Below are 57671 nucleotides of genomic sequence, written 5' to 3' on the forward strand. Positions count from 1 at the left end.
CTGGTAGGGAAGGGGGCTGGTAGCAGTAAATTGTTTTCAGAAGCCAACATCAATAATGCTGCATTCAAAATAGGAGCGCCAATAATTATAGGTAAGAGGCTACGAATAATAACTCCACCTAAGTAAGGACTCATCACCACTTTCATCCAACCCCCTTCAGGACAAGCTAATAAAATTGCTATCCCTAGCAATGTCAAACCACAAAACCAATAAAAGCTGTGATCATGCCCAGTTTCACTGAGAGGATGTTTTAAAAGTTTTTAATGTATAAATAAACCCCTCTCCAAACCTCTCCCCGACGCGGGGAGAGGCTTTGAAACCCCCATTCCCTGGTAGGGAAGGGGGGCTGGGGGGTTAGGTTCTTGGAAATTATTGGTTTCATCTAATACTTTTCAAACAACCTCTGAGAGTTTACGAGCTAATAAATTCAGCTTTATATACGAACTAGTCACGTTAATTCAATCCTGCTGAGGAAATAGCCACATCAGAAAATGTACAAAAATTTGATATTTTTTGACTATGCAAGAATTACTTATATTTCTTTTTTTATTGCTACAGCAAATATAGCTTAAGCTTACGCCTAACGTGCAATCTATCTTTAGATCTATTTTTATAAAATCAACAAATTTATACCATGTGGGTTGCAGAATAAAAGTCTTAAAACCTGATTATTTAGTAGGGTGGGCAATGCCCACCAACAATTTTTTAAAAGGGACAAGATGTGAATAGAGACGTTCCATGATTAAGGATTCTCGTCTCTACATTCTTTTTCACTCCTATGCCTAATTAGCAAACAAGTCCAAATCTGTGACTGCACCAACACTACTAGAAGCTACTAATTTGGCATATTTCGCCAAAACGCCTTGAGTATAACGAGGTGCGGGAGGTTGCCAATTAGCACGACGACTAGCTAGTTCTGCGTCTGATACATTCACTTGCAACAGGCGAGCATTAGCGTCAATCGTGATACTATCACCTTCTTCTACTAGGGCAATATTCCCGCCCACTGCGGCTTCTGGGGCTACGTGTCCAACTACCATCCCGTAAGTACCGCCCGAAAAGCGTCCGTCGGTAATTAAACCCACTGAATCACCTAAACCAGCACCAATGATTGCTGAGGTGGGAGCCAGCATTTCTCGCATTCCGGGTCCGCCTTTGGGGCCTTCGTAACGAATAATAATCACGTCACCAGCTTTAATTTTACCTGCCAAAATTGCATCTAAGCAAGATTCTTCTGATTCAAATACCCTAGCTGGGCCAGTAATTGTGGGTTTTTTCACGCCTGTAATTTTGGCGACTGCACCTTCTGTGGCTAGGTTGCCTTTGAGAATGGCTAAATGACCTTGGGCATACATTGGGTTATCCCAAGGACGAATTACATCTTGATCGCTGCGTGGTTCTACTGGTATGTCTGCTAAAACTTCGGCTACGGTTTCACCGCTAATTGTTATACAGTCACCATGCAATAAGTCATGGGCTAATAGCATTTTCATGACTTGAGGAATACCACCAGCTTTGTGTAAATCTGTGGCGACATATTTACCACTAGGTTTTAAATCACACAATACAGGCACACGTCCGCGAATAGTTTCAAAGTCGTCTAAATTTAGTTCTACACCAGCTGCGCGGGCGATCGCTAGAAAATGCAAAACGGCATTGGTGGAACCACCTACTGCCATAATTACCGAAATGGCATTTTCAATGGATTTGCGGGTGATAATTTGCCGGGGTAATATCTGCTTACGAATGGCTTCGACTAAGACAAAGGCAGATTTTTCGGTGCTATCCGCTTTTTCTGCATCTTCGGCAGCCATCGTCGAGGAATATGGTAAGCTCATGCCCATAGCTTCAAATGCTGAAGACATGGTGTTAGCTGTGAACATTCCCCCACAGGAACCTGCACCAGGACAAGCGAGAGTTTCCACTGCTAATAGTTCTGCTTCGTCAATTTTACCAGCGCTATATTGACCAACCGCTTCAAAGGAACTGACAACGGTTAAGTCTTTGCCGTTATAGTGTCCGGGTTTGATTGTACCACCATAAACAAAGATCGCGGGGATGTTCATGCGAGCCATCGCTAACATTGCCCCTGGCATATTTTTATCACAACCACCAATAGCCAGCACACCATCCATACTTTGTCCGGTACAGGCAGTTTCAATGGAATCAGCGATGACTTCCCGCGACACTAGGGAATATTTCATCCCTTCGGTTCCCATAGAAATGCCGTCACTGATGGTAATCGTACCAAACATTTGCGGCATTGCGCCGGCACTTTTCACCCCACTTTCTGCTCTTTGTGCGAGTTTATTAATCCCCATGTTACAGGGGGTGATGGTACTGTAACCATTGGCAATACCAACAATAGCTTTGTTGAAATCTTCGTCTTGAAAACCAACTGCACGCAGCATAGCCCGATTTGGCGATCGCTGTACACCTTGGGTAACAACTTTACTCTTTAAATTATCCGACATCTATGTTTTTTCCTTCTGAGCCATCATCGCTATTATTGCGATTGTTGTAGATATTGATTGTCTCAAAAATTAGTCCTTAGTTATTAGTTTAAAATCTAGCTTTTGGACTTAGGAGTCAAAAAGGTAGAAATTGCAACAATACTGAACCCAGACTACCGACAAAATCCATAAAACTGGGTTTACCAGTAGTGACTTTTTCACCATAAGGTGTTTTCAGTTCGAGAATAAAAGCTTGTGCTGTTAGCGCTCCCTCAGCATTTTTTTGTTCTTCAAACAGTTTGGCTGCGGTTTTAGCATCTTCTAAGGCGTTTTTTCGGTCTAAGCTTTGGTAACTAGCTACACCACGAGATAAATATGCTCCTGCGTAGTCTGGTTTTAGTGCGATCGCTTGACTAAAATAATCAATAGCTGGTTTAAGGTTGCCTTTTTCGGCTGCTGCTACACCCCAACCATAAAATTCTTCTGGTTTAGCAATTTGTGAAGGTATACCAACAGCACCGTGGAAGTTAGTATTCTTAAGATTAGCATCAGTCAATTCTACATTCACCAAATAGGTATTTCTCAAATCAGCACTCGTTAAATTTGCACCGCTGAGTTTAGCCTCGCTTAAGTTAACACCAAATAAACTAGCTCCAGTCAAGTTTGCACCCCGCAAATCAGCACCACTCAAGTTTGCACGGCTGAGGTTAGCACCTGCAAGATTCGCACCGCTTAAATTGGCTCCTGATAAGTCAGACATGACTAAGCCTGCATTGCGGAGGTTACAGTTGTGACATTGTTTAGTTGCTAATAACTGTTTTATAGCTTCATAATTTGATGTTTGTGCGGTTGCAGGCAAGCTGATAGTTAGCAAAAATGCTGCTGTATATAGAATTGGGTTTTTCATACTCGGTGTCAAAATATATCTGATGAGGTCTTAATCGTAATTGATTTAGATTGATACTTCATAGATGATATTCATAATCTCAATCAATCGACTACCGTATCTGCCTCTGATACAGATTTATCATTGGTTTGGCGACTTTGAGTCAGAGTAAAAGCCTCTTGATGGTGTGAAGTTGTTTTGGCGAGCTTATGGCTGGAAGCAGACCGACCCATATCCGTAAACAGGCTGAATGTAAATGTTAGAATAAATGCCAGTAATAATTTTTCTATCATCAGCTTAATACCCCCTCAATCAGTCAATTACCACTTAAATGCTGATTTTTTTTATTGAAATATAGTTTATCCTTCTATTTTAAGATATTAGGTGATAGTTTTATCATTTATCAATGATTGAAAACGAAGACCAGTGTGATATGTATCACCTCAATCTCTCTCCTGATTTATTAGTTAAGGTCTATTTTACTTGATGATGCTAAATTCCTAGTTTAGGAAAAAAGAGGTAATACCTTTCTTAAAATGAAGCTACATAGAATAATATCTCAACGACAACTACCGCAAATAAACACAGATAATTCAATACATTTAATAATTACAGCAGATTGCAGATCAATGAGGTACAGAATCAAATTGTTGGGGATAGTAGCTAAATATTTAGGTACTGCACCAACAATGGATAATCTGTCGAATTTGGCATTTTGTTCGTAAGTATTCAGGATAGAGAATACAGAAGAAGCTACGCAGACCTGCGGTTCAGGAGAATAAAGGCTTTTTTAGTAAACTTTGATGATTTTGATAAAATCTCACCTATCTCTATTCTTCATTTCATAAGCATTCTGACTCCTGAATCCTGACTCCTGACTCCTGAATTCTGCTGTATTAATTTTGTTCTTAAATTAAGTATCGGAAATTGCTATCCCTGGATAACGAGGTAGGGATACAGTAATCTTTGTACCTATTTGTTCTTTACTTTCCAGTGCAATCTTTCCTTGATGAACTTCCACACATTTTTTCACTATTGCAAGTCCTAAACCAGTGCCTTTAATATCACCGACAACAGCCTCACCTAACATTGGTATAACATCAGGAATTAGGGTGCGGCTCTTTTTGTTGATGCCTACTTTACAGTTTTTCTATACCTAATGATAGAACTTGAACTTCCTCCAATAGATTGATGAAAACCTAATTAAACAATGTAGTAATAGAGCTATTGCCTGGAATAAATTCGGGAATAAATCTTTTATATTTTGGGAGAAATACAAGTATGGTTATAGGTGTACATAGACGTGCTGTAGGCGTATTTTCCCATCGTCGTGATGCGGAACAAGCATTGCATGAATTGAAAAATTCAGGCTTTGCAATGGATAGAGTTTCTATTATCGCCAAAGATAAAGATGACAGAGACGGGATTGCTGGTACACAAGTCACAGAGAAAGTTGGAGATAAGTCGGAAGAAGGTGCAAAAGTTGGCGGGATTTCTGGTGGTACTGTAGGTGGATTGACCGGCTTATTAATTGGTCTTGGGACTTTAGCAATTCCCGGAATTGGACCAATCATGCTGGCTGGAGGATTAGCAACCGCCTTAGCCACAACGCTTGCTGGTGCTGGTATTGGTGCAGTAGCAGGTAGTTTAATTGGGGGTTTAATTGGTTTAGGAATTCCCGAAGAACGAGCCAGAGCTTATAACAAAAGAGTCGAAGAAGGAGCTTATTTAGTTATCATCGATGGTACAGATGCGGAACTTTCTAGAGCAAGAGAAATTCTTCATCGTCGGGGAATTGAAGACTATGAAGTTTATGATCACCAGAATGTTGCACACCCAACTAGTGCTGTTCATCACGATGTAAATGTACCTGTTGTACCTGTGCAAACTACCAGAAGAGCAATAGGGGTATTTTCTCATCAGCGAGATGCGGAATCAGCACTAAGAGAATTACGAAATGCTGGTTTTCCAATGACGCAAGTATCTTTAATTGCTAAAGATGGAAATATCCGTGAGAAATCCGGAATAGGTAATAAAGCAGACGAGGGGTTAAAAGCTGGAGCAGCTACAGGTGGTGCTTTAGGTGGATTAGGTGGGTTATTAGTTGGCCTTGGGGCTTTAGCAATTCCCGGAGTAGGTCCGGTAATCGCAGGTGGTGCAGTAGCTACAGCTTTGGCCACAACCCTAACTGGTGGCGCTGTAGGTGCAGCAGTTGGCGGTATTGCTGGGGGACTTGTTGGTTTAGGAATTCCGGAAGAACGGGCGCGAATTTATAGCGATCGCTTTCAAAAAGGTGATTACTTATTAATTGTTGATGGCACAGAAGCCCAAATTCACCAAGCCCAAAACATTCTCCAACGCCTGGGAATTGAAGAATTTGCCATTTATGATGCTCGTGATGTTGGCAAACATCAACCTAGTTTTGAGCAAGTACAACAAGTTGAAAATGTTCCTAGCCATCACCCTGGAGAACCGCCAATAATTGTGATTAATCATCGAGAGAAAACTGTTTAATTCCTCTCTCTGGGGAATCATTTTAGGAGCAAAATAGTTATGATTTTGCTCTTATTTTCCACCCATGTGACTCCAAAAACTAACATTTTCTCATTTATATCACGACCTAAACAAATGAAAAAACTAACTTCTTTCTTAATTGGTGCAGTTTTACTTTTGAGTGCAGCTTCTTGTGATAATACTTCCAAGACAAGTGTCACTGCACCTGATGCTGGAGAAGTTCCAGCAAGTCCGGCTGCACAAACTACACAAGATGCTAAAGAAGATGCCCAAAGTGAACTCCGCAGAAGACAACTCAATTCTGATATTCGCGCTCGTGAAGAGCGAAATCTAGCTACTGGTGGTGATACTGATAGAGCCGCCGCCGATTTGGCAAGTGAAGTCCGCTCTAAATTAGAGGCTAATATTCCTGGTGGTGTATTAACAGTTAATGCGACTAAGGAGGGGACAGTTACAGTAGCAGGAACTGTGAGCCAGCAAGATCAATTAGCCAAGATTGAACCTTTGGCAAAAGAAATTAAGGGAGTAAAAAATGTAGTTGTCAAAGCTAATGTTGTACCACCAACAAGCGAAACCCGTTAACAGTTAGCATCTCATGGCAAAGGTGGAAGATGTGAGTCAGACAATTTAGATAAAGTTCTCTTTTCACAGAGAACGAATTTTGACTTGGGTATTTTGAGTCTAGACTGGTATATTAATTTAAGTCCAGTTACTTATCAAAACTGTTGTGGCCGCCAAATGGCAAACATTATGGAAACTCAACAACAGCAACCAGGATCAGCTAATTCAGTTTCTTCTCAAGATTTGTTAGCTCTTGAGGGTGTAGACACTGCAAATTTGCCAAAGCTTCCGCCGGCTAAGGAACCTGAATCCCAATGGCAGCGAGTTAGCAGACAAATTTTCGACTTCTTAGAGCAACTACCTGATTATTTAGGTAGTATTTTGAACAAAAACAAGCAGGCTCTATTCACCCTTGTTTTCATCTTATCTGCCCTTGTGACAGTCAAGGTAGCTCTAGCCGTGCTAGATGCTATTGATGATGTCCCGTTGTTAGCACCCATTTTTGAGATAGTTGGTTTAGGTTATGCCATCTGGTTTACTTTCCGGTATCTCATCAAAGCTGAAACACGGCAGGAATTATCGCAGAAAGTTAGTTTGTTAAAACAACAACTTTTAGGTTAAAAATTTCCAGCGCTGTGAAGATAAATTTATCAGCTAATTTAAGGTGGGGTAGGCACTGTCTACCCTACCTTTTTTGTAACAATTCAGGAGTCAGGAGATGGGGCGACGCGGAGACGGGGGAATCTCACAAGGGTAGGTTTTTTACAATGGGTGAAGGCTGGACTTGGAAGACAAGGAGGGAAAGAACGAGTTTTATGCCACTGCCTGCCATCCATCACTCTTGACTTCCGATACGTAAACTGTACCAGAAAATATCCCCAAGTTCTGGTTCTAAATCAGTCACAATCAACCAAGGATCTTGATAACCTACCCCTGTGAGATCACCCCATCACCCTATCACCCCATCCCCGCGTCTTCCCATGCCCCTGCCCCATTACACAGCAAATTCCGGTTCTTCTCCTGACATCGCTTTGAGTTTGGATGTGAAGGATTCAGAGCGATCGCTCCTTTGAGGCGTAAACTGTCCAATGGGGGGGTTATTAGCACTTTCTGGCAACTGTTTTGGCGGCTTGGCTGGAATCAAACTCCCCTGAGTAATCAGCTTTTGACTAACAACTGTCGCTAACTGCCGCTTGCTAATATCCGTCGCCACTTTAAAAGAAGGAGATGTTAAAACGCGCCCTTCTTCCTCACTATTTGCTAAAGAGTGAGTGGGAATCTTACTTTCTTGGTAAGCAGTCCCAACTTTAGCAGGGATCAATTGAGCATTTTTTGTTTGTTCAATCGGCGGTGCTTGTGGTAACTGTGGTAATACTGGTGGAGATATTTTGGTTAAGCTTTCCGGAAATTTGCTGCAAATCAGGCGTTCAAATTCCATATTGAAATGATAAATCACCTGTCCCCGCCGGAGCCAAAAAGTTAAAATTTGTTGTACTGATATTGCTTTATAACGACCTTGATACAGTGCTTCAACCACTGCCAAGTGTAACCAATGCAGCGGGTATTCTCGTCGCCAGCTGTTAATTAATTCACTGGCACTATACCCACTGAGTTCAAAACTATAATGAACTAATAATTTAGCGGCTAATTCTGCGGACGTATCTGGGGCTGTTGTTAGCATGGGGTTGTTAGTTCCAGGCAATAGGTATAAATGTTTCACCCATCGCATCTAGCCTAGCGTCTTTTTAGCTACATGAGCGTTTTCTCATCAGCTGCAAATTTGATAGGCAGTGTTTTTCATTCTACTTGTCAATTGCTGATATGCAAAATAATATAGTAGAACTTGGACGCGGGGACGCGGAAATAGAGGGACACATCCTCCCCATCACCTTACATCAGTCCTATATAGGGTGAATTAATGGGTTTAGTACGCTTTAAGGCAACTAATGCCTGATATATCATAGCTGCAACTTCTGCCCTTGTAGCATCCCTTGTGGGTGCAAGTAATTTAGGATCTGGATAATTAACAATCATTTTCTGTTGGGTGCCAGTAGCGATCGCACTTCGGGCATATTCAGGAATAGACTTTTTATCGCTGTAAGCTAGTGAGACATTATGATCAGCCGCTGGTAGTCCTAATCCGTTCACCAGGGAAACAATCACCTGTAGCCGTTGCACATTCTGATCGGGGCGAAAGGTGCGATCGCTAAATCCGCTCACAAAACCACCTCTGGCAGCTGTTTGAATGGCCTTAGCTGCCCAAAAACCTGGCGGGACATCAGTAAATTCTGTGGCTTGGCGTTTGGCTATGGGGTTAAAAGCGGCCGCGACTAAAGCTGTATATTGAGCGCGAGTCATGGGTTTATCTGGTCGATAACTCCCATCTGCAAAACCTTGAGTTAAGTTCATACTCACTAAGGCGCGGATAAATGGTTCTGCCCAATGTCCTACTAAATCAGAGAAAGAGGGAATCTCTGTTTCTGGTTTGACAATATAAGGAGAAGAGATGGCTTCTACTTCACCTCTAGCGACTAAAGCTTGATAAATTAAAGCTGTCACCTCAGCACGAGTAATTTCTCGTAATGGTTCTAGTAATTCTGTTTGCGGGTAATTAACTACTAATAATTTTTGCGTAGCAACTGTAACTGCATTGATAGCATAACTGGGAATTTGAGCGCGATCGCTATACACTGTTAACCCATTGGGATTGCCACCGGTCAATTTTAAACCATTGACAATTGATACTATTGCCTGAACCTTGGTTAAATTCTGCCCAGGTCGAAATGTCCCGTCGGGAAAGCCACTGAGAAAACCCCCATCAACTGCACTGGCAATAGCAGCAGCAGCCCATAAGTCAGTTTTTACATCTTTAAATTTATCTAATTTCTTACTAGTCAGTAGTTGAAAAGTTTTGGTAATTAAAGCCGCATATTGAGCGCGGGTAATTGGTGTGGATGGTTGAAAAGTACCATCAGGAAAGCCGCTAATCAAACCTTTGTTAACTAAGGCTTCTACAAAAGCCGCCGCCCAATGGCCATCTAAGTCAGAAAAACTGCTGCTAATTCCCACTTGACTGGGCGTTTCTGCTGTAGCGGCAATAAATTCCACCAATCCCTTCACCTGACTAGGATTCAACAGATTACCAACAGAAGTTAATTTTTGGGATGATAAATTTTGGACATCAAATTCTCCTTGATCCCGGAAAATATTATCAGCCGGATCTTGGGCGCTACCTAAGTCGGGAACAGCGTTACCATTTACCAATAAACCACCTTGGCTATTTTTGGTAATCATATTTCGCCGTAGTACAGGACTTGCATCACGAGAAAGTGCGATCGCTATCCGGTTTTCTGAAAGCTTATTATTTGCCACCAGTGGCGCAGCAAAATCACTAATTGCTATTCCTACAGGGTTATTTTGAAAACTATTCCGCAGCACTTCCCCCTTGCTATTACGTGCCATCATTAAACCACTGGACACATTCTGCACAAACAGATTATCTAGAATTGCAGGTTTAGCATTACCAGTTGTAAATATGCCTTCCCTTCCACATTTACTGAAGGTATTATTAGCCAAAGTTGGTGCTGTCGATTCAATCCAAATACCTGTACCCTTAGAGATAGAATTAGTCACAGTTACACCCAACAGACTGGCATCACCTAGCAACAGCATAGTAATATTTTGCAGACCAAAACTAGGACTTTGATACTCACCACCCCCAGCAATTAAAATTCCCTGACCTTTATTAGCTTCGTTACCCACCACTAACATCTGGGCTGGAATAATCAGCGGAAACGATTCACCACTAGCCGTGCTGTAAGTTCCTGGTGCTAAGTGAATAATTGCCGGTGTTGTGGTAACTTTGAGGGCGCGGGTAATAGTTTTAAAAGGGCTTAACCGGGAGCCAGCATTAGTATCATTACCTGTCACAGGGTTGATATAGATTGTGGCAACAACCATAATTTATAATTTATACTTTGTAATTTATAGTTTATAGTTCCAAAAAGCATAGACAAATATCTCATGCCGTTTGTTTGCCGGGAATAACCCCAACAGGGCGTACTACAACGCCCCCTATCCCTAGACTAAACGCTGTCGGGACTACTTTTCTTAAAATATTCAAACTACCATTTACATCAGCGTGAATCAGTTTACCATTACCTGCTTTATAAAGCTTAGTTCTGATTCTTCGACCACTAAATTTAACTTCTTTCGAGTCAGCTTCTCCATAAGTAGGAATGGCATCTTGGTCTAAAAAAGAAGCCACACTCGTGTAAGACTCCTCAGAAACCAATACCTTTATCCCTACTAATTTCGCCTTATAACTTAACTGCTGCACAAATCTACTATGAGGAATACAAACAAAATTTTGATTATTTCTGCTGCCCAAATTAGCATTTTGTTTCCACAGTGGATTTTGACCTATTACTAAAGTCCCAATCCCCTGCTTCACTAAATGGTCGATAACTAACCTACTCGCTTTATGCAGATAATCATCTACTCGAAAATTCCGGCTTTTAGTTAAACTTTGCAGTTGTTTAGATGTCTTTTGATGACTTGGTAGTAAAGATTGTAAATTGGCTTTTCTTTGATTGTAATAACGATTAATTGATTTGATAATCCGCCCAGAAACCAGAACTGGTACAAATCCCGGCTGGTTAGATGTTAAAGTTGCTAGATTATCTATGCCTAAATCAATCGCTGCTATAGAATTACAGTCTAAACCATAATCTATTTCCTCCTTGTCATAAACCACTTCTACCACATAATGGTCAATTTTTGGGACAATCCTCACTTGATTTAGATGTACATAGTCTACTTTCGTAGTCATGTAAATCTGTGTTTGTGACAGATGAATCACACCTGCTTTCATTTTTGGTTTACTCACTGCCTGGGCTGTGTAAACTAATAAATGTCTGCCTTTTTCTTTGTGTTTATATTTGGGTAATTTTGGTCTACCTAAAAATTTGGATTTATCTGCTGTATAAGCTTTAATTGCTGCAAAAAAACTTAACCAGTTGCGATGTAGTCCTAATAATACTTGTTGGGACACCTTCCCAGGTAAAGCTTGATATGGTTCTGTTGATTTTAATTGTTTTGCTAAACAATTGTAATCGAGATATTTTTGAGCAAGAATAAAGCTTTGACGGATGTGGAAGTTAGCATAATTGTAGAGGTTTTTGGCAGCAAAACATAACTGATCTATCTCCTGATAGTGGGGATGATTTTTTTGAATGATATGCCGCTCCACCATCTGCATAGACTAGCTTACCGATATAATAACATGATTGTATATACTATCACGTTTAGTTACTTGCGCCAATAAGTTTATGCTCATTCTCTGGCTTGAGTTTTGCTCTATCCCCATCTATTAGCTGGTTTCACTGTTATGAATGACAATAGATGGCAATATTTGTCTATAGATTTGGCTACAGTATTGACAATACTTTATAATTTCTGCTTTTGGTTTGTGTTTCAGTTTTTTGATATGGGTCAAATAATTCGGCGCAGCCTTGTGACATTTTTCCCTAGTCCCCAATAACTTGAAAAAAATGTCAATATTGTGGATGTTAAATTGCAACCAACCACAACACCAATGATAGAAGTTGAACATCTCAGTAAAATTTACGGTTCTACCTCAGCCATTACTGATGTTACCTTTAATGTCGAACCAGGAGAAATCTTAGGTTTATTAGGGCCAAATGGCGCAGGTAAAACTACAACCATGCGAATTTTAGCTGGCTATTTACCAGCAACCAACGGTAAAGCCAAAATAGCAGGCTATGATGTCCATGAAAACTCCCTCGCAGTCCGGCAAAAAATCGGCTATTTACCGGAGACACCACCTTTATACCCCGAAATGACAGTTGAGGGTTTTCTGCACTTTGTAGCCCGAATTAAGGGGGTATCGGCAGGCGATCGCGCCCTCAAAGTCCAAGCAGCCATGCAACGCTGCAACTTAGAAGAAAAACGCAAAGTCATAATTCGCAAACTTTCTAAAGGCTATCGTCAAAGAGTCGGCATTGCCCAAGCCATAGTTCACGACCCCCCAGCCATCATTCTCGACGAACCCACCGTTGGACTTGACCCCCGCCAAATCATCGAAGTGCGAAACTTAATCAAAAGCCTGGCCGGAACCCACACAATTATTCTCTCTACCCACATTCTCCCAGAAGTGAGCATGACCTGTAACCGCGTTGCCATCATCAATGGCGGTAAAGTCGTAGCCACTAATACCCCAGAAAGCCTGATGACACAATTGACAGGAGGTTCTGGATATGCATTAGAAATTACAGGAGAAGCTGCACTGGCAAAACAGGTATTGCAAAATGTATCTGGTGTAATTCTGGTAGAATCAATGCCGACAAGTTCTCAAAACCGCGCTTCTATGCGGGTAATATCCCAACCCGGAACAGAACCAGGAAAAGATATTGCCGCGACTTTGATTCGGGCAGGATTTGGTTTATATGAAATGCGGCGAGTCAGCGCTACCCTAGAAGATGTGTTTTTGCAACTGACCACAGAAGAAAAGAATTTACCCCTGGAAGTAGACTTAACAGACACAGAAGGAGAAGCCGCATAGATGGGTATAGTACTAGCTAATATCATTGCCATTTATCGCCGAGAACTACAAAGTTATTTTGTATCGCCTTTAGCTTATGGTATTGCTGGCATCTTTTGGTTTATCTCCGGCTTATTCCTCGTCATGATTTTGCTAGGCCCTGGAGGTATTTTGCCCACAGTTGCAGCCTTTGACATTCAAGGACAACAAATAGGAGTCCCAGTACCGCCCATAGATGTCCCCTATGAATTTGTACGGGCCTTTTTAGACCGCATGGGGTGGCTGTTATTATTTATCCTACCCATACTTTCAATGGGACTTTATGCCGAAGAACGCAAACGGGGAACATTAGAACTATTAGCCACATCACCAATTACCAATTGGGCTGTAGCCGTCGGGAAATTATTAGGAGTGCTAACATTTTTGATCACATTGATTTTACCCTTATTAGGATTTGAAGCGATCGCACTCAGCAGTTCAAATCCCCCTATGTCACCCATAATTCCCTTACTCGGTCACTTAGGATTAATCTTACTAGCCGCAGCCATCTTATCTTTAGGAATGTTTATTTCCTCATTAACAGACAGCACACTTTTATCAGCCGTCCTCAGCTTCGCAGTCATAATTTTGCTGTTATTTATTGATGCAATCGGCAAAAGCATCCCCGGTCCCATAGGACAAGCATTAAGTCATCTTTCCCTAATCAAACATTACAACACCCTAGTTCAAGGAATTTTTGACACCAGCGCCTTAATATTATTTGCCAGTTACATTATTTTAGGCATCTTTCTCACAGCCCAATCAATTGATGCACTCCGCTTTCAAAGACAGTAGAGGCATAATCTTCTCCACCCAATCACCAATAGATATCTGCCCAAAAATAATTTCATCTGCGTTTATCTGCGTTTAATTATTCCTAGCATTATTACAAAATTCAAAATAAATAATGATTAAAAAACAAACTTGGAAACTTATATTTTGGCTAGGGCCATTCTTCATATCTGTCGGCGTAACGGCAGGTATCATCACCCAAAAATGGGGATTAATTCCATTAGCATCGATAATTACAGGTTTAATGATTTGCGGTTTTTGGATAATATTACAAAGTCGCCAGAGTAAATGGTGGAAACAGCGTTCTACCCAAACAGGTACAAATGCCGTGGTTGCGACTTTAGCAGTGTTAACCATTTTGGGATTAATCAACTTTTTAGGTATTCGCTACCACCTGCGGGCAGACTTAACCGAAACACAGTTATTTACCCTCGCCCCCCAATCTAAAGAATTACTGAGTACATTGCCACAACCAGCTAAAGTGTGGGTGTTTGCAAGAGATAAAGATCCTCAAGACCAAGAATTACTAGAAAATTTTCAACGTCAAAGTCCAAAATTTAAATTTGAATATATTGACCCTCAAATTAGACCAGGACTAGCAGAAAAATTTGGTGTTAAAGATTTTGGTGAAGTATATCTGGAATTTGAAAATAAACGGCAATTAGTGCAAACAGTCAATGAAAATGAACGCCTCTCAGAAATAAAGTTAACTAATCGACTTCAACAAATCACCACCAATACTACCGCAAAAGTTTACTTTCTCCAAGGTCACGGCGAACACCAACTTACACCAGGAAAAGGTGCAATTTCCCAAGCCGTTCAGGGATTAACAGACAAAAACTTCACCGCTTCACCATTGAACTTAGCAGAATCTTCTCAAGTTCCTGAAGATGCATCTGTTGTGATTGTAGCCGGCGCAAAACGAGAATTTTTTGAGGGTGAAGTCAAAGCTTTACAAGACTATCTTAATCGTGGCGGTAATTTACTGTTAATGATTAACCCCAATACCAACCCTAAAATTGATAGCTTGCTAAAAGATTGGGGTGTGGTATTAGATAATCGTTTGGCTATTGATATCTCTGGACAAAGTTTAGGACTTGGGCCTGCTGCACCTCTAGTCACAGAATATGGACAGCATCCCATTACTAAAGATTTCGGTAATGGTATTTCTTTTTATCCCCTAGTTCGACCTTTAGTAATTACTCCAGTTTCTGGTATTGAATCTATTGCTTTACTCAAAACTAAACCCTATCCTAACAGTTGGGCAGAAAGTGACCAGCAAAACGAAAAATTAGAGTTTAATGAAGGTAAAGACCTCAAAGGTCCTCTCACTTTGGGTGTGGCGTTAAAAAGAAATTTACCAGCCCAAGTTATCCCCACTCCAACAACTTCCCCAACTCCAACAACTTCCCCAACTCCAACAACTTCCCCAACTCCAACAACTTCCCCAACTCCAACAACTTCCCCAACTCCAACAACTTCCCCAACTCCAACAACTTCCCCAACTCCAACAACTTCCCCAACTCCAACAACTTCCCCAACTCCAACAACTTCCCCAACTCCAACAACTTCCCCAACTCCAACAACTTCCCCAACTCCAACAACTTCCCCAACTCCAACAACTTCCCCAACTCCAACAACTTCCCCAACTCCAACAACTTCCCCAACTCCAACAACTTCCCCAACTCCAACAACTTCCCCAACTCCAACAACTTCCCCAACTCCAACAACTTCCCCAACTCCAACAACTTCCCCAACTCCAACAACTTCCCCAACTCCAACAACTTCACCAACTCCAACAACTTCACCAACTCCAACAACTTCCCAACCTACTCCTAAAGAATCGCGGTTAGTAGTATTAGGCAACTCGGATTTTGCTACAGATGGTTTATTTGAACAACAATTAAATGGGGATGTATTTCTGAATTCAGTCACTTGGTTGAGTCAGCAAGATCAGCAACCTCTTTCAATTCGCCCCAAAGAACCAACAAATCGTCGTATCACCATGTCAACCACCCAAGCAAATATTTTAATCATATGTTCTTTGTTGCTTTTACCGTTAATTGGTTTAACAACAGGCGGTATTATTTGGTGGAAACGAAGATAGATATTAGTTACTGAGGAGATAGGGAGATAGGGAAATGGGGACGCGGGGACGCGGGGACGCGGAGAAAATGAAGAATAACTTAATTACCTATTCCCAATGACCAATGACCAATGACTAATGACTAAATGAAACGCACCACTTTAATTTTGATACTTTTAGCCCTGGGTTTGGGTGGTTTTGTTTACTTCTTTGAAACTAAAAATTCAACTCAGCAAGAAGAAACTAAAAAACAAAAACAGCAGGTTTTCTCTTTTGCTGCTGATGATATTCAGTCATTAACAGTAAAAACCAAAGATTTCACTTTAAATCTAGAACGTAGCAGTAAACTTGAACCGCCAAAATGGTTAATCAAATCACCAATATCAGAACCTGCCAATGATGCTATTGTTTCTTATCTGCTCGATTTATTGGTGAAAGGTAAAAGTGAAAAAACTTTATCAACTCCAGTTAGTCAACTCCCAGAATTTGGTTTAGATAAACCCCAATCAACTATCGATATTAAACTCAAAAACCAGCAAACCCATCAGTTAATTTTAGGAAAACCTAATTTTAACAAGAGTTTTTTATATGCTCAAACTGACCCCAATATTCAACAAAATGGTAATATAAATCTATTGTTAGTATCTCCAGATTTTAGCAATGCCGTAAATCGTCAATTATCCGAATGGAAACAAAACGGAAATAATCTTGAATCACAGCCTTTACCTCTTCTTCCTTTACCAACTCCCACCAATAGCAAATAAGTAATATTTATCTAATGAAGTCAACAGCAACTTTACTAATTTCCTGTCCTGATCAACGGGGATTAGTTGCCAAAATTGCCAATTTTATCTATGCTAATGGTGGTAATATTATCCATGCAGACCAACATACAGATGCTGCTGCTGGGTTATTTCTCACCCGCATAGAATGGCAGTTAGAAGGGTTTAATTTGCCGAAAGATTTGATTGAACCGGCATTTAATGCAATTGGTCAACCTTTAGGCGCTACATGGCAATTACACTTTTCTGATACTGTTCCGCGTCTAGCTATTTGGGTAAGTAAACAAGACCATTGCCTTTTTGATTTAATTTGGCGACAACGCGCTAAGGAATTTAATGCTGAAATTCCCATAATTATCAGCAACCATCCAGATTTACAGGGAGTAGCAGAACAATTTGGGATTGAATATCATCATCTTCCCATTACTAAACATAATAAACTAGAACAGGAAATTAAACAACTTGAATTATTAAAAAAATACCAAATTGATTTAGTTGTTTTAGCAAAATATATGCAGATTGTCAGCGCAGATTTTATTAAACAATTTCCGCAAATTATTAATATTCATCATTCCTTTTTACCGGCTTTTATTGGTGCAAATCCCTATCATCGAGCTTTTGAAAGAGGTGTGAAAATTATTGGAGCAACAGCACATTATGCTACTGCTGATTTAGATGCGGGACCAATTATTGAGCAAGATGTGGTGCGGGTGAGTCACCGTGATGAAGTCGATGATTTAGTGAGAAAGGGTAAAGATTTGGAGAGAGTTGTGTTAGCTAGGGCAGTAAGATTGCATTTACAAAATCGCGTTTTAGTGTATGGAAATCGGACTGTCGTGTTTGAGTAGAGATTAAAAAAATAACTTTGACAAAGAGTACTAGCCTTAATTGAAGCGGATTGATTTATAACTGAGGATAATTGAGACTTTTTGGTAAGATGTAAAAATTTAAACTTAATAATTGTGAGCAACTTTTCCAAATAGGGGAATAAAAGACAAAATGCCCAGCCTAAAAAGATTCTCCAAGTTGACTGAAAACTAAGATGGCAAAGCACTCGCGTAAGCTGAATCAAAAAGCTGGTCGCATCAATCAGTCTCGTAACGGTGCGATGAAGAAAAGCGCTAAAAAATCTCAGAAACAGCCTCAATGGCAAAGTTGGTTGTTGTCAACCTTAGCGCTGACTATTTTGTTAAGTACTACGGGTGTAATTATAGCTTTCGGCTGGATTAGCATTCTCTTCATCTTCAACCCAGAACAGGTTAGCTGGCTAAATGAAATTTTACCAGAATGGGCGCAACTTCCTCTGAGTAAGAGCGATCGCCCCCAAACTCTCCCAGCCATTCAACTCAGCTTAAGTCAAAAAAACCGCATAGCTGGGGAAACTATATATTTAGATGATCAGCAACAGAAGTCATTTCTACTGCCAGTTTTCCAAAAACGTGCTAATTGTCAGTCTAATTGCCAAGAACTGGTAGAACTGAGGGTTTATCAGCGCTCAAAGTCCTTGGAGTTCCGATTGCAACCAGAAAAATACTACAATTTAATTACTCAAATGTCGGTCACTGGTTTGACAGAATCCTTTGTGAAAGCTTCTTTTGGCGAAACTGCATCAAATGCCAATAATCAAGAGGGAAAAAAGCGCTTATCTTTCACTGAGGTAAAAGCTTTTGAAGACTCCAAACTCTCCCCAGGGTTCTGGTTTTATGCGCGGGGGGAACACAAACAAGAAGATAGTTCTATAGTCTACGGTCAAATTTATTATTACAATCCTGGCAATAGCAGCTTAGAGCAAATGTTATCCTGGAAAAACCCAAATGGACAACTACCTAAATGGGAGCAAGTCACTGGTAGTGCAGCAAAAGAGTTAGTTATCGATCAAACAGTAGGTTTAGAACCCCATCTGCAAGTTTACCAAATCAAATCTGGACAGTTAGCCAATAATTCCTTGGTACTGCAAGAAATTAACCTCCAATCAGAAGTTGAGGACTTTGGTTATCAAAAATCCCTATTATTAGCCCGAAATGGGATGTGGACTCCTGCTTTGGCTTGGTTGACATCTCTCCAGAAAAATCGTCAACAACCTTTTCCAGAGTCTGTACAGGCGCAAATCGATTTAATTCGCCTTCATTCCCAATTCACTAAAAGCCAAGCTGACAAAATTTCGGCTAGTCCCAGTCAACAAGTGCTAACAGATTTAATTGATGGTCGCTGGGAGAAGGCTTTACAGATATTTACAGCATCTTCTCAAAATGCCCAAGAAATTGCTACCTTGCTGAAAGCAGATAGAGGCAGGTTATGGAATCGTACAGCTGTGGCGTTGCGGTTAAACCCCAATAGACAATCGGTTTTAGCTTGGACATATCTGATGTTAGCCCTGCAACGGGGAGAACAACGTGCTACTTCTTGGTTGCAGGAACAACCAAACATCAATCAGAAAAATCTCACCTATTTTCAAGATTTGTTAGCAAAACTCAATTATGAGGTGACAACCACTCAACTCAGTCAAATTATTGGTGGGGTACAACAAGTTACCCTGGTGAATAATGCTGATTGGGTACTCATTCCTGGAACAGCAGATTTAAAGATTACGGATAACCAGGTATGGTATCAGGTAGAGGTAAGTGCATTTCATAATCATGTCAGTTGGCTAAATTCCCCGTTTACTAATTTAAACCCACCAAAAACTCAGTCTAGCCAATTTTGGGCAAAAATATTGGGAATCAGTGCTGATCCCACTATCCAAATAATTGTCTGGTTACAGAATGGAGAACAGCAAATAAATCCGGCTACTATCAAAGCTGTACAACTGCGGAATGGGGTTTTACGGCTTTTAGCTGCTGGTACTAGTATTCCTCAAACTCGAAATAATTCTCTCCAACCCAAACCTTTAGCTCTTACGCCGGCAGCCTTAGAATGGGTACAACCATCTCCTCTTACTGTCCAAGAACTCTATCAACAAAATCCCCAAGTAGTGCAGGTAATGCTAAAAAATACATGGCGTGCTTTGCAACAATCTGGTGATATGCCCTCTGGTGCTGTTCCCAAATTCCCAGAGATGCAGGTAAAAATGGGTGATTGGCCTGTACAACTAATTGATGTCACTAATGACGGTAATCAGGACGTAGTTCTGACTATTTCAGGTGCAGCGATAGAATCATTAAATCAGTCAGCGTCTATCAATAGGAGAAATGTAGAAGCTCAAAAACGTCCCCGAACTTTGATTTTCTCGAATACTGGTAAGGTTATCTATAATGACTTTAGACCAAAATCACAGCAAGCTTTAAGTGCGATCGCTCATTTGGCTAATGATCCATCTCTAACTTTACTGGTAGAAAATGCTCATAAATATAGCTTAAAGCGCTGGTCAGGAACTAATCAGCGCTTTGAGTAGTAACTAAATTTTTTAGTTTATTCTTCTTGGTTACAAGATTCTTGTTTTTGGCTCTTGAGGTTCTGTAACTGTTGTAGTAGGGAATCTACCTCAGCTTGTAAATCCATAAATTTCTCTTGCTGGTCGTCTCGATAATAAGCCTTAGTCAGTTTTTTGACTAATTCGCTATGAGATTCGCAACTGGCAACACTGGATGACAAATTGGACATGGTTATACTCATTTGCAAACTTAACTCACACCATTCGAGATATTATAATAGTGTTATCTTAAGCTTTCTTAAATCATTAGTATACTTTTAATCACATAATCTAATAGTTTATAGGCTTAGTCATAAGCAAATACGATGATAAATCTTCAGTACGACAGACGATCTCTTGTGCTTTATAGTTGACACTTTTAGGCAATAGAGGGGCTTTCTAGAAGAAGGACGAGTTGGAAAGGAGAATGATGCAATTTGTAGACGCGGCAGCTGAAGATCGCCATCAGCGTGGTAAAGTTATTCACACCATAAAATAAAAGACAATTTTCCCATCTTAAATCCTTAGTTAAGAAGTTTTGAATCCTGTGACTTTGAGCTTGTCTGTTGCTAAATCTCATCACCAACCCTGGCCTGGACTGATAGAAGCCTATCGTGAATTCTTGCCTGTCAGCGAAAGCACTCCAGTTGTTACCTTGTTGGAAGGTAACACACCCTTGATACCAGTGCCAGCGATCGCAGAACGCATTGGCAGACAGGTCAAGGTATTAGTCAAATATGATGGTCTTAACCCTACCGGCAGCTTCAAAGATCGGGGGATGACCATGGCCATTACCAAAGCCAAAGAATCAGGGGCAAAGGCGGTAATTTGTGCTAGTACAGGTAATACTTCTGCTGCTGCTGCTGCTTATGCTCGCCGTGGGGGAATGAAACCTTTTGTGTTGATTCCTGACGGCTATGTAGCTTTAGGTAAGTTAGCACAAGCATTACTCTATGGGGCTGAGGTATTAGCAATTAAAGGCAATTTTGACCAGGCGTTGGAAATTGTTCGGGAAATGGCAGATAGTTATCCGATTACGTTGGTGAATTCTGTCAACCCTTATCGCTTGGAAGGACAGAAAACAGCAGCTTTTGAAGTTGTCGATGCCTTGGGTAACGCTCCCGATTGGTTATGTATACCCGTGGGAAATGCGGGAAATATCACAGCATATTGGATGGGATTTTGTCAATATCATCAAATCGGTAAATGCGATCGCTTGCCGAAAATGATGGGCTTTCAAGCTGCGGGTGCTGCACCCTTGGTAAATGGTAAACCTGTCGCACATCCGGAAACCTTAGCCACCGCAATTAGAATTGGTAATCCTGCCAGTTGGGATAAAGCGATCGCTGCCCAATCAGCCAGTCAAGGAAGCTTCAACGCCGTCACAGACGAAGAAATCCTTGATGCTTACAGACTCCTAGCATCATCAGAAGGTATTTTTTGTGAACCGGCTAGTGCGGCTTCCGTGGCAGGGTTATTAAAGGTAAAAGACCAAGTTCCTACAGGTGCAACAGTAGTTTGTGTCCTCACAGGGAACGGTCTTAAAGACCCAGATACAGCAATTAAGCACAGTCACAGTCAATTTAAACAAGGCATTGCCGCAGAAGTTAAAGCTGTAGCTGAAGCAATGGGATTTTAGGGAACGCGGAGAAGTAGGGACGCGGGGATGGGGAGATGGGGAGATGGGGAGATGGGGAGATGGGGAGATGGGGAGATGGGGAGATGGGGAGATGGGGAGATGGGGAGATGGGGAGATGGGGAGATGGGGAGATGGGGAGATGGGGAGATGGGGAGATGGGGAGATGGGGAGATGGGGAGATGGGGAGATGGGGAGATGGGGAGATGGGGAGATGGGGAGATGGGGAGATGGGGAGATGGGGAGATGGGGAGATGGGGAGATGGGGAGATGGGGAGATGGGGAGATGGGGAGATGGGGAGATGGGGAGATGGGGAGATGGGGAGATGGGGAGATGGGGAGATGGGGAGATGGGGAGAAATAATGATCTACTGCACCCTGCCCCCTGCCTATTTATTCCCTGTTCCCTGTTCCCTGTTCCCTGTTTACGAATTACGAATTACGAATTACGAATTATTTAATTTTTTTCTACCAAAGTCCAGAAATAGCCATCTGGTGAAACAAAGGAAAAACTCAATTCTCCAAATTCATTATTCACAATATCAGTCACATTTTTGGCATTACTCGCCCGAATGCGGTCAAAATAGGTATGTATTCCGCTGACGTGGTAAGTGTAAAGGCACATTCCCAAACTTCCCGGTTGGGCTGATTCAAAGCGCGACTCTAACCTGATCTGCTCTGGAAAACGAATGATGTAAAGTCTACCACTGCGTGCTGCCATAAAATCAGACTTGGAAGAACGAGGATCATCAAAAGCCGTAACTATAAACTTTTCCCCAGGATTAAGTTCAAACAAATCTCGACCGGCTAAAGAAGATTCATAGGTAGTTTCTACATCATCACGCACACGCAACAAACCCAAAACTTCTTCATAAAAGCGCAGAGTTTCTTTGCTATCATCCTGAACAATCATCCCCATATGGGTAAACTGACTAGTAGCTAAAGCCCCATTGTGATTGATTTTTCCATAATGGGGCATCACATAGCCGAAACGTTGAAATAGCACCTGTCGCGTCAATGGTTGCAGCAACATCATTTCTCGCACCCCAAAAGCAGCATCTATAAAAGGACGGCTTTTTTTGTCTTTGTCATAAATCACTTCCCAGTAAGGGTGCGAGTACCTGATAGTCGAACCTGCGGCTTTGGCATTTTCTGCATGATTTAAAATTCCTAACAAATCAGCAGTTAAAGCAGTACCCCAACGATTACCCTTAACTTTCATCGAACTGATACCCAATCCTTGATTTGTGGGGTTTTCCCAAATCATCAGCCGAATTAAACCATGATCTGCGTCTTGGTGGTAAAGACGAATCGCTTTTAAAGCAGAATTCACCTTGTATAATTGGTAAGCCGCATCTGCGCTTAATTCTCCCATTTGCCCAATGCGATAGCCAAATTGTTCCCAATATTGAATTGCTGAAATTGGATCAGGAACGCCAATACAGACTTCATAAATACCTTCAATTGCAGTATTTTTTCCTTGAGTCATAGGATTTTTGTTCTTATCAAGATATTTTTGTCAGAGTAAGTAGCCATCTTGAACTGCGTACACCAGAACCCATGAAAAAAACTTCTTATTCCCCTCCACGAAACAGCGGGGAGGGGTTAGGGGTGGGGTCTTATTTCCAAGTCAGGTGGGCGTTAAAAATTGTCGTTATGACAAGGGAACAGGGAACAGGTGACAGGTTATTCTTAATTTTATCCGCGTCCCCGCGTCCCCGTGTCTCCGTGTCTCCGCGTCAGTCTAATTAGTTGGGTTTTTAATTTTTAATTTTTACTGTGGCAAATTCTGCGCCTTTAACAAATCTAAATCCCGTTCAAAAATCTCATCAATCGGCAACATTTCCCCCGCAGTAGTCATAAATTTATGGTCTTTTGTGGCGCGAATTGTTGAAGCATCATCTAAACAATATTCATACAAGTCTTGTATTCCCCGATTATGCCATTGTGCTATTGGTTGAGTGTAAATATTTCCATTTTTATCAACACTGAACACACTACAATCAATGCGTTTTTCGACAATTTCTCCGATAGCCATCAAACCATATTCAACAGTTAAAACTTCCGTATCGTAACTTAAACAATATTCAGCAAACTTCAACATATCCGCAAATAGTTGTTCAGCTACTTGCTTTTTGACACCATTTTTAGTGGAACCATCAATAAACTTTTCTTCCTGCTTCTGCATTTCAGAAACTTTCTTTTTACCCATAGCCCGACGCAGTAAGTCAGCTTGTCCTAAAGAATAACCAGCCATATCCTGAGCAATTTTCATAATTTGCTCTTGATAGACCATAATTCCATAGGTTTCATTTAATATTGGTTCTAAAATACCTGTTTCATATTCAATTTGTTCTCGTCCATGTTTACGGTTAATAAACTTAGGAATCAAGCCTGCATCTAATGGGCCTGGTCGATAAAGTGCCAAAATAGAAGAAATATCTTCAATATTAGAAGGTTTCAAATCTCTAACTATTTGCTTCATTCCCGACGACTCTAATTGAAATATTCCTTCTAATTCACCTGATTCTAATAAATCATAAGCTTTCTGCACTTCTTTGGGTAAGGTGCTATGCTGACCTTTTGCTAATATATGTTGTGCTTTTCTTTCTTGACCTGTAATTTCATCTGGGTCAATTTTATAACCCTTAGTTTCTTCAATTAAATCAATAGTTTTTTGAATTAAGGTGAGGTTCCGCAAACCGAGAAAATCCATTTTCAACAAACCCAATGATTCCAAATCTTCCATAAAATACTGGGTAATTACAGAACCATCATTATTGCGTTGTAGGGGGACAATTTCATCAAGAGGGTCAGCAGAAATCACCACACCAGCAGCGTGAACACCAAAGGTTTTGTTAGTACCTTCAATTCGCATGGCCATATCCAACCAATGGCGAACATTCGGGTCATTATCATATTTATCTTTAAATTCTTGTGCTGGTGTTTCATCAGAAACCATAACTTTAAGTTTGGTTGGTTTTCCTCGCACCACAGGAATTAATTTCGCCATTTTATCAGCGTCACCATAGGGAACATTTAACACTCTGGCGACATCTTTTAAAACTGCTTTCGATGTTAATCGGTTAAAAGTAATAATTTGGGCAACTCTATCAGCGCCATATTTATCGGTTACATATTCAATGACTTGATCCCGTTTTTCAATACAGAAATCCGTATCAATATCAGGCATTGATTTCCGTTCTGGGTTTAAAAAGCGCTCAAATAATAAGCCATGATGTACAGGGTCAATGTTGGTAATTCGCATTGCGTAAGCAACCAAAGAACCAGCTGCTGAACCACGACCTGGACCTACAGGAATGTTATTGTCTCGTGCAAATTTGATGTAATCCCACACAACTAAAAAGTATGTAGAAAAACCCATTTTTTGCAGCATTTTTAATTCATATTCCAATCTTTCTTTATAAACCTGATCTACTTCGCTGCGGGATTTGCGATTTAATCTTTCTAAAAGTCCTTGCCAAGCAATTTCTTCTGTATAAGTGTCAGGAGTGTGACCAGAAGGAATCGGAGGAGTAGGGATTTTCGGCTCATCCATGATGTGGTAAGGCTCGATTTTATCCGCTACTTCGACCGTTGTGGCTATAGCTTCAGCAATGACATCATCAGTTAAATGGTCACGAAATAGCGCTTTCATCTCATCAGCAGATTTGAGATATTCTGTGCCGCTATATCGCATTCTTTTATCTTCGCTAATTAGCTGCCCTGTTTGAATACATAGCAAAGCATCATGTGCTTCTACATCAAAACAAGAAATATAATGGGAATCATTGGTAGCAATAAATTTAATTCCTAATTCCCGTGCAATTTTGACAATTTCAACATTAACAATTCTGTCTTCTTGAGAACCGTGATCTTGAATTTCTAAATAAAAATCTTCGCCAAATACTTCTTTATACCATTTTGCAACTTTTCGGGCTGCATCTGGTCGATTACTAAGAATTGCTTGGGGAATTTCTCCACCTAAACAAGCACTGGTGACTATTAACCCTTCTTTATATTGTTTCAGTAAATCTTTATTAATACAAGGACGAGAAAAAATGCCTTTACCTTGTACACCTTGAAGGTGAGAAATTGTGGTGATTTTAACTAAGTTTTTATAGCCTTTTGTATTTTTAGCTAAAACGACTTGATGATATTTGGGACGGCGTTCTTGTTTTTCAATATCACCGTTAATGATATACATTTCGTTGCCAATAATTGGCTTAATAGTCTTACTCCGACAGATTTTAATTAATTCAACTGCACCATACATGACACCATGATCTGTGAGTGCGATCGCTTTCATCCCCAGTGCGATCGCTCTATCGACTAACTCTGGTAGCTGACTGGCCCCATCAAGCAAACTATAGTCACTATGAATATGCAAAGGAACAAAAGACATATAATTTTAGATTTTAGATTTTAGGTTTTAGATTGATTTTACGAATACGAGATACCAGCTTAACAGTTTTTACCTCGATGACTGCTTTCCTGTTCCCGGAATTTTCATCGCTACTGGTGATGTTTTAATAGTTACAGTCATTTCATAGCATTTAGCATGAGCGAAACGAAGAATACTAACTCACCCGCAACCGAAAACCGCCCGTGGTGGCAGCAGATTCCGCTCACGTTACAAATTATCATGGCCTTAGTGCTTGCAGTCATTTTAGGCATTTCTCTAGGTGCGGGTAATCCTAACCCCAGCAACGCCATCTTCATTACTAATTTAGCAATTCCTGCCGAATTAATCCTCAAGGCACTCCGCGCCCTGGCTACACCGCTGATTTTAGTAGCAGTGCTGCACACATTTATGACTACAAATATCCCCAGTAAAGCAGGTAGGCGGTTAGCAGTAATACTTGTAACTAACACCTCAGTAGCTATTTTGGTTGGGCTTTTAGTTGCTAACGTCCTGCGTCCTGGGACTTGGGGGAGTTTAGTGCTTCCAGTCCCCACACAAATCACTGTTCAAAGTTTTGACCCTTGGAGACTATTTAAAGATGCTGTTCCACAAGCAATCCTCCAGCCACTGGTTGATAATAACGTTATTCAATTAATTGTCATTGCTATCAGCTTTGGGCTGGTTTTGCGGGGCTTAAAATCAGAACAAATCGACCAAGGCAAAAAAGAATATCAGTCTACTGAGAATGTTATCGCTACATTATTTGACGCAATCATCCGCATCTTAAACTGGGTAATTGCCTTAGTACCTTTAGCTGTTTTTGGCATTGTTGCTCAAGTTATTGCCGAAAGAGGCTTTGTACCATTTCAATCTTTAGCGGCGTTTATTGTAGCAGTTTTGTTAGCGCTGTTTTTGCAAGCTTGCTATTACCTGCTCAGAATTAAAATCGGTTCTTGGGTAAACCCACGCCAGTTTTTAGTTGGTGGTGCTGATGCCTTTTTGACGGCTTTTTCGACTTCTTCCTCTACGGTAACAATGCCCATTACCTTTGAAATTTTGCAAACAAAAATCGGTTTAAGAGAATCTTCTGCTTCTTTGGGTGCGTTAGTTGGCTCCAATTTCAATCATGATGGAACTGCATTGTATGAAGCGATGTCTGCGTTGTATATTTCCCAAGTGATCGGGCAACATTTGAGTTTAGGACAGCAATTAGTTGTAGTTCTCACGTCCATTTTTGCTTCGGTGGGTGCAGCAGGTATTCCCAATGCTGGACTGGTGACAATGACTTTGGTATTTACTTCTGTGGGCTTACCGACAGATTATATAGCGTTGCTAGTAACTGTAGACTGGTTTTTAGATCGTTGCCGCACAGCAATTAATGTCATGGGAGATATGACTGTGAGTGCTTTACTGGATGGCAAAAAGCCCCGTTCTGTAAACGAGGCTTAAGTAGTTCGGTGTGTCATTGGGATAAGACAGGGGGGATGGGGAGATGGGTGCAGGGTGCAGGGTGCAGGGGGAGACGCGGGGAAATTAAGAATTACCTGTCACCTGTCACCTGTCACCTGTCACCTGTCACCTGTCACCTGTCACCTGTCACCTGTCACCTGTCACCTGTCACCTGTCACCTGTCACCTGTCACCTGTCACCTGTCACCTGTCACCTGTCACCTGTCACCTGTCACCTGTCACCTGTCACCTGTCACCTGTCACCTGTCACCTGTCACCTGTCACCTGTCACCTGTCACCTGTCACCTGTCACCTGTCACCTGTCACCTGTCACCTGTCACCTGTCACCTGTCACCTGTCACCTGTCACCTGTCACCTGTTCCCTGTTTACGAATTACGAATTATTTTGATTAGCTAATGTTGTTGGGGTCCTTTAGCGTCGGAATGTTTAGCCAAGCACCTTTCTAAAAGTTCAATTCGCCAGACTAGCGCAAAACGCTGAGGATTCCAAATTAATTTAGTATCACGGCTAAATAAGGGTTGGTTCAAATAATGCCAAAGAGGAAATTGAATTTTTGTGTGTTTGGGAGCCATGGGAGGAATAAAATACTATAAAATAGCTTTGGCAGTAGCTGGCATTTTATTAAAAAAGTCAACTATCAATACCTTTATAATTCAAGATTAAACTAGGATCTGGCAATTGTCTTGGTGGCAATTGCGGAATTTAAGAAAATGTTACTTTTGGCTTTTTTAAAAAAGTGCGAGCAAATCCTGAACTTGTCTCTGATATGAACACTCTGAAGGCTGAATACTGAAAAGAAAATTTTGATATGCCATAGACATTTGTCTAGCCACTTCATCAACTGGGACACTACCAGGACTAGTTCCCAAACCAGGAACAACAACTGTATTGATTTGTTTTTGTAAACAACTACAATAGGTTTGGTTATGTTTGCGAATGGCTAAAAGAGTTGACCACATTCCTTGATAAACATGATCTTTGCCAGCCATTGACATCTGCATTCTCAAGGTGGGACTATGAGCAATAAATGGATGTAAAATATGATTTGTTTCTACAATTAAAGATGTTCCTATAGGTTGATCTCCTAAATACTCTTCTTGAATACGTTTTTGTAATAATGTTTCTACATCTTTGCCAAAAAATTTGAGTACTGTAGCATCAATATTATTGGCGGAATTTAAAGAACTAGCAGCGGTAACTATACAATCAAAAAAAGGCAATTCATCAAAAGTGCCATTGACTATTTGGACATTAGGTAAGCCTTCAAAATAATCGGCAAAAGCTCTACATAAAAAAGCTTTAGTGTCTATTAAAATTAGTTTTAGTGGTATGTCATAACTCCATGTTTGACAGGCATCTATGTTAGTAATTTTGGCTTTATAGTATGATTTATCAATCAGAAAAAGTAAATGAGAATTAAGAACGGTAAAAGTAGAATCAATGTTTAAAGTAATATCAGCTACTTTATCTGCTGTTAAACCATCAGGAGTTTTAATTTCCAGAATTAATCTTTTAATTGCATGATAAATATCTAAAAATAATAATTGTAGAGGTTCATCGGCAATAATCGGACAACGAAGTAATTTTAGACAATCATCTAAACCATAGACAATTTTTTGCAAACTAGTAAATCCTAGCATTGCTGCTCCACCTTTGAGACAAAAGGTAGCCCGGAAAATTTCTCCTAATTCGTCTCTGTCATCAATTGTATTTTGTAAATTGAATAACCCCTGATAGATTGTGTTAAGGTGATCTTGAGATTCTTCAACAAAGTAGCCGATAATTTTTTTAAATTCTTCTGGAGTCATGGCTGTAATAATTGTTGTATTTTTATGATGTACAAAATTACAAAAATTTAGCGCTATTATATATTAGTACTTATTTATATCAGATTGACTATCAGGGCAAATTCATTCTCACATATAAAATTGTGCCTCAGTCAAGAGATGGCTTGATCTGGCACTGTGTTTAGACTACCCACTTTTAACTTGATTCATATCGTCAACGCCAAAAAAAAACCACCCTGGTTATTTCCCAAGGCGGTTATTCAATTTATACCTTTCGGTAATTAATAGTGTGTGCCTGTTTTGCGGTGGTTGATAGCAGTCATAGCATCAGCCTTGAGTAATTTACCGTTATCGACGGTTGCATATACTACCCAGTGATCGCCGCATTCAAGACGTTGGCTAACTGAACATTCCAGATAAGCTGATGCGTCAGTGAGGATTGTACAACCGTTGTCTGCTTCTACAGTCTGGAAGTTAGCAAATCTATTTTCTCCGGGGGCGAAATTCTTGCGGAAATGCTTCATGTAATCTACATGAACACCTTCTGGGAGAATGTTGATAGCAAATTTTCCACCAGGATACATAAGAGATTCTACGGCTCGGTCTTTAGCGATCGCAACGGTAATACCAGGTGGGTTAAAAGTAGCTTGAGAAACCCAAGCCCCAAGCATTCCTGTAGAAACTTCTCCTTGCTTGGCTGTCACCACACATACAGAACCAATAATCCGGCCTACAGCTTGTTCTGTTGGGGTAGCAGATTGTTGGGGTACACGAATTTTTCTAGCTTTTTTCAAGCCTTGAGCGAAATCTGTACCGATTTCTTCACACAATTTGAGTGTGACTTCATCAGGCTTAAATTTTACCTTCAGGGTATCAAAGCCAAACCGATATCCAGCATCTCGGAGTTTACCTTCAACTAAATCTAAGGCTTCACCACTCCAACCGTAGGAACCAAATACCCCAGCGAGTTTGCTGTTGTCTCCAGTAGAGAGAACAATACCCAAAGCGGTGTGAATAGGAGTAGGTGCATGACCACCAATGGTGGGAGTACCTATAATAAAAGCATCTGCTTTTTCTACAGTATTACGAATATCATCGGGTAGTGCAAATTCACAGTTAATTGATTGAACTGCAACCCCACCTTTGGTCAATCCCAACGCCATAGCCTGTGCTAAAATTGCTGTATTACCATAGGCTGAAGCGTAAAGTAACGCCACGGAAATTTCCCGATTCTTGTGAGAAAGACTCCATTCTCCATAGGCTTTTGTCAGTTCAATTAAGCAGGTGCGAATTAACGGCCCATGACCTACAGCATACATTCTCACTTGCAAATCGGAAATTTTCTCTAAAGCTGCTTCTACGTGGATTGCATGGGGAGCCATCAAGCAATTAAAGTAGTAACGCTGGTCTTCTTTGAAGCTTTCTGAATTGTCATCAAATACGTCATCTCCACAGATATGCACTCCAAATAATTTATCTGTGTAGAGAATTTGGGTTTGTTGGTCGTAGGTACAAAGTGCTTCTGGCCAACGGGGACTAGGTGTAGGTAAGAATTTTAAAACATGACCTTGACCCAAATCTAAAGTTTCTTTCCCTTTCATCACCAAAACTTTGATATCTTGGTCTAGGAAAGCCGCCCGTAAATTAGCAGATGCAGGTAGAGAACAAACAAAAGTTATTTGTGGTGCCAGTTCTAACAGGGCTTTTAAAGTTGGTACACGGTTGGGGCTAAAATGACCCAAAATTACATAATCCAACTTTCTGAAGTTAACTGTATTCTGTAATGCTTCCAGATAAATTGCGGTGAAATTTTCCCCAGGAGGATCAATCAATGCAGTTTTATCGGCTTCTATTAAATAGCAATTGGAGGTAGTTCCTCTTTCAAGTGCATATTCAATTTCAAACCTTAGACGTGACGCACTTCTGGCTCTGAGAACTTTTGTGTTGGTGGCAATAGGTAGAATTTGTACGTCGCGTGGTTTGGAATTGCTCATAGGTTTTTGTTGTGAAGAAAAAACTTGTGACAACCAGTTTTTAGCAGATTCAAAAGCGTTAGAAAGAGGATCTGGGAAGCTCATAATAATTATGAAATACTTGCAGGAAAATATCTGTGCATTGCAATTCAAATTTCACAATAGGTAATAGACATCTAGTGGAAAAGAATGTAGAGACGTTCCATGGAACGTCTCTACAAGGGTTCTAGGAAACGCACATTTAATTTTCACGCTCTTGTCTAATGGGTAATAGGTAATGTGGAGAATTATCTATCACCTATTCCCTATTCCCTATTCCCTATTAGTAGTAATTCCCTACTTTGCGATGGCGTACTGCTGTGATTCCATCAGGCTTGGAAACACGTCCATCTTCGACTGTGCAGTATAAAATCCAATGGTCGCTACATTCCATGCTGCTGACAACTTCACATTCCATGTATGCGAGTGCGTCTGTAAGAATTGGTGAACCGTTTTTAGCGGTTTGGGTTTTTACGCCGGCAAATCTATCCGCACCGGGATGTAAACGCTTGAGGAAATGCTTTTTCAGGTCTTGATAGTTTCCTTCTTCCAAGACATTCAGAACAAAGCGATCGCCTAATTGGAGTAAGTTATCAATAGCCCGGTCTTTGGCTACGGCTATTGTGAATCCTAAAGGCTGTAAACTAGCTTGTGTTACCCAGGAAGCGATCATTGCTCCACTCATATCACCTTTTTTGGCGGTGACAATATACAAGCCGCTGCTAATTCTACCCAACGCTTTTTCCATGTTCACGTCGAGAGACTTGATTTGTTTGATGTTGCGTTCTCGCATGATCAATTTTCCCAAGTCTGTACCAGCTTCTCCACAAAGTTGGTAGGTTGATGCATTGGGGACTTCTTTAATCCGAATTGCGGGGAAGGCTTCTTTGACACCTAAGTCTATAAATTTACGGCGTAGGGTATCAATGGGTTCATCATCGCCACCGTAAGATTCAAATAGTCCTACTACTTGCTTATTTTTGGCGACTGATAGCAATGAACTCATCCCAGCTTGAGCCGCTACGGAGGTAGTTGGAGGCATTCCGATAATAATACCTGATGCTCTACCTGCTAGTTCTTGAATTTCTTGGAGTTCTGCTGTGTTGAGATCTATTACTTCTACTCCCACTCCAGCTTTTTGGATACCTTCAGAAATGGCCATAGCCAAGCGATCGCTATATCCATATTCTGAGATATAGAATAAACCAACCACAGTCTCTGCTGTAGCTTGTTTTTGGCTCCAGTTTTGGTAACACTCTGTCAGCAGATCTAGATTATGATGCAGTAATGGGCCATGTCCGTTAGCAATGATTTTGATTTTGCCAAGTTCACCCATTCTCTTCATTGCATTCAATAGAGAACGAGCATTAGGACCCATTAAGCAATCGTAATAAAATCTGAAGTCGGCTTCAATCGCTTCTAAGTCTTCGTCAAAGGTGCGATTGTCGCAGAAATGCATTCCAAATGCATCACAGGTATAGAGGATTTGGGTTTGGCGATCGAAGCTGAAAATGGTGTCAGGCCAGTGTAAATTGGGCGCACTGACGAATTCGATTTCATGTCCTTTACCAATGTCGATGCGATCGCCACTTTTGACAATTCGCTTGGAAAAAGGATCATGTACTAAACCTTCCAAAAACTGAAGTGCTACTTTGGAAGCTAAAACAGTTGCTCTTGGTGCTAACTGTAATACATCTTCTACCAAACCACTATGATCTGGTTCTGTGTGACTGACAATAATGTAATCAATTGTCTTGGGATTAACAATACTTTTCAAAGTTTCTAAATACAGGTGACGAAACTTCTGGTGAGAAGTATCAATCAAAACTGTTTGTTCACCCCTAATTAAATATGAATTATAGGTTGTGCCGTTTTGCAGTCCAAATTCAATATCAAAACGATCTCGATCCCAATCAAGAGAGCGAATCGCCGTGGTGTTAGGGGCAATTTCTACAGTTTGTATAGTTAACCTTGGTTCAACTTTCTCTGAGATCGCTACCATGATTCGTCTCCGAGTCCAAATAATATTCTCTTCTCAATCCATTTTCTTCCTAAATTCTTTTTAAAGTTGTAATCAAGAACATATTTTGGAAAATTTAACTTGTATCAATTAATGCTCTTTTTCAGCATATTTTATGACTAGAAAAATATACTAATTCTTAAATATGTCTAATGCAATACGACTTAAATATTTATTTTTCTTGGCAGAATTTAAAATCCTTAAACCATCATACAGATATTGGCTTTCCTTGACAAATAATTCGTTATAAAAAGTATATATAGCGGTTCTTGATTGAGTGAGATACAAACACCCCACCCCCAACAGCAATTGGAGGTAGTTCCTCTTTCAAGTGCATATTCAATTTCAAACCTTAGACGTGACGCACTTCTGGCTCTGAGAACTTTTGTGTTGGTGGCAATAGGTAGAATTTGTACGTCGCGTGGTTTGGAATTGCTCATAGGTTTTTGTTCTCATTCAAGTGCATACCCTATAAAGGGATAGGATATTATTTTATTTTGGCTAATTTCTAACTCCTGAAAGATTTATTTTTACTTATGCCTTGTCAGTAAACAAGGTTTTCGGGACATAAATGTTTTAGTTAAGGTTTGAAATTATCTGATATAGCAATCCTATTAGAGTTGAGAATTTATCGGTGATAGCATAGCGTGACGTAAGTCATGGGAAGGGAACAGGGAACAGAAAGTATTCATGAATCATTTAGGATTGCTATATAGTCAAATTTTAGTGACATAAAAAGTTTATTTCAGTCACCAGAAAAAATAAAAAAAATTGTTTTAAAGATTTTTATATGCCTAGAATTAATGATGTTAGGCATTCTGGCTATTTAGTAGTCAAGCCTAAACTATTTATATACTTTAGAGAACAATCAACATGAAAGCCAAAAATAGTCTGGAAATTAATGACCTAATTGACGATGCTGTAAATAATGCATTGGCACGCCGGAATGAAGCTTTAGTAGATATATCTGATGCAGAAGGGAAAAACATTACAGGTGGGATAACAACTGGCCGTATAAGTATTAAATTTCAACCTCCTATTGTTATAGGAAAGATAATCACAACAGGAATCTTCCCTCCAACCAAAACTCTTATCGCTTAAAAATCCTCTTGACTGGAGGCTCAATTCATGAAAGAAATTGCTGCTGAAAAAACTACACTTTGCCCCAGTGCTAGACCAGAACCAGGAGATAGTTTTGTTTTCGGTATCATCAGTGGAACAGTCGCAGAACCTCGTGTGGCTTATCTCAAGCAACCCCAGCCTGTCACGGATGAACTATTAGCAAAAGCTAGTCCAATTACACCAGCTGAAATTTTTCGTACAGCGTCTCCTTGTGCTACTAATGGTTGTCAACATTTTGATGGACAAGATTGTCGTTTAGCAACGCGAATTGTCGAACAATTATCGGCAGTAACAGAAGAATTACCTCCCTGTTCTATCCGCCGAGATTGTCGCTGGTGGAACCAAGAAGGCAAGGCAGCTTGTATGCGTTGTCCACAAGTGATCACAGATAACTATAATGCTTCTGAATTAGCAATTCAAGTAGCAACACCAACTGCCGGTTAAAACTACGAAATTTATTAAGTAGGAATCAGGTTTTATTTGTGAAGTAGGGGTTTAGCAATGCTAAATCCCCACTCTTACAGGTATGTAAGAAAATTTTTCACAGATAATTTAAGATTGCTATAAACCTATTCATCAAAACGATAAAAATAAATTAAATTAAATTAATCTTAATTAATCAGGAGAAGATTATGTCTCCTGATTTTTTATGTTTGATAAATTTCCCAACTAAATCGGGACATAATTGTTTTAGTTTTATCTCTTTTCAGCCTACTCTAATTCTGTAATTACTGTTTTATTGAGAATATTTTTAACGATAATAGCAGAATTGAGGAGTTTTGGCTGAAATAATATCATAATCAAGCTATTTTGATTGATAAAACTGTAACTTCTATGGTCTATTTAGTTGATAAAAATCTCTAGACAGAGGTTCTTATTTTCAATACGATGTAATCAGGAAATAAAAACATTTCCGGTTTTTTATACACTGTTTGATTTTTTAAACCAAGGAGAATACCAAAATGGCTAACATTCAAATTGCGAACTTAGCACAAATTGAAAAGCAGTTCAATGAATTGTCTAATTTGGAACTTGAAGGTGTTGTGGGAGGAAGTGGCCCTCGTGTAGACAAAGGTGATTTTAATGGTGATGGAATAGAAGATGTCTGCCGCTCCTGGTACAGAAAAAATGGTACGATCAGAAAAATGACAATAAAATTTGGTTAGAAGTAAAGGTTCTCGTTCCCAGTCTCCGACTGGGAATGCCATATAGAGGCTCCGACTCCAGGATTTAGTATCAATAAAGGCAGAGCCTTCCATAATTCATTCCCATACAGAGTATGGGAACGAGAAACGAGAAAATGTTGGGTTTTGTTAACCCAACCTACGCAACTTGACTCACTCAAAATTCAAATTAATCACAACTTCATTAACTTGTTGTTTTAGCCAATTCAAACCTAAATCAGTAAAAATTTGACGGCGTATTTTATCATCCAATTCCGGCTTGATAATCTCCTCAACAAAAATTAAATGTACACCCTTAGAAGTAACTATCGGTTTCAGAAATTGAGGTGCTTCAGCCGCAAAGACAGCGGCAGAAATTTCCGCCTTTAAATCCTTGCGACGCAATACCCCCAAATATCCCCCTTGGCGACGTAATTCTACATCCTGAATATATTTGTGAGCCACATCATAAAAACTCATCTCACCTTCTTTAATCGCATAGAAAAGCTCTATCGCCAAATCTTCATCATTGAATACAACTTCATACATGACAGCACCTACATAATCTAGCTGATTTTCAAAGAAGTATGGTTCGATTTTATCGGAAAATAAATGTTGGCTTAACTTGCCAAAAATTATACTACTATAGACTATTTCTTCAAAATCATCTATAGATAAACTATGTTTTTCCAACCATTTCCAAGTATCTTCAGCACTAGTGAGTTTATTCATTAATCGCAATAAATCTGCTGCTTTTTGTAATTCTTCAGTTTCCGCTTTTATTCCAGCTTCTTCAGCAGCAGCTATAATCACTTTTTGGTTGACAAACTGTTCAACTATCTCAGGAATTTTGCAAGATAGCTTGACTTGTTGAAAAATATTTTCCTTGGTAATAGTGATAGGTTCTGACATGATTTGCTCCTTAAATTAGATAAAATTAAACAATTTGAAAAATACAAAACACAGTGAAATTTCTACAACTTCACCCCACCCTGTTGCAACTTCTTAAACGGGTCAAGTAGAAAATCAATAATCCGTCGCTGACGCACAATCACTTCAGCCGTTGCTGTATCTCCCGGACGCAAAGAAATACATTTATTAGCAGAGGGAATACAACTCTGTTCGAGAGAAATTTCTAAGTTATAAGCTGCCACTTTTCCATTAGGTGTATCCATTTCAATAGTATTAGGAGAAATCTTAATTAACTTCCCTGATACAACACCATAATCCTGAAAAGGATAGGCATCAAATTTTACCTTGACTGGCAATCCTAAACGCAAAAAACTACTTTCATTAGTCGGCATTTGCGCTCGAATTATTAAAGGTGAATTATCTTGTGCAATTTCGGCAACCATTGTCCCTACCTGCACAACTGAGCCAGGTTTTTGAATTGGTAACTGAAATAAGATCCCATTTACAGAAGCTTTAATTTCTCGTTGTCCTAACTGAAATTTTAACGACTCTATCTGACTCTTACTTTGTGCAATCTCTGATTGGAGAGAAGTAACATCTGTATCTAGACTTTTCTGTTGTTCGACAATTTTCAACATAGATAACTGACCCGAACGAGTTAAAGTTTGATAACCTCTTTGTTGTTCTTGCAGTCGCAATTTAGCCTGTTGAATATCAGCGTTAGCTTGACGCAGATTTCGCTCATAACTACTTTTTTGTTCTGCTAAACGTAACTTAGCCTGTTGAATATCTGACTTAGTTTGTGCATACAATTTTTGTTTGTCTTTAGCTATATCTTGCTTTTCTACCAGATTAATTTCTGGAATTACTCCTTGCCGTTTTAGCTGCGTATAGCGTTTCACTTCCCGCTGACTACTTACCAAACTACTCTCTACTAACTGATTAGTAGTATGGTTATTGATGAGAGTTTGTCGGGCTTGATTAAGTTGAGATAATCTTTCTTCTTTCTGAAATTGATAGGCATTCCTGAGAGTATTAATATTCTGTTGGGCTTGATCAACTTGTGCTTGTTTTTCTAACTGTTGAGATTGATTTTGTTGTTGTTGAGTTGCTAAAGAGACAATTAGCTGGTTTTTGGAGGAATTTAACTGAGAAAGTCGATTTAACTGCCCCTCCAATTTATCTTGGACTTGACGCAATTCTGACTTGACTAATTCCGATTCTAATAATAATAAAGTTTGTCCTGCTTTGACTGTTTCACCTTCTTTAACCTGAATTTCTGCAACAGTTCCCGCTACTGCTGCATCCAATTTTACTGTTTTATCTTTAGGCTCAATTCGTCCTCTTCCTGTACCTGTTTCATCTACTTTAGATAACATTGCCCAAGGTAAAACCAGGGATACAATCAAGACTAAAAAGTATAGTAATCCCCTCGTCCAAACTTGAGGTAAGCTATCAAGTGATTCTTTGGTAATTTCCGACCAATCTTCACTGGTAATTTCCGGTAATTCTGGTGATAAAATCTCTGGAAATATTGGCTCTTGTTGTGGCTGGGATTCTGCTATGCTGCCATTTAATGTGTTTGTCATAATGCACCTGGATCAAGAATTATTTTTTGTAGATTGGGTTGAGAAACGAAACCCAACTATAATCATTATTAAATCATTGTTGGGTTTCTTTATCGCTCAATCCAACTTATGCTATTGTTTGCAATTGCTGTTGATTAAGATAGAAATAATGCCCACGTTTGTTCATTAATTCGTCATGAGTTCCACTTTCAATTAACACACCTCTATCTAGTACCAAAATTAAATCAGCATTACGTACAGTAGAAAGACGATGAGCAATTAGTAATGTGGTTCTTCCCTTGAGAATTCTGCTGAAATTCTGCTGAATAATCCTTTCTGATTCAGTATCTAAATGGGAAGTTGCTTCATCTAAAACCAACAAGTTGGGATTACCTAATAACGCCCTAGCAATTGCTATCCTCTGTCTTTGTCCACCAGATAATAAACCTCCACCTTCACCGATTTGACTTTCATATCCCATTGGTAATTTTTTGATAAACTCATCAGCACCAGCTAGTTTTGCTGCTTCCATAACCTCTGCTAAAGATAGTCCAGGATGCCCTAAACTAATATTTTCTCGAATTGTGCCACCAAATAAAAATGTGTCTTGATCAACTACGCCAATTTGTTGCCGTAAGGAACGTAAGGAAAGACTGGTAATATCTTGTCCGTCAATCAATACTTTGCCATCTGTGGGGGGATATAAGCCGACAACTAATTTAGAAATGGTGGTTTTTCCTGAACCACTACGTCCCACTAATGCCACCATTTGTCCTGGTTTAATTTCAAAAGTCAGGTTCTCCAAAATATTAATATCGCTTTCTGGATGATAGCGAAATGTGACATTTTCAAAACGGATATTTCCTCGAATTGGTGGTAAGTTTTGCCGTGATTGGTGCAGTAAATCTTCCTCTGGTTCTGTGTCCAACACATCATTAATTCGTTCTACTGCAATCACAACTTCCTGCAATTGATTCCACAAGACAATTAAGCGTTGGAACGGCTGTATAATATTTCCTAGTAGCATATTAAATGCCACTAATTGCCCAACTGTTAATTGGTTATGAATTACCAAATATGCCCCAAACCATAATAAAGCAGTCGTAGCTACTGCTTCAATTGTGTTACTGAAAATTTGTAAACGATTGCTGATGACTTGCCCGGAAAAGTTGGTTTTTACTTCTTTATTTAGTAACTCTTCCCAATGCCATCTGACTGTTTGTTCTACTGCTGTAGCTTTCACTGTTCGCACACCAGTGAGAGCTTCTATTAAATAGCTACTTTCTTTGGCAACTGCATTAAATATTTCTCTGGAAATTCTTTGTAAAAAAGGTGTGGCAATCAGGGCTAATAAGGCAAACGGTGGGACAATTACTAAAGCCAATAATGCCATTTTCCAACTGTACCAAAACATCAATCCTACATAGATAAAGACAGTGAATAAATCTAGAAGGATTGATAATGCTTCACCAGAAAGAAAGCGTTGAATTTTGCGGTTTTCTTGAACGCGGGAAATAATATCCCCTACATAACGAGACTCGAAAAAGCTCAAGGGTAGCCGCAATGTATGACGAATAAATCCGACAATAAGTGCTAAGTCTATGCGATTAGCTATATGGTCTAGAAGATATTGCCGTAAACCCATCATGGCCACACGAAAGAGGCTAAACATTAACAAACCTATTCCTACGGCTGTCAGGGTTAATTCTGATCGTTGCACTACTACCCGATCTAAAATTAATTGGGTAAATAGGGGGGTAACAAGTCCAAATATCTGAATAAATATGGAAGCTATAAATACTTCCAACATGACTAAAGAGTGGGGCTTGAGTAACTCAAAGAACTGCCAAAAGGGTGTGGAAGTCTCTTTCGCATCTTTGAGCATAGCTGTCGGTTGCAACAGCAATGTATAACCAGTCCAGTCGGCTTGAAATTCCCCGTGAGTGAGGTTGCGTTGACCAATGGCGGGGTCGGCTACAATGACGTATTTAGGGGTAATTTCATAAACAACGATGTAATGATTGCCTTCCCAGTGAACAATGGCTGGTAATTTTTGCTTTGCTAACTGGTTTAAACTAGCTTTTACAGGTCTGGTGGCAAAACCAAGACTTTCTGCTGCTGTCAATACCCCTCGTAAGGATGCACCATTGCGGTCTACATTGGCAATATCCCGCAACCGATTGACACTAAAGCGTTTTCCCCAATAGCGGGACACCATGACTAAACAAGCTGCTCCGCAGTCAGAACCACTCTGTTGGGCAAAGAATGGATAGCGTCGCATTACCTTTTGCCATAAATGCCCAACTCTTTGTGTGGGACTGGGAAAATAGGCTTTGCTAATCTTTGGTTCTGACTGAAAATCTGGGGTTGACGCTGGTAAAAGTTCTGGTTTTTGGTTGTTGTTCTCTAGAGTAGCTGGTTTTATCGGTGTATAATCTGCATCGTCTAGTAGGGAGTGGGCTTTGTGCCTTAAATGTTCTCGAATTTGGGGATACTTGTCCATTAAGGGCGACAGTAACTTTTCTGGCAAAAAGCACAACTGTAAATTTACTGAAGCTCTGGCTCCATAAGGTTTAAATTCAGATTGGGGAAACAAGGTAAATTCTGCAAATGATTCTCCGGCTTCTAAAGTAGTAATTAATTCATCTGTATCATCTAGCAGTCTGACTTTGCCAGTAATTATGATGTAGATGCCTGGTTCAACATCCGTTCCTGTCCAGAATTTGCCGACTTTGGGGTTGAGAGATTTAAGTTCTGGAAGATAGTGCTGAAATTCTTCTGGGGACAGTGAATACCCTAAAGTATTGTTGATTTGTTGCAGAGATATTAATTGAGCAGACAGATTGTGCGCCATAAATGTCTGAATCTTTTGCTAGTTTGGCAAAATTAATAGGTAGAAGTTCGGAATAATCGGCGGTATTTGCTGTTTTGAGGTCAGCAATCAATATTTTGGTTTCTGTGTCAGATTTGAGGCTATTTTGTGCAGTATGGCTGGATTTGTGTCGGGTGGATAAGCCCATTTGTTTGAGGAGTCGCTTGAAATGGCGATCGCTTACCTCAACCCCAAATTCCCTGGACAAATGTTTCTGCAACCAGTTCACTGTCCAGTGTCGAAAAACATAACCATGATCACGAGGATTACTGCTCACCAATTCTTTTAAACGTTTTAAATACTCGTCATTAACGACCTTAGGACGACCAATTGGACAATCTTGCCATTGGTGCGCCATCCCTGTTCGGGCAATATGCATCCAATGCCTTGCAGTTGCAGCACAACATCCCAATGTTTGGCAAATTTCTGTTTGAGTTTTCCCCTCATCCGCTAACAACATGATTTCAATTCGCTGGCGGTAAGACTCAGGGCAATTTTCCTGTAAAGTTTTTTGTAGAAATTTGCGTTGAAAGGCTGTTAAATACTTATCACTACAATTGCTTGCCTCTTTAGCTTCAGGTTTCGATGGATAATGGGACATAAGCACAGATTAAACCCTTAAAGTACTAAAAACCAAAGCCAGCAGGTATCATAGCTCGGTTCAAATTTAGCCGAACAGAATAATCTCATTTCCGAGAGCGGCTAATCATCATTGCTTCTGTATACATATAGGTATCGACTCTGAAGTTTTATGCAATTAGCTGAGATTTTTAACTGATTTTGCCAAGCAGTTTTTGCCTAACGCCGACTGAAGAGGTATCATGATGCAATTTGCAGGCGCAACAACTGATATCATGTTCGCCTAATCATTTATCAAAAAAAATCTCCGCGTCTCCCTGTCTCCGTGTCAGTCTAAATGATAAGTATTCAACCAGACATAATATGATTCTGAGGGAAAGTGCTTTTGATTTGCCCATAAACCAAAATCCACCCACACATAAAAGTGCAAGTGGACTGGTTAATTATTTGAAATGGAGCTTATGGGAGTTGAACCCATGTCCAAATTGGGTATTAACCCACCGCTCGTTCACAGGTTTAGCCTTTCTGACCCTCAAGGCGGGAATCGTTCATTATCCCGAACGTAGGATGCTCTGATTTAATCTTAGCCACCAAACCAACCAGAGAACGTTTGTTGGAGCATCCGTTGGGGTTAGGTCTTTAATCCTTAACGGAGTCAAATTAAAGACGCTCGAACCTGAAAGAGGTTTCTTAGGCTGCTACTAGAGCTTCCCGACGAGCAAATTTTACGATATTGTTCGCATTTACTTTTTTTTCGAGTCTTTGATTTCCGAGAGGTGACTCGCTCTCGACCTGAATCACAGAGAAGCTTTCGCCAACCTGTCGAAACCGTTAAAGCCCCATGTGCTTCACACTTTTATTATAGTACGCCATTTTGCAAGTTGACAAATAAAAGGGATAACTATTTTATTTTTGGACTAAATTAAAGGTAGAGATAGATATTTTACAGGTATAGTAATACGCCATGACTAGCCAAATTCTGATGCAACCGCAAGAAATTGTCCATTTATCAGGGATTAGTTGGCATACTTATGAGAGTTTGCTAAATGAACTCAGTACCAGTCGTCGTCTCCGCTTAACTTATTATCGGGGTAATTTAGAAATTATGGCTCCTTCACCTGAACATGAACGTTATAAAGAAATTACTGGTCGCTTTGTCGAAACTTTAGCCGAAGAACTAGAATTAGACATTGAACCACTGGGTTCTACTACTTTCAAACAATCAGAATTAAGTGGTGCAGAACCGGATAAATGTTTCTATATCAAAAATGTTAAGTTCATTCAAGGTAAAACCAGAATTAATTTACAACAAGATCCTCCTCCTGATTTAGTTGTTGAGATTGATATTACTAGCAGTTCAAAAGACCGTTTTGCGGTTTATGCAGAAATGGGTGTGCCGGAAATTTGGCGATATGATGGTAATGTATTTACTATTAATATTTTAGAAGATGGTAAATATATAGTTGTTGATGAGAGTTTAGCTTTTCCTAATTTACCTTTAACAGAAATTTCTAATTTTTTGAAAAATTCTGGTAGTAAAAAATATTTGGAATTAGTGAGAGAATTTAGAGACTGGGTGAGGAGTCAAATTCAAGATACTTACAATTAAAAAAAGAAAAATTAGAATACACCATGAGTAGCCCTGTGTTATCTCTAAATTTAATAAAATTGATGGTTTCGAGGATTTAACATAGGTAATTATTATAGGAAAAATGCCTAAGTTAAAAGAAAATTTGGTATAATATGACGCAACAGAAGGTATGTTTCAGAATCGCCGTAACTGAAATATAAAATTATAGCTTTGTTGTTTTTATAAATTTACTGATTTAATATGTCTAAATCTAAAAGAAAGAAAAATAATAATCCCAATCATGATCAATTAGAATTAAACTTAATATTTCCTTCTTTGGATTCTCAAGACAACAAAGAAAATAACCAAGATCAATCTATAGTAAATTTTAATATAAACCATGAATTACAATCCTATGGTACACAGTCCCTAAATAATCAACAGAATCTAAAAAAGGCTGATTTTTTAGATTCTGAAATAGATTAAAAAAACTCAAATACAATAGAAAATATACATCCAAAATTTGTAATCAATACAAAAGATAACTTATTTTTACCATTTACTTATGAAGAAATTTTAAAGGAAAGCGAAGAAAAAAAAGCTAGACTTCCTGACCTAATTGTTCCAGTAACAAAATTTGAAGAACAAATTATTCAAGTTTTAGCAGATATTAAAAATAATGGTTATTTATTATTTTTGTATGGAGTATCAGGTGTAGGAAAATCTACGTTTATTAGTTCATTACAGTTTCAGAAATATATTCCCATAAAAGAAATAATTTCAATTGATGCTAGTGAATTAATACAAGAAGATAATTCTGGATTAAAGCTTAAAGAATTAATTAAAACAATCAAGAAAGAAGCTATTAATTTTTTCTCAGAAAATAATAAAAGTAATGATAAATTATGTATTGTTATTGATTATTTAGAAAATTTAAAAGACGAAGATGAAAATCATGTTAGAGCTTTTTTCAGAGACTTAAATAGACATCTCCGAAAATACGAAATTTTAATTATTTGGCCTGTAACAGAGCGGGAAGATCTAGAAAATATGCAAAATTTTGCTGAAAGTGTTTCTAGTACAATCTTTCATAGAAGAATACCTGTTATAAATTTTACTGGTCCACCAATTGATGAATATCCTAATATTGCAAAAAAAACAATTATGTTTTTTAATGAGGCAAAAACTTGCTATGACTTTCAATTAAATGATCATGATTTTGAAGACTTAAAAATTTCTTACCAGCAACAACCTCAAGAAAAGCATTTAATTAGGGAATATTTAAAAGATGTTAGAGGTCTTTGGGAAAAACGAACTAATCATATATCTCAGATTGTAAAATCTATTCCTAAGCCGACAGAAGTTTGGTTTATATTTTCCTATCCAAAGGCTGAAGATGTTGTTGCTCGTTTTGCAAAACAGACTCCAGATATAATTGATGAAATGTGGAATGCAGATTATAAATCTCTTTTTGCATATATTGGTAACAACCAAAGAGCGGCTGACTGGAAACCTCAACGTTTAACTTTAGCTCTAAGTAGTCGTATGCTAACAACTAAAATAATGTATTTACCTACCAATGCTTTAGTAAGTTGTATAGCTGCTTATTTAAATGATGCAAAAATTCCTCTTACAAGACAAGAGTTAATTGAATTTCAAGAAGATAAAAAAGGAAATAAAACAGGAAAATATATAGTTCCAAAGCACTGGTTTCAGAAAAAGATTGTTCAAGACACACTGAAAACAACACCTTTATATTTACAATTATTAAATATTCCGACTAGACCCGGATCTCGTTCAAGTGGTACAGTACCAACAGCATTAGAAAATGCCAAACAAGCTTTTGAACAATTTAATAAAGATATATCAACAAAAACCATAAGTGATCACCGTTTTAATCATGCTATTTGTTTAGCATTACAAAATGCACTTAGCGATCAACCAGGATTTAATTTTACATACGAAACAAAACATCCCAATCTCGAAAATATCAGACCTGACATATTAGTAGATACAGATAAAAAACTTATCTGCTTAGAGTTTTGTTATACGAATAACAATACACCCGGATATCTTGCTGATTATGTTTTAAGAAAACTAAATCAATATATGAAACAACTAGAAGATAATTTTGGAATCCCTGAAGATTTTTCTTGGTAAGAATAATTTTTTAACATGATAATTCTTGAATATGTAGACGCATAGAGATGTTGAAGATGACATTACAGGAAATAATTAAATCTCTTGATGATTTAGCTGTGGAAGATAAAACTCTTCTGCTTAATGTACTTGAGTCTCATTTGTCAAAAAGAAAGGAACAAGTACAAGAAAATTACTTTAAAACCTGAAATTTTCAATTATAATCAATCAGAAATAGACGCACAAAAACAAAAAAATGGAGGAAAAAATAAAAATTAATGCTGATGTCATTTATAATATAATCAATTCCTAATAGTAAATGTGAAACTATGACCCTTGAACAAGCAGTTTTAGAAGATTTCCGAGAATTACCAGCAGATAAACAACAGGAGGTTTTAGACTTTATTCAATTCCTCAAACATAAATTATCAGTAAAAAACCCAAATGTTAAACCTAATGGTGAAACTTTCTGGGAAATGACCTTGCGATTTCGGGAACGTATGGAAAGAGAAGGTATTGAATTTACAGATGAGGATTTTGCAAATATTAGAGATCGCAGTCCAGGACGGGAGGTAGAACTTTGAGTTTTCGTTTTCTTTTAGACCCTAATATTATTTCGGAAATTAACAAAAAAATCCCCAATAAATTAGTTGTTGATAAAATGAATCAATATCAAGGTGAAGTATCTACAGCTTCAGTAATAATTCATGAATTATTATTTGGTTGCTTACGTTTACCTCCTGAATCTGGAAGAAGACGCTTTTTAGAAGATTATATCGGAGAAATACCTGCTAAAATGCCAGTGTTGGATTATGATCTCAATGCTGCAAAACGGCACGCACAGGAAAGAGCTAGATTATCAAAAATTGGTAAAACACCTGCTTTTATTGATGGACAAATTGCGAGTATTGCGTTCTGCAATGATTTGATTTTAGTCACAAACAATGTGGCAGATTTTCAGGATTTTCAGGATTTGGTGATTGAAAATTGGTTTATTTAGGTTGCTTATGTTCAGGTAATTTATAACAAAATTAAATAATATTGGAACTGCAAATTACTGGTTATAGTATAGATTAAATATAAAAGTTTCAAGTAATTGTTTACGTATAATTTTTAGATTAATAAACTAGTAATTGATGATTGGCTATGGTTCATTTAACAATTACCCATTACCAATCACCTATTACCAAATTAAGTTAAAGCCTCAGCACCACCAACAACTTCTAGGAGTTCTTGGGTAATTGCAGCTTGACGGGCCTTGTTGTAAACCAATGAAAGGGACTTAATCAATTCACCGGCGTTTTCACTGGCGTTACTCATAGCTGTCATCCGCGCTGCTAGTTCACTAGCTGCTGACTCTTGGAGCGATCGCAATAACTGATTACTCAGATACAATGGCAACAGAGAATCAAGAATTTGTACAGGGTCTTGCTCGAAAATCATATCACGAGGCAAGGCGCGGACTTGGCTGACCACTTTCTCCCGTTCTACTTGGAATTGACCACCACGGGTAGTTAAACGGAAGATTTCGTCATCCGCTGCTTCTAAACCTTGGGTATCAAGAGGAAGCAGAGTTTGTACCACGGGACGAGAGCTTACCAAGGAAACGAATTTGGTATAAACTAACTCAATCCGGTCTACTTTTTCCGAGAGAAACAAGGAAAGTAGTTCATCAGCAATATTAGTAGCTTCTGCTGCGGTAGGAATTTGTTCTAAACCGCTGTAGTTAGCATTAATAGGCTGATTTCTTCGTTGAAAGTATTGAGTAGCTTTGCGTCCGACAGTTACAAATGTGTAGTCTATACCTTCGGCTTTAAGTTCCTTCGCGCGATTTTCTGCTCTGCGGATAACGTTACCATTGTAACCACCACACAGACCCCGGTCGCCGGAAATTACCAACAAACCTACTGTTTTAACTTCGCGTTTTTTCAGTAGTGGTAAGTCTACGTCTTCAAACCGCAGACGGGTTTGTAAGCCATACAATACTTGTGCCAAGCGGTCTGCAAAAGGACGGGTGGCAATTACCTGTTCTTGGGCGCGGCGTACCCGTGCCGCAGCCACCAGCCGCATGGCTTCTGTGATTTTTTTGGTGTTTTTGACCGACTGAATGCGATCGCGTATTGCTTTGAGATTAGCCATAATATTCCACAAGAATTCAGAATTGAGAATTCAGAAGGCAGGAAGGGAGGAAGGGTCTTACTTCTGACTCCTGACTCCTGACTCCTGAACCGAAGGTCTGCGAAGCGTCTCCTGACTCCTTGATTACGCTGCTGCTTGGAAGGTCTTCTTGAACTCGGATAATGCGGCTTTCAAAGCTGCTTCTTCTTCGTCACCTAGTACTTTCTTGCCTTGTACTGCTTGGAAGTATGCAGTATTAACGGTCTTCAAGTAATCACGTAGACCTTTAGCGAATACGGTGACTTTATTAGCTGGGATGTCATCTAAATAACCGTTGATACCAGCGTAAAGAATCGCTACTTGTTCAGCTACAGAGAGGGGGTCGTTTTGGGGCTGCTTCAGAAGTTCCCGTAAGCGGACACCACGTGCTAACTGGTCTTGGGTGGCTTTATCTAAGTCGGAAGCAAATTGCGCGAAAGCTTGTAAGTCGTCAAATTGTGCTAATTCCAACTTAATCTTACCGGCGACTTTCTTCATTGCCTTGGTTTGTGCCGCAGAACCTACACGGGATACAGAGATACCGGGGTTTACAGCGGGACGGATACCAGAGTTGAACAAGTCAGAAGACAAGAAAATCTGACCGTCGGTGATGGAAATTACGTTTGTAGGAATGTAGGCGGATACGTCACCGGCTTGAGTTTCGATAATTGGTAGGGCGGTCATGCTGCCTTTACCTAATTCATCGCTCAATTTAGCGGCACGTTCCAACAAGCGGGAGTGGATGTAGAATACGTCTCCGGGGTAAGCTTCCCGTCCGGGTGGACGACGGAGTAGCAAGGACATTTGGCGATAAGCCTGTGCTTGCTTGGAAAGGTCATCATAAATTACTAAGGTCGCTTTGCCTTTGTACATGAAGTACTCAGCAATGGTTGCGCCTGTGTAGGGAGCTAGGTATTGTAAGGTGGCTGGGTCACTGGCGTTAGCGGCTACAACTACGGTGTAGTCCATTGCGCCTTTTTGTTGTAAGGTTTGAACTACGTTAGCAACGGTGGAAGCTTTTTGACCGATAGCAACGTAAACACAAACGACATCTTCACCTTTTTGGTTAAGGATAGTGTCAATAGCGATCGCTGTTTTACCAGTTTGACGGTCACCAATGATTAATTCCCGTTGACCACGGCCAATGGGAATCATGGAATCAATAGCGGTGATACCTGTTTGCATCGGTTCATGTACAGACCGACGGGCAATAATACCTGGTGCTGGAGATTCAATCAAACGGTTTTCTGAAGCTTTGATTTCTCCCTTACCGTCAATTGCACGACCCAAAGCATCAACAACTCGGCCAATTAAGGCTTCACCTACACCTACTTGGGCAATTCTACCAGTAGCAGTTACGGAGCTACCTTCTTGAATTTCCCGGCCTTCACCCATCAATACCGCGCCCACGTTATCTTCTTCTAAGTTTTGGGCGATGCCTATTGTGCCATCTTCAAATTCTAGGAGTTCCCCAGCCATAGCCTTTTCCAGGCCATAAATCCGGGCAATACCGTCACCTACTTGTAAGACTGTACCAACGTTAGCAACTTTAACCTCTTGGTCATATTGCTCGATTTGTTGTTGGATAATGTTGCTGATTTCGTCAGGTCTGATGGAAATACTCATTTGTCGTGCTATTAGTTTTCTTTCGAGACGGAAGAAGTCAAGACAATTCAAAATTAAAAATAGGTTTTTCTAATTTTTAATTTTGAATTTTGAATTATTTCAGCTACTGCTTAAACTCAAGGAAAGACGACGTAGTTGACCACGTATACTAGCGTCAATTACTTGTGAGCCGACTTTGATAATCACACCACCAATCAACTCGCTATCTATCTTCGTTTGTATTTCTACCTGGCGAGCCTTGGTGATGGCAATTACTTTTTCTGTAATTGCTTGCTGTTGGGCTTCTGTCAAAGCAACGGCAGAAGTAACTTCGGCTAATACGGTTTGATTTAGCTGCCGCAACAGTACTAAATACTGCTGTAAAATCGGTTCCAAGAAAGAAATGCGTCGTCTGTCAACTAGCAGCAACAAAAAGTTACGCAGGTAGGGACTAACGCCTTCCCCAAGCACTTGTTTGAGCAGACTCTTCTTGTTTTCAGCCTGAATAAAAGGGTTGCCCAAATAGATCTCAAGCTCTTTGTTGACTGTAAAGAAGCTTAGGAAAGTACGCGCATCTGTGCCGAAATCTTCTGTTAAGTTTTTCGACTGCGCCAGCGACAGCAGTGCCTGTGCGTAGGGCTGGGCTATTTCGGCTGCTGCTGCATTACTTTTCATACATTTCCTCCCAATTGTGAGATGCTGCGTTCAATTAAAACTTGTTGAGCATCGTCAGCAATTCCGCTCTTGAGTTGCGCCTCAACTTTTTGCAGTGCCTGAGCAACTACTTTTTGACGTAATTGAGCGATCGCTTTATCTAGTTCTGCACTCAAGTCGGCTGCCCCTGCTTCCTGCAAGCGCTCAATATCTACAGCAGCTTGTGCCAGAATAGCTTCTTTAGCAGCTTGGGCATTGTCTTGGGCTGCTTTTTTAATTCTTTCAGCTTCCGCAGTAGCTCGATCTAGGTTTTGTTGCGCCTCTTTGAGCTTTCCGGCTGCATCCTTAGCTCTCTGCTCTGCACTCTTAATTGCTGTTTCAATATTTTCTCGACGAGTTTTTAGGGTGTTACCTACAACTTTCCGTCCGAAGACAAACAGCACAGTAATAATAATGGCCAGGTTAATCAGGTTAGTGTCTAAAATATTTGTGTTTAGACTAAACCCTCCTTCTGCCAATTCACCTCCGACGGCGCTAGCTTCGGCCGTCAACAGTAAAAAAGTCCCCATGATTTTTCATCCACAACTGCGCTGCCAAAACTTTTTTGTCAGTTGTCAGTTGTCAGTTGTCTTACTTAATGACTAATGACTAATGACTAATGACCAATGACTATTTTTTGAGTTAGCGCTGGTTAACTAAATCTGCTCCTAAAAGCTTTTCTAGCATTTGCCGACTGAGCGCATCAACTTGTGCTTCCAAAGAATCTAAAGCTTGTTGTTTTTGCTGCTCAATTTCACCAGCTGCTTTCTCTCTTTGTGCCTGGGCTTCCTGTTGCGCTGCGGCAATTTTTTGGGCAGCGATTTTTTGAGCTTCGGCTTGAGCTTCAGCAACTATTGTTTGTGCTTGCCGTCTAGCTCCTGCTAGATCCTGCTCATATTGCTGTGCTAAGTTTTCTGTTTTTGACAAGCGTTCTTGAGCTTCTAATTGATTACTACGGATATATTCATTCCGTCCATCAATCGCATTGCCCAGGGGCTTGTAAAGAGTTGCGTTCAATATTAGGGCTAAGATTAGAAACTGGATTGCCATCAAAGGCAGGGTAGCATCTAGATCAAACAAACCCCCTTCTTTGGCAACTTCTTCTACAGCCAATAAGGTGATCCAGTGTGTCATGTTTGCTTATTCCTATCTACTATTTTAGTCCTGAGTTATGAGTCCTGAGTTATGAGTTAGGAGCGAACCTCCTAACTTTTTCACTCAGCACTCACTACTCAGCACTGAGCAATGATTATGCGAAGGGGTTAGCAAACAGTAGCACTAGAGCAACTACTAGACCGTAGATGGTTAGCGCTTCCATGAATGCCAAGCTTAACAGCAATGTACCGCGAATTTTGCCTTCAGCTTCTGGCTGACGAGCAATACCTTCTACAGCTTGTCCGGCTGCGTTACCTTGACCAATACCGGGGCCGATTGCAGCCAAACCAACAGCTAGAGCAGCAGCGATAACGGAAGCAGCAGAAACTAATGGATCCATGATATTCTTTCCTTACTTTACTCAGTTGAACAGGTGTTGTAGTTGGTCAGTTGTCAGTTGCTCATAAGCCATGACCAATGACTCATGATTATTTTCTGAGGGATCTAATGATGTCCCTCATGCTCTTCACCACCATGATGATCTTCCATCGCTTCACCGATGTAAGCAGCAGCTAAAGTGGCAAAAATTAGTGCTTGAATGGCGCTGGTAAACAATCCCAAGGCCATTACTGGTAAGGGGACGAACAAGGGAACTAGCAAAACTAGTACTCCTACCACCAGTTCATCAGCTAAAATGTTACCGAATAAACGGAAGCTTAGGGAAAGGGGTTTGGTGAAATCTTCAATAATCTTGAACGGCAACATAAACGAAACTGGTTGCACGTAGTTGCCAAAATACCCTAAACCCTTTTTGCTGAACCCAGCATAAAAATACGCTAAGGATGTCAACAAAGCTAAGGCAACAGTTGTGTTGATGTCGCTTGTGGGTGCTGTCAGTTCACCTTCTGGCAGATGAATTAGCTTGAAAGGAACTAGCGCCCCTGACCAATTTGACACAAAAATGAACAAAAACAAAGTGCCGACAAATGGCACCCAAGGGCGATATTCTTTTTCGCCAATCTGGTTTTTCGCCAAATCTCGAATGAATTCCAGGGCATACTCCATCAGGTTCTGTAGCCCACTGGGAATTCTTTTGATGTTACTGCTTGCCAAGACGGAAGTTAGTACTAGCACACCAATAACAAACCATGAGGTGAGAAACACCTGGCCATGTAGCTTCAAGTTACCTATTTGCCAGTACAGATGTTTACCCACTTCCAATTCGGCAAGTGGAACAGAGTATAAATTCAGAAAATTCAGCATTTTCTTTCCAATTCAATCGTTTCTCCAATATTACCTGGAGAGGAGGAGCCTTTTTAAGGTTGCCGGAGCTTTGTGGAGTCAGAGATAAACGCCACTCTAACTACGTAGATGATGAGCGTAGCTTTATAGGTGAGAAATCCCAAAAATATGGGCATTACTTGTAGCTGATTTAAGCGCGATGCTAGTAAAATCAGTACTACTAATAAGGCTAACCGAGTTTTGCTCAGTGATTGTTTCTCTGTGCCTAAACGCTCAACATCTTTTGCCAACATCCTCAAGTAAAGCACACCTGCACACGCCCCTAACAAATAATTCAGGGCAATGTTTAGGGAGTAAGAAATCCACACAGAGATAAAAATAACCCCTGTCAGGACAAGTGTGATTACTAACAACTCCTGATAGAGTTGATAGAAGTCTTGCATGGAAGAGTCTACTGGTTCTGTGTCTTCAAAACCAAGTTGAGCATCTTGTTCTGTTGTCGGAGTCGGTGCAATTGATTCTTCTGACAAGCTCACAGGACTTGAAACTAGTACAGCTAGATTATGATGACTGCACATTCAGTCAGCTGAATCATATCACGATCTGGTAACAATACTTTAGGAAAAAACAATTAACTTATTTTTGGTTAGGAGTCAGGAGTCAGGAGTTCAGGAAGAAGAATTGATTTTTTTCTACATTTTGACTTTTGACTTGTCTTACGCCCTCTCGCTGGGTGTTAGTAAGAGCAGTTGTTGCTTGAGGAGGTGTCTTACTCCGTCTAAGTCTAGCTCGACTTGGGCTAAAATCTCAGCCACTGTGGCAGAAGCATCACAGTTTTGCATAAACTCAAACTCTGCTGTTGATAAGTTAACAATTTGGTAATCGTAGTTAAATAAGCATTGACTGGGAAACCCATCTATGCAGGGGTTGAGTTCGGGAATTGCAGCTAATAAAATGTTATCTGCTGACCAGTCAGTTTTGGTGAGGGGGGGACGACTGAGGAAAAATTCGTAATGGGTTACTTCTGGGTTCAGTAATTCTATCAAGCGGAAACGTTGGCGTTCTGTTAATTCTTCGGCTCGTTCAATTAACTCCGGTGCTTTTTCTAGAAGCTTTTCTAATTGCCAAAATCCGGGATTGGAGAAACCAACAAAGTCTAAACCGGAAGCGTCTATTAATTTAAATAGTGTATCAATGTTGTAATCAGTTTCCTGGGGATGAACGTACATATCAGCAAAACATTCATCTCGCTGATTTTCCATTGACCAACGTTCTTTTTCGCGTTTGACAATTCGGTTATTTTCTGGTAAAGAAGCAAATATTTGTCTTCCGACTTGGACACCATCGCGGTAGTCACCTTTTTTGTTACCTTGGAGGAGTGCGATCGCTTTTTGCATGAGTTGAATTTCCCAGCGTCCCAATTCTCCATAGACAAAAATGTGCATTAAGCCACCGGGGGCTAGTTTTTTTGCTAATGCTTGGATACCACGAATCGGATCTGGGAGATGATGAAGAACACCGACGCAGTTAATTAAATCAAATTCTCCTGGTATCTGTTCTACATCATATATACTCAGATGATGAAATTCTACACGGTCAGCACCAGAACTTTGACAGCGTTTTTTTGCTACTTCTAAAGTTCCTGCGCTTAAATCAATTCCGACTACCTGCGCGTGGGGGTTAAGATGTACCAAATATTCAGTTCCGACACCTGAACCACAACCAGCATCTAAAATGCGGATATTTTGCTGCGGTGGTTTTCTTCCGGTGCAGAAGTTGTAAGCAGCTAACCAATTCCAACGCCAATTATAACCTGGTGGTGGTTCGTCGAGGATGGGTTCTGGGGGGAATGGGTAGGTGTCGTAGAGTTTGGCTACAGCAGCACTGACGGTTTGGGAGTCGGACATGATCAGGATTAATGCAGTATTTCTGAGTTTAGCCGATGGAGGTAATTAGGGCAAAGGTTATGCTAAGGAATTCTTAACTTTTCACGGTTTGAAAGTCTATGATTATTCTGAATAATCACCACCAGAACCAAATTTCCAAGCATCTACTAGACGATGCCAATAATATTGTTGTTGAATGGGTAGATTATTAACTAATGGTTTGAACATAGGATTTATAGAAAACAAGCCACTATAAATACATAAGTTAACGTAATGTAACATCCAGTCTAGCAAACTATCTAAACCAACTTGGGGAATTATCTTCGCAACTAACAAAGGATGAGATAAACCAGTTTTTAACAATGTTTGTGTTAAAGCTCCAAACTGCACAACATCTTGTAAAAATGGTTTAAGTACTGGAGTTCCTAGTTGTTGCATTTCTTGAAAAACGACTGAAAGAAGTTGGTTAATTTGATTTGGGTCAATTTTTTGTTCTACACCCACACTCATTGCCTTTTGAAATAACCAAGTTACACTTAAACTCGGTTGATAGGGTTGCAATATTGTCAAGTCTTGGACAGATAATTTATCTATTTGTAATGCTTCTTCAATTCCCAATGTTAACCTTTGTAAATGACGTACCATAGCCCCAAAACCGCCAAAACTCAAAGGTGATTGATTACCGCTACTATCACCTACTGGTAAAATGCGATTCCAAGGAGTTTGGAGAGGACTTTGACGATAACTAGGAAAAAAACCAAAGAGCGCTCTTTTAAACTTCAGTTGACTAAGTTCCACGCCCTGATATTCTGGTAAAAGACGGAAATATTCTGCAAATAAAGTTTCTAAACTTAAGCGTTGTGGATTTGCATCCATGTAAGTAAATAAATAAGTTGTTCTACCATCTTTTGCAGGGAAAGCTTCCCAAAAATATTGACATTGATTTTGCAAAGCGGTGAAAGATAACAACAAATCGCCAGAGTTATTCTCAGGAAATCCTTCAGCACAACTTCCGACAACTAAACAAAGGGCATCTGGTTTTTTACCTTGACGTGCTTGTTGGCTAATTGGTGAAAGATTTCCCATTGCGTCAAGCAACAATCTCGCTGTGAATTGATTATTTATTTTAACTCCATTTGGGTGAACAACTACATCGCTAAACGGTGTATTTTCAAATAACTTTCCCCCAACATTGATAAATCTGGTTTTTAAGGTTTCCAGTAAATAAATAGGATCTACACCAATGTTGAGGACATCTTCTACCCAGACTTCTGTACCACCTTGAAAGCTGACTCGTGCGGGGTTATATTTAGTGACAATAGTTGTTTCTAATTCTGCTGCTGTTAGCAAGTCCAATTCTCGAAATACTTCCAATTCTTTGCGAGAAATATTCCATTCTTGTTCCCTTCCTTGCAAAATTCCTCTTTCCAGCAATGCTACCCGCACACCGCGCACAGCTAAAGCACAACCAATGAGAATTCCTAAAGTTCCACCAGAAATAATTACATCCCATTCCACAGAGTTTAAAGGTTGTGAATTTTCTTTAACTACGTTAGGTATGAGTGTGTTGTCTGTTCGCAGGGATGTTAAAATATTATCCGTGCGGCGTAGACCGCTTAAAACATTTCCTGGTAGTTGAGAAAGAATTTCTTCAGTTAGGGACATAACAGTTAATTCCAGCAGAGTTCTAATATTGATATTATCTTTTCAGACAAACGTTTGAAAAAGCTGACTGTTGACTGCTATAAGTCTTGAGTTTATGGCAATGTGGATATAGAAACGAGACAATAACTTAACTTGTAGGAAATACTTATGAATCGCTCAAAAATAGTGGCCGTTATTACAGGTGCGATTTCTATCCTCTTAGCTGTTGCTTACCTGATAGTTGTGCAAATCCTCGACTACCGAGATATGAAACCTGCGCCCATTAGTGAATTGCACCCACCAGCAGTGATTGCAGAAAGTATAGCAGGGGAAAGGGGATAGCTGACAGGTGACAGGTGATAGGTGATAGGTGACAGTTTGAAAAGCCTATTGGTATCTAGGTTTTATTATCAATTGGTTTCCTAATTGCTATTTCTCCATATCTCCGTGTCCCTGTTTCCCCGTTTCCCCCCGTCTCCGCGTCCCCGCGTGCTGCCTTTACAAACTTTTCCATCCATAGATAAAAACTCATGGTTATTATTCAATAATTCAATCCATAGAACTATAAGAATAAATTACAGAAAATATCGTGGATTTATCTAGGAAAGTAATTCCCATTTGGGACAGATAAAGGTAAGCTAAATCTAACAATATTAAACAAAGATAAATTTCCATTAGTGGTTGTCACTGCGTTGATAGGGATCAACGCTAATTGATGTGATAGCTTTAATTTTTGCTGCAAATATAGAGGTAATTGAATGGCTCAGTACTTCCTAGATAGTGTTTGGCTGATTCCTGTTTATGCTTTGATAGGGGGTCTTTTAGCAGTTCCTTGGTCACCGGGGATAATTCGGAAAACGGGGCCAAGACCGGCGGGATATGTAAACTTAGTAATGACGTTTTTCTCGTTCTTTCATGCTGTTTTTGCTTTCACAGCAATATGGAATCAACCAGCGCGAGAAGTATTTATTCCTTGGTTGTCTACCGCAGGCTTAAACCTAACTATTAATTTAGAAATTTCTTCGGTGAGTGTGGGGGCGCTAATTGTCGTCACTGGCTTAAATTTCCTAGCGCAGATATTCGCCATTGGTTACATGGAAATGGACTGGGGCTGGGGACGCTTCTTTTCTTTATTAGGATTATTTGAAGCTGGGCTTGGTGCGTTAGTTCTGTGTAATGACTTGTTTTTCAGTTATGTAATCTTAGAAGTCTTGACTCTGGGGACTTACCTGCTAGTTGGTTTATGGTTTAGTCAGCCTTTAGTGGTGACAGGCGCAAGAGATGCGTTTTTAACCAAACGGGTGGGAGACTTGTTTTTGCTTATGGGGGTGTTGGGACTTTGGACTTTAGCAGGAACTTGGAATTATACAGAGTTAGCTGAATGGGCGGCGACTGCGAATGTTGACCCAACTGTGATGACATTAGTATGTTTGGGTTTAATTGCTGGGCCAATGGGTAAATGCGCCCAATTTCCGCTGCATCTGTGGTTAGATGAAGCAATGGAAGGACCTGTACCGAGTACAATTTTACGGAATTCAGTGGTAGTGGCGAGTGGTGCATGGGTGCTGATTAAATTGCAGCCTGTGTTTAGCTTGTCCCCCGTAGTTTCTTCGGCTATGGTTACCATTGGGGCGGTGACAGCAATTGGTGCTTCGTTAATTGCGATCGCACAAATTGACATTAAACGCTGCTTATCTTATTCTGTCAGTGCTTACATGGGCTTAGTGTTTATTGCTGTAGGAACACAACAAGATGACGCAGCACTTTTATTAGTTCTCACCCACGCTTTAGCTTCTGCATTATTAGTAATGAGTACCGGGGGAATTGTTTGGAACAGCATTACCCAAGATGTAACTCAATTAGGCGGACTGTGGACACGTCGCCCCATTTCGGGAATAGCGTTTATTGTTGGGACTTTGGGCTTCATTGGCTTTCCCCCACTAGGCAGCTTTTGGGCATTATTTAAATTAGCAGACGGACTTTGGATAACTCACCCTGGGTTGGTGGGAA

Annotated in this window: 52 protein-coding genes and 1 other RNA gene (1 of these 53 only partly in view); 23 read left to right on the forward strand and 30 right to left on the reverse strand. The window is 39.9% G+C overall.

Going from position 1 to position 57671, the window contains the following annotated elements; all coding sequences use genetic code 11:
• The 5 genes from A9Y75_RS28505 to A9Y75_RS26520 form a co-directional block, all read right to left on the reverse strand.
• The coding region (locus A9Y75_RS28505; protein ID WP_177176186.1) for a hypothetical protein at window positions 1-191 on the reverse strand (191 nt) is incomplete at its 3' end.
• 591 nt (window positions 192-782) lie between these two features.
• Window positions 783-2474, reverse strand: coding sequence for a dihydroxy-acid dehydratase (ilvD, locus tag A9Y75_RS13865; RefSeq protein ID WP_071190159.1), 1692 nt, complete (start codon window positions 2472-2474; stop codon window positions 783-785).
• 115 nt (window positions 2475-2589) lie between these two features.
• A complete protein-coding gene (locus A9Y75_RS13870; RefSeq protein WP_071190160.1) occupies window positions 2590-3360 on the reverse strand; it encodes a pentapeptide repeat-containing protein in 771 nt (256 codons plus the stop codon).
• A gap of 83 nt (window positions 3361-3443) precedes the next feature.
• The gene (locus A9Y75_RS30190; protein ID WP_269086303.1) at window positions 3444-3572 is read right to left on the reverse strand and encodes a hypothetical protein; all 129 of its coding nucleotides are present in this window, start codon (window positions 3570-3572) and stop codon (window positions 3444-3446) included.
• 680 nt (window positions 3573-4252) lie between these two features.
• On the reverse strand, window positions 4253-4471 hold the full coding sequence (locus A9Y75_RS26520) for an ATP-binding protein (protein WP_343232441.1): 219 nt from the start codon (window positions 4469-4471) through the stop codon (window positions 4253-4255).
• Between the two features lie 149 nt (window positions 4472-4620).
• On the opposite strand from A9Y75_RS26520, the gene A9Y75_RS13880 reads away from it, so the two are divergent.
• The 3 genes from A9Y75_RS13880 (at window position 4621) to A9Y75_RS13890 (ending at window position 7035) form a co-directional block, all read left to right on the forward strand.
• A complete protein-coding gene (locus tag A9Y75_RS13880) occupies window positions 4621-5853 on the forward strand; it encodes a general stress protein (protein WP_071190162.1) in 1233 nt (410 codons plus the stop codon).
• Between the two features lie 114 nt (window positions 5854-5967).
• Window positions 5968-6435: a BON domain-containing protein gene (locus tag A9Y75_RS13885; RefSeq protein WP_071190560.1), complete on the forward strand. Its 468-nt coding sequence runs from the start codon at window positions 5968-5970 to the stop codon at window positions 6433-6435.
• A gap of 156 nt (window positions 6436-6591) precedes the next feature.
• The gene (locus tag A9Y75_RS13890; RefSeq protein ID WP_236721408.1) at window positions 6592-7035 is read left to right on the forward strand and encodes a CAAD domain-containing protein; all 444 of its coding nucleotides are present in this window, start codon (window positions 6592-6594) and stop codon (window positions 7033-7035) included.
• A 373-nt stretch (window positions 7036-7408) separates the two neighbouring features.
• On the opposite strand, the gene A9Y75_RS13895 is transcribed toward A9Y75_RS13890, so the two are convergent.
• The 3 genes from A9Y75_RS13895 to A9Y75_RS13905 all read right to left on the reverse strand — a co-directional run bounded on the left by A9Y75_RS13895 (window position 7409) and on the right by A9Y75_RS13905 (window position 11674).
• On the reverse strand, window positions 7409-8095 hold the full coding sequence (locus A9Y75_RS13895; protein WP_071190164.1) for a hypothetical protein: 687 nt from the start codon (window positions 8093-8095) through the stop codon (window positions 7409-7411).
• 209 nt (window positions 8096-8304) lie between these two features.
• Window positions 8305-10374, reverse strand: a complete 2070-nt coding sequence (locus A9Y75_RS13900; RefSeq protein WP_071190165.1) for an S-layer homology domain-containing protein — start codon at window positions 10372-10374, stop codon at window positions 8305-8307.
• Between the two features lie 61 nt (window positions 10375-10435).
• Window positions 10436-11674, reverse strand: coding sequence for an RNA-guided endonuclease TnpB family protein (locus A9Y75_RS13905; RefSeq protein ID WP_071190166.1), 1239 nt, complete (start codon window positions 11672-11674; stop codon window positions 10436-10438).
• Between the two features lie 336 nt (window positions 11675-12010).
• Between A9Y75_RS13905 and A9Y75_RS13910 the strand changes: the two genes are divergently transcribed.
• The 6 genes from A9Y75_RS13910 to A9Y75_RS13935 all read left to right on the forward strand — a co-directional run bounded on the left by A9Y75_RS13910 (window position 12011) and on the right by A9Y75_RS13935 (window position 20066).
• On the forward strand, window positions 12011-12997 hold the full coding sequence (locus A9Y75_RS13910) for an ABC transporter ATP-binding protein (RefSeq protein ID WP_071190561.1): 987 nt from the start codon (window positions 12011-12013) through the stop codon (window positions 12995-12997).
• Window positions 12998-13810: an ABC transporter permease subunit gene (locus A9Y75_RS13915; protein ID WP_071190167.1), complete on the forward strand. Its 813-nt coding sequence runs from the start codon at window positions 12998-13000 to the stop codon at window positions 13808-13810.
• 112 nt (window positions 13811-13922) lie between these two features.
• Entirely contained in the window at window positions 13923-15914 is a 1992-nt protein-coding gene (locus tag A9Y75_RS13920) for a Gldg family protein (RefSeq protein ID WP_071190168.1), read from the forward strand.
• 125 nt (window positions 15915-16039) lie between these two features.
• A complete protein-coding gene (locus A9Y75_RS13925; RefSeq protein WP_071190169.1) occupies window positions 16040-16657 on the forward strand; it encodes a DUF4340 domain-containing protein in 618 nt (205 codons plus the stop codon).
• Between the two features lie 14 nt (window positions 16658-16671).
• Window positions 16672-17523 carry a formyltetrahydrofolate deformylase gene (gene purU, locus A9Y75_RS13930; protein ID WP_071190170.1) on the forward strand — a complete coding sequence of 284 codons (852 nt, stop codon included), beginning with the start codon at window positions 16672-16674 and terminating at the stop codon, window positions 17521-17523.
• A 194-nt stretch (window positions 17524-17717) separates the two neighbouring features.
• Window positions 17718-20066, forward strand: coding sequence for a hypothetical protein (locus A9Y75_RS13935; protein WP_071190171.1), 2349 nt, complete (start codon window positions 17718-17720; stop codon window positions 20064-20066).
• A 17-nt stretch (window positions 20067-20083) separates the two neighbouring features.
• On the opposite strand, the gene A9Y75_RS13940 is transcribed toward A9Y75_RS13935, so the two are convergent.
• Complete coding sequence (locus A9Y75_RS13940) at window positions 20084-20275, reverse strand: hypothetical protein (protein ID WP_071190172.1); 192 nt, start codon at window positions 20273-20275, stop codon at window positions 20084-20086.
• Between the two features lie 356 nt (window positions 20276-20631).
• Here A9Y75_RS13940 and thrC point away from each other — a divergent pair, with 356 nt between their 5' ends.
• Both thrC and A9Y75_RS26525 read left to right on the forward strand, forming a co-directional pair.
• Window positions 20632-21723, forward strand: a complete 1092-nt coding sequence (gene thrC, locus A9Y75_RS13945; protein WP_071190173.1) for a threonine synthase — start codon at window positions 20632-20634, stop codon at window positions 21721-21723.
• A gap of 59 nt (window positions 21724-21782) precedes the next feature.
• Window positions 21783-22181 carry a hypothetical protein gene (locus tag A9Y75_RS26525; protein ID WP_201788416.1) on the forward strand — a complete coding sequence of 133 codons (399 nt, stop codon included), beginning with the start codon at window positions 21783-21785 and terminating at the stop codon, window positions 22179-22181.
• Here the strand turns inward: A9Y75_RS26525 and A9Y75_RS13955 are convergent.
• Both A9Y75_RS13955 and A9Y75_RS13960 read right to left on the reverse strand, forming a co-directional pair.
• Window positions 22178-23209: a glyoxalase/bleomycin resistance/extradiol dioxygenase family protein gene (locus tag A9Y75_RS13955; protein ID WP_071190174.1), complete on the reverse strand. Its 1032-nt coding sequence runs from the start codon at window positions 23207-23209 to the stop codon at window positions 22178-22180. The genes A9Y75_RS26525 and A9Y75_RS13955 overlap by 4 nt on opposite strands.
• A gap of 285 nt (window positions 23210-23494) precedes the next feature.
• The gene (locus A9Y75_RS13960; RefSeq protein WP_071190175.1) at window positions 23495-26125 is read right to left on the reverse strand and encodes a trans-splicing intein-formed DNA polymerase III subunit alpha N-terminal partner DnaE-N; all 2631 of its coding nucleotides are present in this window, start codon (window positions 26123-26125) and stop codon (window positions 23495-23497) included.
• Between the two features lie 156 nt (window positions 26126-26281).
• Here A9Y75_RS13960 and A9Y75_RS13965 point away from each other — a divergent pair, with 156 nt between their 5' ends.
• Complete coding sequence (locus tag A9Y75_RS13965) at window positions 26282-27574, forward strand: dicarboxylate/amino acid:cation symporter (protein ID WP_071190176.1); 1293 nt, start codon at window positions 26282-26284, stop codon at window positions 27572-27574.
• A gap of 8 nt (window positions 27575-27582) precedes the next feature.
• Window positions 27583-27987: a hypothetical protein gene (locus A9Y75_RS27625; protein ID WP_143046422.1), complete on the forward strand. Its 405-nt coding sequence runs from the start codon at window positions 27583-27585 to the stop codon at window positions 27985-27987.
• Here the strand turns inward: A9Y75_RS27625 and A9Y75_RS29645 are convergent, their stop codons facing one another.
• From A9Y75_RS29645 to A9Y75_RS13985, 4 genes are all read right to left on the reverse strand, one after another.
• A complete protein-coding gene (locus A9Y75_RS29645; RefSeq protein WP_071190177.1) occupies window positions 27988-28167 on the reverse strand; it encodes a hypothetical protein in 180 nt (59 codons plus the stop codon).
• 156 nt (window positions 28168-28323) lie between these two features.
• Window positions 28324-29403, reverse strand: coding sequence for an Hpt domain-containing protein (locus tag A9Y75_RS13975; RefSeq protein WP_071190178.1), 1080 nt, complete (start codon window positions 29401-29403; stop codon window positions 28324-28326).
• 260 nt (window positions 29404-29663) lie between these two features.
• Window positions 29664-31376 carry a diflavin flavoprotein gene (locus tag A9Y75_RS13980; RefSeq protein ID WP_071190562.1) on the reverse strand — a complete coding sequence of 571 codons (1713 nt, stop codon included), beginning with the start codon at window positions 31374-31376 and terminating at the stop codon, window positions 29664-29666.
• Window positions 31377-31677: 301 nt separating this feature from the next.
• Window positions 31678-33396: a diflavin flavoprotein gene (locus A9Y75_RS13985; protein ID WP_071190179.1), complete on the reverse strand. Its 1719-nt coding sequence runs from the start codon at window positions 33394-33396 to the stop codon at window positions 31678-31680.
• An 891-nt stretch (window positions 33397-34287) separates the two neighbouring features.
• On the opposite strand from A9Y75_RS13985, the gene A9Y75_RS13990 reads away from it, so the two are divergent.
• From A9Y75_RS13990 to A9Y75_RS14000, 3 genes are all read left to right on the forward strand, one after another.
• The gene (locus A9Y75_RS13990; protein ID WP_071190180.1) at window positions 34288-34515 is read left to right on the forward strand and encodes a hypothetical protein; all 228 of its coding nucleotides are present in this window, start codon (window positions 34288-34290) and stop codon (window positions 34513-34515) included.
• A gap of 27 nt (window positions 34516-34542) precedes the next feature.
• Window positions 34543-34980 carry a nitrogen fixation protein gene (locus A9Y75_RS13995; protein ID WP_071190181.1) on the forward strand — a complete coding sequence of 146 codons (438 nt, stop codon included), beginning with the start codon at window positions 34543-34545 and terminating at the stop codon, window positions 34978-34980.
• Window positions 34981-35498: 518 nt separating this feature from the next.
• Complete coding sequence (locus A9Y75_RS14000) at window positions 35499-35702, forward strand: hypothetical protein (protein ID WP_071190182.1); 204 nt, start codon at window positions 35499-35501, stop codon at window positions 35700-35702.
• Between the two features lie 171 nt (window positions 35703-35873).
• Here A9Y75_RS14000 and A9Y75_RS14005 read toward each other — a convergent pair whose 3' ends face one another.
• From A9Y75_RS14005 to ssrA, 5 genes are all read right to left on the reverse strand, one after another.
• Window positions 35874-36611, reverse strand: coding sequence for a peptidylprolyl isomerase (locus tag A9Y75_RS14005; protein ID WP_071190183.1), 738 nt, complete (start codon window positions 36609-36611; stop codon window positions 35874-35876).
• Window positions 36612-36673: 62 nt separating this feature from the next.
• Entirely contained in the window at window positions 36674-38200 is a 1527-nt protein-coding gene (locus tag A9Y75_RS14010) for an HlyD family efflux transporter periplasmic adaptor subunit (RefSeq protein WP_083389607.1), read from the reverse strand.
• A gap of 106 nt (window positions 38201-38306) precedes the next feature.
• Window positions 38307-41033, reverse strand: a complete 2727-nt coding sequence (locus A9Y75_RS14015) for a peptidase domain-containing ABC transporter (RefSeq protein ID WP_071190184.1) — start codon at window positions 41031-41033, stop codon at window positions 38307-38309.
• Window positions 40927-41652, reverse strand: coding sequence for a helix-turn-helix domain-containing protein (locus A9Y75_RS14020; RefSeq protein WP_071190185.1), 726 nt, complete (start codon window positions 41650-41652; stop codon window positions 40927-40929). The genes A9Y75_RS14015 and A9Y75_RS14020 overlap by 107 nt, the downstream gene beginning before the upstream one ends.
• Before the next feature lie 428 nt (window positions 41653-42080).
• Window positions 42081-42471: a transfer-messenger RNA gene (gene ssrA, locus A9Y75_RS14025) on the reverse strand.
• A 123-nt stretch (window positions 42472-42594) separates the two neighbouring features.
• On the opposite strand from ssrA, the gene A9Y75_RS14030 reads away from it, so the two are divergent.
• The 5 genes from A9Y75_RS14030 (at window position 42595) to A9Y75_RS14050 (ending at window position 46339) form a co-directional block, all read left to right on the forward strand.
• Window positions 42595-43239: a Uma2 family endonuclease gene (locus A9Y75_RS14030; RefSeq protein ID WP_071190186.1), complete on the forward strand. Its 645-nt coding sequence runs from the start codon at window positions 42595-42597 to the stop codon at window positions 43237-43239.
• 222 nt (window positions 43240-43461) lie between these two features.
• Entirely contained in the window at window positions 43462-43686 is a 225-nt protein-coding gene (locus tag A9Y75_RS14035) for a hypothetical protein (protein WP_071190187.1), read from the forward strand.
• 210 nt (window positions 43687-43896) lie between these two features.
• Window positions 43897-45360 carry an ATP-binding protein gene (locus tag A9Y75_RS14040; RefSeq protein ID WP_201788417.1) on the forward strand — a complete coding sequence of 488 codons (1464 nt, stop codon included), beginning with the start codon at window positions 43897-43899 and terminating at the stop codon, window positions 45358-45360.
• A 308-nt stretch (window positions 45361-45668) separates the two neighbouring features.
• Window positions 45669-45923, forward strand: a complete 255-nt coding sequence (locus A9Y75_RS14045) for a DUF2281 domain-containing protein (RefSeq protein WP_071190189.1) — start codon at window positions 45669-45671, stop codon at window positions 45921-45923.
• Entirely contained in the window at window positions 45920-46339 is a 420-nt protein-coding gene (locus A9Y75_RS14050; protein ID WP_071190190.1) for a type II toxin-antitoxin system VapC family toxin, read from the forward strand. Before A9Y75_RS14045 ends, A9Y75_RS14050 begins: the two co-directional genes overlap by 4 nt.
• Window positions 46340-46530: 191 nt before the next feature.
• On the opposite strand, the gene A9Y75_RS14055 is transcribed toward A9Y75_RS14050, so the two are convergent.
• The 10 genes from A9Y75_RS14055 to A9Y75_RS14100 form a co-directional block, all read right to left on the reverse strand.
• Entirely contained in the window at window positions 46531-47478 is a 948-nt protein-coding gene (locus tag A9Y75_RS14055; protein WP_071190191.1) for a F0F1 ATP synthase subunit gamma, read from the reverse strand.
• 123 nt (window positions 47479-47601) lie between these two features.
• Entirely contained in the window at window positions 47602-49122 is a 1521-nt protein-coding gene (atpA, locus tag A9Y75_RS14060) for a F0F1 ATP synthase subunit alpha (RefSeq protein ID WP_071190192.1), read from the reverse strand.
• Window positions 49123-49221: 99 nt separating this feature from the next.
• Window positions 49222-49776 (reverse strand): ATP synthase F1 subunit delta, encoded by a 555-nt coding sequence (gene atpH, locus A9Y75_RS14065; RefSeq protein WP_071190193.1) that lies wholly within the window; start codon window positions 49774-49776, stop codon window positions 49222-49224.
• Window positions 49773-50324 (reverse strand): F0F1 ATP synthase subunit B, encoded by a 552-nt coding sequence (locus A9Y75_RS14070; protein WP_071190194.1) that lies wholly within the window; start codon window positions 50322-50324, stop codon window positions 49773-49775. Before A9Y75_RS14070 ends, atpH begins: the two co-directional genes overlap by 4 nt.
• A 112-nt stretch (window positions 50325-50436) precedes the next feature.
• Complete coding sequence (locus A9Y75_RS14075; protein WP_071190195.1) at window positions 50437-50928, reverse strand: F0F1 ATP synthase subunit B'; 492 nt, start codon at window positions 50926-50928, stop codon at window positions 50437-50439.
• 115 nt (window positions 50929-51043) lie between these two features.
• A complete protein-coding gene (gene atpE, locus A9Y75_RS14080; protein ID WP_015206126.1) occupies window positions 51044-51289 on the reverse strand; it encodes an ATP synthase F0 subunit C in 246 nt (81 codons plus the stop codon).
• Window positions 51290-51393: 104 nt separating this feature from the next.
• The gene (atpB, locus tag A9Y75_RS14085) at window positions 51394-52152 is read right to left on the reverse strand and encodes a F0F1 ATP synthase subunit A (protein ID WP_071190196.1); all 759 of its coding nucleotides are present in this window, start codon (window positions 52150-52152) and stop codon (window positions 51394-51396) included.
• Window positions 52153-52205: 53 nt separating this feature from the next.
• Window positions 52206-52667 (reverse strand): ATP synthase subunit I, encoded by a 462-nt coding sequence (locus A9Y75_RS14090; RefSeq protein ID WP_071190564.1) that lies wholly within the window; start codon window positions 52665-52667, stop codon window positions 52206-52208.
• Between the two features lie 180 nt (window positions 52668-52847).
• The gene (locus tag A9Y75_RS14095) at window positions 52848-54038 is read right to left on the reverse strand and encodes a class I SAM-dependent methyltransferase (RefSeq protein ID WP_071190197.1); all 1191 of its coding nucleotides are present in this window, start codon (window positions 54036-54038) and stop codon (window positions 52848-52850) included.
• 102 nt (window positions 54039-54140) lie between these two features.
• Window positions 54141-55682: an FAD-dependent oxidoreductase gene (locus A9Y75_RS14100; protein WP_071190198.1), complete on the reverse strand. Its 1542-nt coding sequence runs from the start codon at window positions 55680-55682 to the stop codon at window positions 54141-54143.
• 147 nt (window positions 55683-55829) lie between these two features.
• Between A9Y75_RS14100 and A9Y75_RS28510 the strand changes: the two genes are divergently transcribed.
• Together A9Y75_RS28510 and A9Y75_RS14105 are read left to right on the forward strand one after the other, a co-directional pair.
• Window positions 55830-56003, forward strand: a complete 174-nt coding sequence (locus A9Y75_RS28510) for a hypothetical protein (protein ID WP_177176188.1) — start codon at window positions 55830-55832, stop codon at window positions 56001-56003.
• A gap of 416 nt (window positions 56004-56419) precedes the next feature.
• On the forward strand, window positions 56420-57671 hold the 5' portion of the coding sequence (locus A9Y75_RS14105) for an NAD(P)H-quinone oxidoreductase subunit F (protein ID WP_071190199.1). It continues 608 nt past the right edge of the window; 1252 of the gene's 1860 nt are visible here — the first part of the coding sequence; it begins with the start codon at window positions 56420-56422; its stop codon lies off the right edge, out of view.

This window comes from Trichormus sp. NMC-1, from assembly GCF_001858025.1.
Lineage (GTDB): Bacteria > Cyanobacteriota > Cyanobacteriia > Cyanobacteriales > Nostocaceae > Anabaena.

Excerpts from the sequence above, each read along its gene's own strand:
- A9Y75_RS13920 (WP_071190168.1), top strand. The coding sequence starts at position 13,923 with ATGATTAAAAAACAAACTTGGAAACTTATATTTTGGCTAGGGCCATTC.
- A9Y75_RS14035 (WP_071190187.1), top strand. The coding sequence starts at position 43,462 with ATGTCTAAATCTAAAAGAAAGAAAAATAATAATCCCAATCATGATCAA.
- A9Y75_RS29645 (WP_071190177.1), bottom strand. The coding sequence starts at position 28,167 with ATGGCTCCCAAACACACAAAAATTCAATTTCCTCTTTGGCATTATTTG.
- A9Y75_RS13955 (WP_071190174.1), bottom strand. The coding sequence starts at position 23,209 with ATGACTCAAGGAAAAAATACTGCAATTGAAGGTATTTATGAAGTCTGT.
- A9Y75_RS13895 (WP_071190164.1), bottom strand. The coding sequence starts at position 8,095 with ATGCTAACAACAGCCCCAGATACGTCCGCAGAATTAGCCGCTAAATTA.
- A9Y75_RS14070 (WP_071190194.1), bottom strand. The coding sequence starts at position 50,324 with ATGGGGACTTTTTTACTGTTGACGGCCGAAGCTAGCGCCGTCGGAGGT.
- atpE (WP_015206126.1), bottom strand. The coding sequence starts at position 51,289 with ATGGATCCATTAGTTTCTGCTGCTTCCGTTATCGCTGCTGCTCTAGCT.
- A9Y75_RS13990 (WP_071190180.1), top strand. The coding sequence starts at position 34,288 with ATGAAAGCCAAAAATAGTCTGGAAATTAATGACCTAATTGACGATGCT.
- A9Y75_RS13960 (WP_071190175.1), bottom strand. The coding sequence starts at position 26,125 with ATGTCTTTTGTTCCTTTGCATATTCATAGTGACTATAGTTTGCTTGAT.
- A9Y75_RS13985 (WP_071190179.1), bottom strand. The coding sequence starts at position 33,396 with ATGGTAGCGATCTCAGAGAAAGTTGAACCAAGGTTAACTATACAAACT.
- A9Y75_RS14030 (WP_071190186.1), top strand. The coding sequence starts at position 42,595 with ATGACTAGCCAAATTCTGATGCAACCGCAAGAAATTGTCCATTTATCA.
- A9Y75_RS13890 (WP_236721408.1), top strand. The coding sequence starts at position 6,592 with ATGGCAAACATTATGGAAACTCAACAACAGCAACCAGGATCAGCTAAT.
- A9Y75_RS13880 (WP_071190162.1), top strand. The coding sequence starts at position 4,621 with ATGGTTATAGGTGTACATAGACGTGCTGTAGGCGTATTTTCCCATCGT.
- A9Y75_RS13870 (WP_071190160.1), bottom strand. The coding sequence starts at position 3,360 with ATGAAAAACCCAATTCTATATACAGCAGCATTTTTGCTAACTATCAGC.
- A9Y75_RS14010 (WP_083389607.1), bottom strand. The coding sequence starts at position 38,200 with ATGACAAACACATTAAATGGCAGCATAGCAGAATCCCAGCCACAACAA.
- ilvD (WP_071190159.1), bottom strand. The coding sequence starts at position 2,474 with ATGTCGGATAATTTAAAGAGTAAAGTTGTTACCCAAGGTGTACAGCGA.
- A9Y75_RS26525 (WP_201788416.1), top strand. The coding sequence starts at position 21,783 with ATGGGGAGATGGGGAGATGGGGAGATGGGGAGATGGGGAGATGGGGAG.
- purU (WP_071190170.1), top strand. The coding sequence starts at position 16,672 with ATGAAGTCAACAGCAACTTTACTAATTTCCTGTCCTGATCAACGGGGA.
- A9Y75_RS13905 (WP_071190166.1), bottom strand. The coding sequence starts at position 11,674 with ATGCAGATGGTGGAGCGGCATATCATTCAAAAAAATCATCCCCACTAT.
- atpB (WP_071190196.1), bottom strand. The coding sequence starts at position 52,152 with ATGCTGAATTTTCTGAATTTATACTCTGTTCCACTTGCCGAATTGGAA.
- atpA (WP_071190192.1), bottom strand. The coding sequence starts at position 49,122 with ATGAGTATTTCCATCAGACCTGACGAAATCAGCAACATTATCCAACAA.
- A9Y75_RS13980 (WP_071190562.1), bottom strand. The coding sequence starts at position 31,376 with ATGAGCAATTCCAAACCACGCGACGTACAAATTCTACCTATTGCCACC.
- A9Y75_RS13885 (WP_071190560.1), top strand. The coding sequence starts at position 5,968 with ATGAAAAAACTAACTTCTTTCTTAATTGGTGCAGTTTTACTTTTGAGT.
- A9Y75_RS13965 (WP_071190176.1), top strand. The coding sequence starts at position 26,282 with ATGAGCGAAACGAAGAATACTAACTCACCCGCAACCGAAAACCGCCCG.
- A9Y75_RS13915 (WP_071190167.1), top strand. The coding sequence starts at position 12,998 with ATGGGTATAGTACTAGCTAATATCATTGCCATTTATCGCCGAGAACTA.
- A9Y75_RS28510 (WP_177176188.1), top strand. The coding sequence starts at position 55,830 with ATGAATCGCTCAAAAATAGTGGCCGTTATTACAGGTGCGATTTCTATC.
- A9Y75_RS13940 (WP_071190172.1), bottom strand. The coding sequence starts at position 20,275 with ATGTCCAATTTGTCATCCAGTGTTGCCAGTTGCGAATCTCATAGCGAA.
- A9Y75_RS14100 (WP_071190198.1), bottom strand. The coding sequence starts at position 55,682 with ATGTCCCTAACTGAAGAAATTCTTTCTCAACTACCAGGAAATGTTTTA.
- A9Y75_RS13935 (WP_071190171.1), top strand. The coding sequence starts at position 17,718 with ATGGCAAAGCACTCGCGTAAGCTGAATCAAAAAGCTGGTCGCATCAAT.
- A9Y75_RS14020 (WP_071190185.1), bottom strand. The coding sequence starts at position 41,652 with ATGTCCCATTATCCATCGAAACCTGAAGCTAAAGAGGCAAGCAATTGT.
- A9Y75_RS13975 (WP_071190178.1), bottom strand. The coding sequence starts at position 29,403 with ATGACTCCAGAAGAATTTAAAAAAATTATCGGCTACTTTGTTGAAGAA.
- A9Y75_RS14015 (WP_071190184.1), bottom strand. The coding sequence starts at position 41,033 with ATGGCGCACAATCTGTCTGCTCAATTAATATCTCTGCAACAAATCAAC.
- A9Y75_RS13910 (WP_071190561.1), top strand. The coding sequence starts at position 12,011 with ATGATAGAAGTTGAACATCTCAGTAAAATTTACGGTTCTACCTCAGCC.
- A9Y75_RS14005 (WP_071190183.1), bottom strand. The coding sequence starts at position 36,611 with ATGTCAGAACCTATCACTATTACCAAGGAAAATATTTTTCAACAAGTC.
- A9Y75_RS14045 (WP_071190189.1), top strand. The coding sequence starts at position 45,669 with ATGACCCTTGAACAAGCAGTTTTAGAAGATTTCCGAGAATTACCAGCA.
- A9Y75_RS30190 (WP_269086303.1), bottom strand. The coding sequence starts at position 3,572 with ATGGGTCGGTCTGCTTCCAGCCATAAGCTCGCCAAAACAACTTCACAC.
- A9Y75_RS14000 (WP_071190182.1), top strand. The coding sequence starts at position 35,499 with ATGGCTAACATTCAAATTGCGAACTTAGCACAAATTGAAAAGCAGTTC.
- atpH (WP_071190193.1), bottom strand. The coding sequence starts at position 49,776 with ATGAAAAGTAATGCAGCAGCAGCCGAAATAGCCCAGCCCTACGCACAG.
- A9Y75_RS14075 (WP_071190195.1), bottom strand. The coding sequence starts at position 50,928 with ATGACACACTGGATCACCTTATTGGCTGTAGAAGAAGTTGCCAAAGAA.
- A9Y75_RS13995 (WP_071190181.1), top strand. The coding sequence starts at position 34,543 with ATGAAAGAAATTGCTGCTGAAAAAACTACACTTTGCCCCAGTGCTAGA.
- A9Y75_RS14095 (WP_071190197.1), bottom strand. The coding sequence starts at position 54,038 with ATGTCCGACTCCCAAACCGTCAGTGCTGCTGTAGCCAAACTCTACGAC.
- A9Y75_RS13925 (WP_071190169.1), top strand. The coding sequence starts at position 16,040 with ATGAAACGCACCACTTTAATTTTGATACTTTTAGCCCTGGGTTTGGGT.
- A9Y75_RS13900 (WP_071190165.1), bottom strand. The coding sequence starts at position 10,374 with ATGGTTGTTGCCACAATCTATATCAACCCTGTGACAGGTAATGATACT.
- A9Y75_RS14055 (WP_071190191.1), bottom strand. The coding sequence starts at position 47,478 with ATGGCTAATCTCAAAGCAATACGCGATCGCATTCAGTCGGTCAAAAAC.